Consider the following 55,589-nt stretch of genomic DNA (forward strand, 5'->3'; position numbering starts at 1 on the left):
GGGTGGCGGTGGCCAGACCGTCAGTCAGTGCAAGAAGGGCGAAGTCTGGGACAATAAGAAGAAAAAGTGCGTCGCGCCTCAGGAAGGCATGCTGGACGACGACAGCATCTATGAAGCCGGTCACGACCTGGCGATGGCCGGGCGCTATGACGAGGCGATCTCGGTGCTCACCCTTGCCGCCAACAAGCAGGATCCGCGCATCCTGAACTATCTCGGCTATTCGCACCGCCATTCCGGCCGTGTTGCCGTCGGGCTCGGCTACTACGAAGAGGCGCTGCGCATCGACCCGAACTACACGCTGGTGCGCGAATATCTCGGCGAAGCGCATCTGCAGATCGGCGATCTGGCCGGCGCCCAGCAGCAACTGGTGGAGATCGAGAAGCGCACCGGCAAGGGATCGCGCGAATACGGCATGCTGGCCGAGCAGATCGACCATTTCATGCGGAGCTGACCTGGCGTCCAAGGGTCTCGAAGCGGCCGCGAGCGATCGCGGCCGCTTTTTGTCGCCGCCTTGCCTCGCCGCCGCCCGGCTCGCGAAAGCGGTGACGATTTTTGCAAAACCGCTTTTTTGGGCGTGAAAAACCCGCGAAGATTGCTATATTGGGGGAAATTGCGGTGAAACGGTTCCGTTAGCCCGAGGCTGCCGGACCGTTTTCTTTTTGTACCCAACGACAAGGCTTCCCCCGAAACGCGGGGGCGGCGGCAGAAAGGTCAGGCATTATGAACAAGGTCCCGATGACAGGCGAGGGGTTCGCGTCATTGAAGGAAGAACTGCGTTGGCGCCAGCAGGAAGAGCGGCCGCGCATCATCGAGGCGATCTCCGAGGCGCGCTCGCATGGCGACCTGTCCGAAAATGCCGAATATCACGCCGCCAAGGAGGCGCAGAGCCTCAATGAGGGCCGCGTCAACGAACTCGAGGACCTGATCGCGCGCGCCGAGGTGATCGACGTCACCAAGCTCAGCGGCGACAAGGTCAAGTTCGGCGCCACCGTCGTGCTGGTCGATGAGGACACCGAGGAAAAGAAGACCTACCAGATCGTCGGCGACCAGGAAGCCGACGTGAAGTCCGGCCGCATCTCGATCTCCTCGCCGATCGCGCGGGCGCTCATCGGCAAGGAAGTCGGCGACGCCATCGAGGTCAATGCGCCAGGTGGTGCGCGCGGCTATGAGATCGTCCAGGTGCAGTTTATTTAGGGAGTTTGACGGGGCGGTTTCGTACTGTCCGCACTTCAAGCCAAGGTCGGCGCTGCCCCTCATCGCCCTGCCGGGCACTTCTCCCCGTATAGGGACGGGGAGAAGGAACGCCGTCATAGATGATTTCGCTAATCGCCAGCATTGCAAGAAGGCCGCCAAGGTTGCGCCCAGCTCTCTTCTCCCCGTCCCTATACGGGGAGAAGGTGCCGGCAGGCGGATGAGGGGCGGCGCCGACTTTCCGACTGTTTCGATCGAAGCATCAATCTTCGCCGATATTTGCCTGGCTAAGCTCCAGCAATCTCTCCGCCTCCGCTATCACCTCCGCTGGTACAACACGACCACCGGGCGCGGCCAGCAGTGTCGACGCATACGGCCCGCGCGGGCCGGTCAAACCCGGCTCCGTCGCCAGGAACACCGCGACTGTCGGCAGTCCGAAGCCGCTGGCGAGGTGTGTAAGCCCGGTGTCGGCGCCGATCACCAGCGTCGAGCGGCCGAGGATGGCGGCGATGTCGGCCAGCGGTGACTTCGGCACCACGACCGTGGACGGCACGGCCTTGCCGATCGCTTCGGCCACAATCTTCTCGCGCTCATTCGACCAGGTGGTGACAGGCGTCATGCCCCGGTCGACCAGCAGCCGGGCGGTTCCGATCCAGTCTTCGACCGGCCATTTCTTGTCCTCCCGGCTGGTCCCGTGCAGCAGGAAGGCGGTCTTGCCGCGGATGTTGGCGATCGTGCCAGCCGGCGGCACAATGCCGGAATTGAGCGTCGAAAGATCGGGCTGGTAGCCAAGCGCCAGTCCGAACAGCCGCCTTGTCCGCTCGATGGCGTGCAGGTCGCGGGGCACACTATAGTTGACGTCATAAAACAGCGTCGCCGAAGGTTCGCGCGCGCTCGACCGGTCGAAGCCGGCGATCGGCGCGCCGGCCTGCCGCGCCACAAGCGCCGATTTCAGCAGGCCCTGTGCATCGATGACCAGGTCATAGTGGCATGACCGCAAGGTTCGGCGCAGGGCGGCCGCCTCGCGCCAGGTGCCGCCATTGAACAGTGCCTTGCGCCAGCGCCGGATGGCGACCGTGTGGATCCTGCCGATCGCCGGATGGAGCGCCACGATGCCGGCGAACGCCTCCTCGACGCACCAGTCGAAGGATATGTCCGGCCTGACGAGGCTGGCATCCTCGACGGCCGGAAATGTGTGGATGACATCGCCCATGGACGATGTCTTGACGATGAGGACCTTCATGCCGCTGCCGGAAGTTCCAGCAGCCGGTCCGCCGCCGCCGCAACCTGCCCGACTTCCAATGTCTTGAGGCAATTGAGATGGCCGAGCGGGCAGACCTTGCGGTGGCAGGGCGAGCAGGACAGGCCGAGCCAGACCAGTTCACGACGCTCCGCCAGTGGCGGCGTGTTTTGCGGCGAGGTCGAACCATAGACCGCAACGATGGGCGTGCCGACAGCCGCGGCGACATGCATCAGGCCGCTGTCGTTGGAGACGGCCAGCCTGGCGGCGGCGATCAGATCGATGGCGTCTTCCAGCCGCGTCTGGCCTGCGAGGTCGATGACGCCAGGCGCGAGGGCCGCGATCTCCGCCGTCACGTCGCGGTCGTTCTTCGATCCGAACAGCGCGACTTTCAAGCCCTTGCCCATGAATTCGCGGGCAAGCCCGGCATAGCTTTCGCTCGGCCAGCGCTTGGCCGGGCCGAACTCGGCGCCGGGCATCAGGGCCACGAATTTTTGCGGCGTCAGCCCGAAACGCTCGAGCAGGACGGCTTGGTTACTGGTGTCCACGGTTAGATGAGGCGCTCGGAAAGTGCCGCCCTGGGCGAGGCCGAAATAGGCCTGCGCGGTGCGCCGTTTCACGGCATCGGGCAGCGGCACGATGTCGGTCAGCAGTCCATAGCGCATTTCACGCAGATGGCCGAAACGGCGCGGAATGCGGGCAAAGAACGGGATCAGCGCCGATTTCCAGCTGCCCGGCAGGATATAGGCCATGTCGTAGCGGCCGCGCAGCAGGCGGCCGAAACGGCGGCGATGGGTGAATTCGAGCGCGCCCGGCTTTAGCGGAAAGTCGATCTGCTGGCGTATTTCAGGCATGCGCTTGACCAGCGGGGCGGCCCAGGCGGGCGCCAGCACGTCGATCGCGACGTTGGGATGGAACTCCTTCAGCGCCGAGAACAGGCACTGCGCCATCACCATATCGCCCACCCAGCGTGGGCCGATCACGAGGATCGTTGGGCTTTCAGCCATTCGACATAGTCTCTGACGCCAGTTTCGACGCTCCGGAATTGACCGTTATAACCGGCCGCGCGCAAGCGGGACATATCAGCTTGCGTAAAGCTCTGGTAGCTGCCCTTGAGGTGGTCGGGGAATTCGATGAACTCGATCTCGCCTTTGCCCAGCGTGTCGATGACGGTTTCGGCGATGGCACGAAACGGCTGGGCGCGGCCGGTGCCGCAGTTGAAGATGCCGCTCGAGCCGCGCTTCCACAGCCACAGATTGACATCGGCGATGTCGCCGACATGGATGAAGTCGCGGCTCTGCTCGCCCGGTCCGAAGCCATCATAGGCGCCGAACAGTTTCGGGTTCTCGCCCCGCTCGACCTGGTTGAACAGATGAAAGGCGACCGAGGCCATGGCGCCCTTGTGCGCCTCGCGTGGGCCATAGACGTTGAAGTAGCGCAGGCCCGCGACCTGCGAATGGTCGGTGTCGAAGGCGGTGCGCCTGACATAGTCGTCGAACAGTTTCTTCGAATAGGCATAGACGTTGAGCGGCCGCTCCAGCGCCGGCTCCTCGCGAAATTCGGAACCGCCGCCATAGACGGACGCGGAAGAGGCGTAGAGGAAGGGCACGCGCAGCGTCTGGCAGGCATGCAGCAGCCGCTTCGAATAGGCGTAGTTGACCTCCATCATGAACTTGCCGTTCCATTCGGTGGTGGTCGAGCAGGCGCCCTGGTGGAAGACGGCCTCGATGCGGCCGAGCGATCCGGCCTCGATGCGGGGCAGGAAATCGTCCTTGTCGAGGTAGTCGGCGATTTTGAGATCGGCGAGGTTGGCGATCTTGTGGCCGTCGGTGAGGTCGTCGACGACGACGATGTCGTCATGGCCTTCGACGTTGAGCGCGGCGACGATGTTTGAGCCGATCATGCCGGCGCCGCCCGTGACGATGATCATGAAGGCCTCTGGTTGCTTGCGATTCCGGTCCTTATAGGCGAGGCCAGCCGGGCTGTCGACAAAGCAGGCGGTCGCTCGGGCTCGCCCGTTCAGGCTTGTCTGTTTTGTCCATTTTGTCTATTATGGCAAAACGGAGTGTCCAATGAAACACTATACATCGACTGATCTGAAACAGAATCTCGGCGACGTGCTCGCGGCTGCCAGCCAGCAGCCGGTCTCCATCACTCGCCACAACAAGCCGAGATACGTCCTGATGAGCATCGAGACCTACGAAGCGCGCTTCGGCACCGATAGCCGTCGCGCCTACGCGGCGGAGGATGCACCGCTGGAACATGTCGAGATGCTGGAGGAGTACGCCGCGGAACTGAACGGTGACTAAACCGGTCGCCGCGGACGCCTGGCGATATCCATATCTGTGGCATCGCCAACATGGAGACGGCGAGACCGAAGGCCGCAAGACGAGGCCTGTCGCCTTTGTCGCCGTTCTTCCCGGAAAAGCCGGAGGCACGAACCTTTTCATCCTTGCCATCACCTCCACGCAGCCGGGCCGTGATCGCATCGCCGTTCGCGTTCCGGAAATTGAACGCCGCCGCGCCGGCCTTGACCCTATTCCCCTTTGGGTCATAGTCGACGAGTACAACCACGATATTCTGGAATCGCCGGCCTATTTCGAACCGGGTGCGCGTATCGGCGCATTCAGTCCGTCGTTCCACAAAAAAGTCATATCGGCTTTCATTGCGGCTGTTCGCGCAGGCCAATCCAAAGCCATCCCACGGGCTGACTGAAAGGTCTGCAATCGGACAGGGCAGGATCATAAGGGACAAGAGAATGCCGTCGACCGAACTGCTCATCGCGTTTTTCGCCACCACGGCGATCTTCGCCTATATTCCCGGTCCGGCCATGCTCTACGCAGCCGCGCAGACCATGGCGCGCGGGCGCTGGTCGGGACTGACGGCGGCGCTCGGCATTCATCTGGGCGGCTATGTGCACGTCCTTGCCGCTGCTGCCGGCCTGTCGGTGCTGTTCCACGCCGTGCCGCCGCTTTACATGGCGGTCAAGCTGGTCGGTGCGCTCTACCTGATCTGGCTCGGTGTCTCGCTGTTTCGCAAGCGCGGGGAGGGTGACGCGGCGTTGCCCGTCATCGAGCGCAAGTCGGCGCGCCGCGCCTTCTTCGAGAGCATCACCGTCGAGGTGCTCAATCCCAAGACCGCGATCTTCTTCATGGCGTTCCTGCCGCAGTTCATCGATGCCTCGGCGGCGTTTCCGGTCTGGCTGCAATTCGTCGTGCTCGGCACCATCGTCAACCTGATGTTCTCCTCGGCCGACATCGTCTGCGTCTTCCTTGCCGGCCTGGTGATCGGCCGGCTGCGGCGTTCGAGCCGTGCGCAGCGGCTGATGCAGCGGGCAGGCGGCGCGGTGCTGGTCGGGCTCGGCGTCCACGTTGCCTTGCAGAAGAGCTGACGCGGCGCCGCCGTTGCGCCGGCTCGAATTGCGGTATATCGGCAGGCACGAACGATCGGTCCCGCCAACCGACCCCATATAGTCCAGAGACGGTTTCCCAGCGCGTTACCAGTGACATGATCAAGCACAATCCGCCTTCTCCCGAACCCTTGCACCGCGCCATTGCGCGCTTTGGCGACGTCGCCGTGCTGGTGGTCGGCGACATCATCCTCGACCGTTTCGTCAATGGGATCATCGAGCGGATTTCGCCGGAGGCGCCGATCCCCGTGCTGCACGGGCGCGGCGAAACCTCGGCCATGGGCGGCGCCGGCAACGTCGTGGCCAACATCGTTTCGCTTGGCGCGCGTGCCATTCCGGTTTCTGTGATCGGCACGGACGCTGCCGGCGACAGCCTGGTGCGGATGCTCGGCGCGCTTGGCGCCGACACGGCGGGCCTGGCGCAGCAGCGCGGCCGCATGACCTCGTCCAAGAGCCGCTTCAGCGCGCTCAACCAGCAGGTGCTGCGCTTCGACGAGGAAGAGGTCAAGCCGCTCGACAGCATTGAGCGGGCGGGGCTGATCCGGCATTTTCGCGCGGCACTCGACGAGGCCGACATCGTCATCCTGTCCGATTACGGCAAGGGCATCCTGCTCGACGGCGTCGCCGCCGAACTGATCGCCATCTGCCGCGGGGCGGGAAAACCGGTGCTGGTCGATCCGAAGGGCCGCGATTACGCGCGCTACGCCGGGGCGACCGCCATCACCCCCAACCGCAAGGAGCTTGGCGAGGCCGTCGGCCATGCGGTGTTCGCCGATGACGAGATCGTCGAGGCCGCCCGCGAACTGATTTCAGCGCATGGCCTCGACTTCGTCGTCGCCACCCGCAGTGAAAAGGGCATGAGCGTGGTCGGCCCCGACGAAGCGCGCCACATCGCCACCCAGGCGCGCGAAGTGTTCGACGTTTCAGGTGCCGGCGACACCGTGATCGCGAGCTTCGCGCTGGCGCTTGCCGCCGGCGCCGATCCTGTCGCCGCCGCCTCGATCGCCAATGCGGCCGGCGGCGTCGTGGTGGCCAAGCGCGGCACCGCGCGGCTGACGGTCGAGGAATTGACCGGCGCGCTGTTCCGCTCGCACGGACCGACCGCGCACAAGGACGCCATCCTCGATGCCACGTCGGCCGCGCGCATGGTGGCGGCCTGGAAGGAAGAGGGCCTGAGCGTCGGCTTCACCAATGGCTGTTTCGATATCCTGCATGCCGGCCATGTCAGCCTGCTGCACGCGGCGCGCAGCCAGTGCGACCGGCTGGTGCTCGGCCTCAACAGCGACGCCTCGGTGCGGCGGCTGAAAGGGCCAGGACGACCGGTCAACGACCAGCATGACCGCGCCTGCGTGCTCGCGGCGCTTGCCTCGGTCGACGCCGTCGTGGTGTTCGATGAGGATACACCGCTGGCGCTGATCGAGGCGCTCCTGCCCGACATTCTGGTCAAGGGCGCGGATTACACGATCGACACCGTGGTTGGCGCCGATGTGGTGCAGAAGGCCGGCGGGCGCGTCGTGCTGGTCGATCTCGTTGCCGGCAAGAGCACCACCAACACCATTGGCAAAATGCGTTCCGGCACCACCAACTGAGGGTTCCATGTCCGAACTGAACGATTATCTGGTCCGCTCGGCGGCGGCGATTACCGCCATGGTCGAGCGCGACCTTACCGGCGAGATGGAGCGGGCGGTGAGCGCCGTGGTGACGGCGCTTTCGTCTGGGAAGGCTTTTTTGATCTGCGGCAATGGCGGCTCGGCCAGCGATGCCATCCACATAGCCGGCGAGCTGGTCGGCCGCTTCCTCAAGGAGCGCAAGGCCTACAATGTCATCGCATTGCCGGCCAATGCCGCGGTGCTGACGGCCTGGGGCAATGATTACGGTTTCGACACGGTGTTCTCGCGCCAGGTCGAGGCGCATGGCTCGGCCGGCGGCGTGCTGCTGGCGATCTCGACCAGCGGCAATTCACCGAGCATCCTCGCTGCCGCCGAACAGGCGCGGATGATGGATATGACGGTGATCGGCCTGACCGGCGACACGGGCGGCAAGCTCAAGCCGCTGTGCGACATCCTGCTCAACGTGCCCTCGACCTCGACGCCCATCATCCAGCAGGGGCACCTGTGCCTCTACCATCATCTGTGCGAGGTGGTGGAAGCCCGCCTGCACAATGGCTGACGGAGTGGAGGCTGACGGCAGAGAGGAGCCGTACCCTCTGACCGAACCGGGCCTGTGGGTCGAGCGGGTCGGCAAGGAGGTCTTTCCCAAAGGTACGCCGGCGCTGTTCCTCGACCGCGACGGAACCATCAATGTCGACACGGACTATCCGAGCGACCCGGCCGAGATCGCGCTCAGGCCGCAGATGCTGCCGGCGATTGCGGCCGCGAATCGGGCCGGTGTCCCGGTCGTCGTGGTCACCAACCAGTCCGGTATCGCGCGCGGCTATTTCGACTGGAGCGTGTTTGCGGCGGTCAACCGCCGCGTGCTGGAGCTGCTGCGCGAACAGAGCGTGTTCGTCGACATGGTTCTGGCCTGTGCCTATCACGAGGCCGGCATCGGGCCGCTCGCCATTGCCGATCATCCGATGCGCAAGCCCAATCCGGGCATGCTGATCGAGGCGGGCAAGCGCCTCGACCTCGATCTCCAGCGCTCTTTGATCGTCGGTGACAAGCCGGCGGACATGCAGGCGGGACGGCGCGCCGGCTTGGCACAAGGCTGGCTGGTGGGAGGGGAGGCGGCGATGCAGCCTGGCTTCGCAATCCGGCGCCTGGATGGCGGCGATGACCTTGGCGGCCTGCTCGCCGCTATCGACACGCTCGGCGGGGACAACAGATCCTGATCCGAACCTGACGGCTTACACGGGATCGTTGCGGTCGGAGGCTTCATAGAGTTTCGCCTCCGTGGCGAAGGAATAGATCATCACCGACATCGAGTAGACGAAACCGTGCCGGCCGCAAAGGAAGTAGCGCTTGGCCAGGTAGAATTTCAGGAAGTTGCCAAGCGGCGACAGCACCAGCCGCAGCAGGCCGGGCTTCTTGCCCTTCTCGACCAGCGTGACGGCCTTCAGGCTGGAATAGGCGTTGGCCCGGGCAACATCGTCCTCGACCGATATTTCGCGGCGATGCAGCAGGACACCGTCCTCGATCGTGCCGGTCTCGCCCGGCACGCCAAAGGATTCATGCACCCGCGCGGTGAGATCCATGGTGGCGCCTTCGCGGCGGAAAAGCCGCATCAGCCTGTTGTGCAGCACCCAGCGGTGCGCATAGCCGTAGCCCTTCAGCCAGTCTCGGCGGCGGATGTACCAGCCGTGGATCTTGTCGTTGGTCGATTGCGTGATGGCCACGATCGACTGCCGCAGCCGGTCATCGACGCGTTCATCAGGATCGATGGAAAGACACCAGGGCTGATTGGCATGGTCGAGCGCGAATTGCCGCTGACGGGGAAAACCCGGCCAGTCATTGTGCAGCAGCCTTATCGGGTAGCCTTTGGCGATATAGCTTCGCACGCATTCGACGGTGCCGTCCGTCGAACCGGAATCGACGATGACGATCTCGGCGCAGAAATCGATGCTTTCCAGGCACGGGCCGATCATATCGACCTCGTCCATGCAGATGATAAGCGCCGAGACCGGGCTTGCAAATCGAGTCATGGTCCCCTTCCCATGGCGGATCGTCCTCGGAACAACGCTGCTTGCGCTATCTGTTCTTACGCAGTCCCGGGCGGAAAACCGTTATACATTTTTCCAAGAATTGCATGAGAAACCAACCAAGCGGCGAAGTTCGGCGGAGCGATCCATGAGCGTCTGTCGGACACCAACGCGGCGCCGGTGTGGCGAAGGCCAGGAATTCGCGGGGGGGCAGGCGCGCAGGCGTTCGCCTGGCCTCAAGATCGCTCGAACGAGACCAGCCCTTCATCCTTGACCCGTCGGATGGTGAGCGCGGTGCGCACCGTGTCGACATTCGGCGTCGAGGTCAGTTCCTCGATGACAAAGGTCTGGAAGGCGCCGAGGTCGCTTGCCACGCAGTGCAGCAGGAAATCGGATTCGCCCGACACCATCCAGGCATCGCGCACGATCGGCCAGCCGCGCGTGCGCTCGGCGAAGGTGCGAAGCTCGGCATCGGCCTGATGGTGCAGCCCGACCAGGCAGAAGGCAACGACGTCGAGGCCGAGCGCCGGGGCATTGAGCAACGCCCGATAGCCGCGGATGATGCCGGTTTCCTCCAGCCGCTTGACCCGGCGCAGGCAGGGCGGCGCCGAAATGCCGACCCGGTTCGAGAGCTCGACATTGGTCATGCGCCCGTCCGCCTGCAACTCACGCAGAATCTTCCAGTCGATGGCGTCGAGGTCGGCTTTCAGGGGCATGGCTGTCTCAGCTCGGCGCAAGAATCTTTCGCAATTTTGTAATTAAACGACTTTTGTGTTGGCGCCAGCCCTCATCAACGCGATTTTTGACCGGTAACGAATGCGACCGTCGCGCGAATAATCCACGGGCCGAAGCTTTCCGGGGACGACGGCCCGTTCGTCTTGCTGGCATGGTTGGCAACCCTTACATTAGACGCGACATTCCATGCTATTTCCCAAGGCACACTCCCTGTCTGCCCCGCAGAGGCTTCAAATGACCACCAAGCACGCGCCTGTTCTCATCATCGGTTCCGGCCCGGCCGGCTATACGGCGGCGGTCTATGCCGCACGTGCCATGCTGAAGCCGATGCTGGTCGCCGGCCTGCAGCAGGGCGGCCAGTTGATGATCACCACCGATGTCGAGAACTATCCCGGCTTCGCCGACCCGATCCAGGGGCCGTGGCTGATGGAGCAGATGCTCAAGCAGGCCGAGCATGTCGGCACCGATATCATCAACGACATCATCACCGAGGTCGACCTCAACGTACGGCCGTTCCGCGCCAAGGGCGATTCCGGCACGACCTACACCGCTGACGCGCTGATCATCGCCACCGGCGCGCAAGCCAAGTGGCTGGGCATTCCGACCGAACAGGACTTCATGGGTTTCGGCGTCTCGGCCTGCGCCACCTGCGACGGCTTCTTCTATCGCGGCAAGGATGTCGCCGTGGTTGGCGGCGGCAATTCAGCGGTGGAAGAGGCGCTCTATTTGTCGAACCTCGCCAAGAGCGTGACGGTCATCCACAGGCGCTCGGATTTCCGCGCCGAGCGCATCCTGCGCGAGCGGCTGCTGCAGAAGGACAATGTCCGCGTCATCTGGGACACGATCGTCGACGAGATCACCGGGCGCCCCGGCAAGGCGCCGCTGCCGCCTTCCGTCGAAGGGCTCAAGCTCAAGCATGCGGTGACCGGTGCCGAAACGCACCTCAAGGTCGATGGCGTGTTCGTGGCGATCGGCCACGCGCCGGCGGTCGAGCTGTTCGTCGGCAAGCTGAAGCAGAAGCCGAACGGCTATCTGTGGACGGCGCCGGATTCGACCCGCACCGACGTGCCCGGCGTGTTCGCGGCGGGCGACGTGACCGACGATATCTACCGCCAGGCGGTAACGGCGGCGGGCCTCGGCTGCATGGCCGCGCTGGAGGCGGAGAAGTACCTGGCGGGCATCGAGGTGCATCGCGAGGCGGCGGAATAGGCGTTTGTAAAATTGTTAAAAAATCAGCTTAGAAACGCCGTGTAAAAGCCTGATTTTTCATTCAGACGCCAAACAGAACGAGGGGTATCATGGCGTTGGACTGGGACAAGCTACGCGTGTTTCACGCTGCGGCGGAAGCGGGGTCGTTTACACACGCGGCCGAGACACTGCACCTTTCACAATCGGCGATCTCGCGGCAGGTCAGCGCGCTCGAGCATGATGTCGGCGTGCCGCTGTTCAACCGGCATGCCCGCGGCCTGGTGCTGACCGAGCAGGGCGAAATGCTGTTCCGCACGGCGCATGACGTGCTGATGAAGCTCGAGACCATCAAGTCGCGTCTGACCGAGACCAAGGACCGGCCTTCCGGCGTGCTCAGGGTGACGACGACGGTGGGTCTGGGTGCCGGCTGGCTGACCGAACGTGTGCAGGAGTTCATCGAACTCTATCCCGAGATCAGCCTGCAACTGATCCTCGCCAACGAGGAACTCGACCTCACCATGCGCCAGGCCGACTGCGCCATCCGGCTGCGCCAGCCGCAGCAGCCGGACCTGATCCAGCGCCGCCTGTTCACCGTGCATTTCCACCTCTACGCGGCCCCATCCTATGTCGCCAAGTACGGCAAGCCGGCTTCGGTCGCCGAGCTGAAGAGCCATCGCATCGTCACCTTCGGCGTGCCGGTGCCCTCGCATCTGTCGGAGCTGAACTGGCTGGAGACGGTCGGCGATTTCGAAGGCGGCCAGCGGGTGCCGACGCTGCAGATCAACGATATCCTGTCGATCAAGCGCGCCGTGCAGGGCGGCGCCGGCATCGCCATGCTGCCCGATTATGTGATCTCCAAGGACTCAGGCCTGGTGCAGCTCTTGCCGGAAACCGAAGTGCCGTCCTTCGACACCTATTTCGCCTATCCCGACGCGATGAAGAACCAGGCGAAGCTGCATGTCTTCCGCGACTTCGTCATCGCCAAGGCGCGCAGCTGGTCCTATTAGCCCACGGGGGCTGCGCCGGCGGCGGTGGTCTATCCACCCCGCCAGGGCGTCAGCCTCGGCAGCCAGCCCGGCACATTGCGGCGGTAGGTTGCGTATTCGGCGCCATAGCGGCTGGCGAGCGTCGGCTCCTCATAGAGCTTGACGAAGGTGATCATGGTCGCGCCCGCGACAACGCCGTAGGCGAGAAGCGTCCAGCTCGAGAACAGCAATGCCTGGCCAAGGATGATCGACAGCACCGCGACATACATCGGGTTGCGGACATGGCGGTAGATGCCGCCGATCACCAGCCTCTCGGTGGGCGCGACAGGGGCGGGTGTGCCCAGCCCCTCCAGTGCGAAGCGGGCGAAGGCATGCAGCAGCACGCCGGCCGCCGCAACGATGAGAACGCCGCCGGCAGGGAGAAAGCCTGGGACGGCGGACAATGGCAGGCCCCAGCGATCGCTGAGCAGCCAGGGAATAAGTCCGGCGACCACGCCGGGTGCCGCAATCAGGAAGATGCCGCTGCCGGCGATCGCCGAAAACGGACGCATTGGATGCCCGCGCTTGATTGCCTCAGAATTAAACGACTACTGCCTGATTTCAGCTCATCAGGTGTTTTTCGGCATTTGCGAGCAAAGTCGTCCGGAATTGACGTTCTCAAGACGGCAATTGCCCCGTTGTGTGCTCCATTTTGACGATTCTGCTGGTCCTATTGGCGTCAGGAATGGGTTAGACCACAGCCTGTGTCTTTTTGCATGCGTGTGTTGCAAAATAGATGCTTGTTTCTTGGGCATGGTGGGCACATATATAGATCATCTCCTGGGCGCGTTCTCCTCCCATTAGCGCCCTCGAGTGTTCCCCTCTGGAGGTTAGCCTTAACAGGCACTTCCAATCAAACTCAGCCGGATCTTCATTGATCCGGCTTTTTTGTTGCCCGGACGCCACCATGGTGGCGGAAAAGTTCACCGGAACTGCCACGTAACAGTGTCATGTAACCTCTGGTAACATGACAAGGCCACCCTCGACCTGCTAAGTAGATGATAGGACGCGGTGTGGTTCGGACGAGAGATGGGGGCATCACTCGGACGGCCGGGCTCAGGCGGCTACCGCGTCCGAACCTTTTCCGCCGAAGATTCGGCAATTGCACATGCGGCGGACCTGCCGTTTCTCCTCCCAAGAAAACGGTCCGCAAACAAAACGGCGTCCGGTCCCCGGGCGTCGTTTTTGGTTTTATCCCCCCGAACAGAACGGATGCTGCGCCAAAAGCGTCGCGCATCAGAGCGACGCGCTTGATGTGTTCCATGCATGTCGCCCAAACCGCTGGGCATTTTTGGGCGACATGCATTGGATGAGAATCAGGCAGCCTTGCCGTTGGTGTTCATCGCTTCGTCGGCGAGGCGGCCGGTGAGTTCGGCCATGTGGTCGAAGGCGGCGTGATAGCTGGCCACGCCCGAGGTCGCCGAACGCAACTCGATGATCAGGTCGCCGATCTCGGCCTGCGGCATGGTCGCCTCGACGACGTCCCAGCCAGGCCAGTCGGGCCGCGCGTCATAGCCGAGGATCTGGCCACGCCGCTGCGGGATCAGCGCGATGATCTTGGAGGTGGCGTCCGACGGCGTGACGATCTCCACTTTCATCACCGGCTCCAGAAGCACCGGCGAGCAGGCGGCCATGCCTTCCTTCATCGCCAGCCTCGCTGCCATCTGGAAGGCCATGTCGGAAGAATCGACTGCGTGGTAGGAGCCATCCGACAGATTGACGGCGATGTCGACGACGGGGAAGCCGAGCGGGCCGGATTTCAGATAGTCGCGTATGCCCGTCTCCACCGACTGGATATAGGTCTTCGGCACGACGCCACCGGTGATGGTGTCAGTGAACTGGAAGCCGGAACCGCGCGGCAGCGGCTTGATCTCGATCACCACATCGCCGAACTGGCCATGGCCGCCGGACTGCTTCTTGTGGCGGCCGCGCTGTTGCGCCGATTTGCGGATCGTCTCGCGATAGGGCACGGCCGGCGCATGGCCTTCGACCGGAATCTGGTTCTTGCCCTCCAGCCGCTCGCGCACGACGCGCAGATGCATCTCGCCATGGCCGGACAGCACCGTTTCAGCCGAGTCCTGGTTGTGACGGAGGCTGAGCGAAGGGTCCTCCTCGGCCAGCCGCTGGATGGCGGCCGACATCTTCACCTCATCCTTGCGTTCCTTGGGGCGTAGCGCGAAGGCAAAGACCGGCTGCGGCGGCTCGACATCGAACAGCTGCTTGGTGCCGCCCTTGGTCGAGGTCAACGTCTGGCCGGTCTTGACGTCGTCCAGTTTGCCGAGCGCCACGGTATCGCCAGCCTTGGCGGCGGTGAGCTTGACCTGGTCCTTGCCCAGCATCTTGTAGATGCCGGAGACCTTGGCGGTGCCGCCGCCTGGCAGCCAGAGTTCCAGGCCGTCGGCGACCTGACCGGACAGGATCCGAGACACCGACAGTTTGCCGCCATGCGGCGTGTGGATGGTCTTCATCACCTGGGCCAGTGTGGCGTTGCCATCCGGGGCACCGAGCCGCTTGCGGGTCGCCTCGATGTCGGGCGCGTCGTGGCGGATCGCCTTCAGGAGGCGCAGCACGCCGTTGCCTTTCTCGGCGGTGCCGATCAGCACCGGCGTCACCACGCCGTCGCGAAGATCGGCGGTCAGGTCGTCGAAGACCGCGTCCTTCGGCGGCTCGATCTCCTCGAGCAGCTGTTCCATCAGCTGATCGTCATGGTCGGCCAGCGTCTCCAGCATGGAGAAGCGTGCCTCCAGCTCGCGCGCCTTGTCGTCGCTAGGTATCTGAGCCACTTCGCTTTCGGCATATTCGCGGTAGATGTAGGCACGCTCCAGCGCCAGATCGATCGAGCCGATGACGACGCCGTCCTTGCGCAACGGAATCTGGCGCAGCAGGAGCGGCACCGAGCTTGCCGGCTGCAGCATCTTCAGCGTGTCACGCACGCCCGCTACCGCCTTGTCGACCTTGTTGAGGAACAGGATGCGCGGTACGCCGAGGTCGTCGAGCTTGCGCATGATGAGCTGCAATGCGGGGATCTTCTTCTCATCGGCCTCGGCCACGACCACTGCTATGTCGCAGGCGGCCAGCACCGGCTCGGCCTCGAAGGAGAATTCGATCGAGCCGGGACAATCGACGAAGGTGAACTGCTCGCCCATGAATTCGGTGGTGGCGATTGTCGCCTCGACGCTCATGGCGTGGACGCGTGCCTCTGGCGAATGGTCTGAAACGGTGCTGCCCGAGGAAACCGGGTTCTGGCGGGGGATAGCGCCCGTGCGGGCCAATATGGCTTCTAGAAGTGTCGTCTTACCGCTTGCGAAGGGACCGACTATGGCAATGCATTTCGGTCCCGTGCGTCGTCCTCCGGCGCGATTACCCATGACTGACCTCCACTCAGGCGTTTCCCGTAGGACCGACTGGCATTCATGGTTCAGGCTTGGTCAATCGGTCCCGAGCGGCGGCCGGCCTGTTCGACCGTCGCGGGCGGGGTTCTTTTCAAGCGCCACCTGCCCAAAAGCATCGTCCCACTTGTTTGCCGGCAGGGCAAGGAAAATAGGAAGCCGATGCCGTGCGGCGTCAGGCGCTCAGCGCCAGGGGGGCGGCATTGACGGTGCGAACGGGAGCAAGCTTGTCGCGCGGCGCCGGCCGGCCGAAATGATAGCCCTGGAAGCGGTTGCAGCCGGCCGCCTTGGCCAGCGCGAATTCTTCCGCAGTCTCCACGCCTTCCGCCACGATGGTGACGTCCTGGATGCGCGCAATCTGCCCCAGCGCGGAGACGAAGATCTGCGCCACCTGGTCATGGGCGAGGCTGCGTATGTAGGAGCGATCGATCTTGATGATGTCGATAGGCAAGGTTTTCAAATAGTTGAAGCCGCAATGGCCGGTGCCGAAATCATCGAGCGCTATGTGGAAGCCAAGGCCACCCAATGCCTCGAGTCGACGCAGGATCTCGGGCGTGGCCGCGGTCGCCACCGTCTCGGTGATCTCGATGATGAATTGCGCCGCCTGACGGCCGGTTTCCTTCAGCACGCGGTCGCACATGGTGACGATCTCGTCGCGCTTGAGCTGTTCGCCGGAAACGTTGATCGAGATGCGGCGCCCCTGGAAATGGTCGACATCGGCGCAAGCCCGCTTGAACACCCATTCGCCGAGCATGTCGATCAAGGTCGAGCGTTCGGCGATCGGAATGAACTCGGCCGGCGAGATCAGGCCGCGTACCGGGTGACGCCAGCGGATCAACCCTTCAAACGCATGGGTGGAACCGTCCGGATTGACGATCGGCTGGTAGTGCAGTTCGAGTTCGCCGAGATAGACCGCGGCGCGCAATTCCCGTTCGATCAGACGGCGGTAGCGCTTGTCGGATAGCATCTCCTCGTCGAACACGGTGACGCGGCCTCGGCCGGCCGCCTTGCTTTCATAGAGCGCCAGGTCGGCAACCAGCATCAGTTCCGTCGTGTTCGAGGCATGGGCGGGCGCCAGCGCCACGCCGAGCGAAATGGAGAGTGGAATGATCTTGCCTTCATGCGATTTGCCGGCCCGCATGGCATCCAGCAATTGCCTGACATCCTTGTTGATGGCGTTGAGGTCTGCGTGCGGGATGATGACGCCGAATTCGTCGCCGCCCAGGCGCCCGACCATGCTGCCGGCAAAGATGCGCTCCGCTGTCTTGACCAGATACATCAGGGTACGGTCGCCGAACTGATGCCCGAACGTGTCGTTCAACTGCTTGAAATGGTCAAGGTCGATCAAAAGCAAGGTCGCCTCGCGCCGATCGCGCATGGTGCCCAGGCTGTCGCGCAGCGCTTCGAGGAAATAGCGCCTTGTCATCGCCCCGGTCATCGCGTCCCTGGTCAGGAAATAGTGCTTCTCCGCCTCGGCCGCCTCAGCCGACCGCAAGCGATGGACGATGCTGCTGCGCATGTACATCAGCGCCAGCAAGGCGACGCTCGTGGCCAGGATCGAGACGGCGAAGGCGCTGCTCGACGGCAGGTTTCGCGAATTGTCGAAAGCGCCAAGTGCCGCCGCGCCGATGCTGAGCACAAGCAGCGCCTGGACGCCGCGGTAGATCCGGCCGCTGTGGTTTTTGATCGTTGCCAGTATGCTCATCCGCCAGCCCCCGCGAAGCTGGCTCACGGCTAGTGCGCAGCCGTTAAGAAGACATTGAATTCCCCGTCATTTCACCGCGCTGCACCATGCGGAGAAGGTTCATGGTTAAGGAGAAGAAACCGATCTTGGTCAGGCAGGCGAAACCGCGGGTTGCGTCCTGGGTGATATCGACCGACAATACGGTTGCTCGATGAGCCGCGGTGTTTGCCACCAGTGGCTCACCCCAGTTTCAGGATCAGACGATGAAGATCATTGCTTGCGGCAGCGTGCCGACCATTATCGTGCCGGAAAAGTATTTCACCGGCCGGGTGCTGCAGACGCCGATCGTCGAGACGGAGGCGCCGGCGCGGCTCAGGGCCACGCTGGTCGCCTTCGAGCCGGGCGCACGCACCCACTGGCACACGCATCCGTTCGGCCAGACGCTCTATGTCACCTCGGGCGCCGGGCTTGCCCAGGTATGGGGCGGCCCGGTCCAGGAGATCAGGGCCGGCGATACCATCTCGTTCGCCCCGGGCGAGAAGCACTGGCATGGTGCCGGGCCGAAAACCGCGATGACGCATATCGCCATGCAGGAGGCACTCGATGGCGTCCATGTCGACTGGCTGGAAACGGTTTCCGGCGAGCAGTATGGCAGCTGAGTCCTGACCGCGGACGGCGGCCGCCTCCTCGGGCCTATCTGATCAGGTCAGCGATGCCGTAAAGCGCTGGATGCGTGTGCAGGCTTCCTCCAGCAGCGCCTCCGATGTGGCGTAGGAGATGCGGAAGTTGGGGCCAAGGCCGAAGGCCGAGCCGAACACCACAGCGACGCCTTCGGCCTCGAGCAGTTCCGAACAGAAGGCCTCGTCGGTGCCGATCACCTTGCCGGCTTTCGTCTTCTTGCCGATCAGTTGGGCACAGGACGGATAGACATAGAAGGCGCCTTCCGGCGACGGGCAGGTGATGCCGCGCGCCTGGTTGAGCATCGATACGACCAGATCGCGCCTGCCCTGGAAGATCGCCTTGTTCTTGGCGATAAAGTCCTGCGGGCCGTTCAACGCTTCCACCGATGCCCACTGGGCGATGGTGCAGGCACCCGAAGTCTGCTGGCCCTGGATCATGTCCATCGCCTTGATCAGCTGGACCGGACCGGCGGCATAGCCGATGCGCCAGCCGGTCATGGCATAGGCCTTGGACACGCCGTTCATGGTCAGCGTGCGCTCGTAGAGGGTCGGCTCGACCTCGGCGATGGTCTTGAAGACGAAATCGCCATAGGTCAGGTGCTCATACATGTCGTCGGTCAGCGTCCAGACATGCGGATGCCTGAGCAGCACGTCGGCCAGCGCCCGCAGTTCGGCCTCCGTATAGGCGGCACCCGACGGGTTGGACGGCGAGTTCATCAGCAGCCATTTGGTCTTCGGCGTGATCGCCTTCTCAAGCACTTCAGCCGTCAGCTTGAAACCATTGTCGATGGAGGTGTCGGCAAACACCGAGGTGCCGCCGCAGATCGCCACCATTTCGGGATAGCTGACCCAGTAGGGGCGGGGGATGATGACCTCGTCGCCAGGGTTCAGCGTCGCCATGAAGGCGTTGAACAGGATCTGCTTGCCGCCGGTGCCGACGATGGTCTGCTCGGGCTTGTAGTCGAGATTGTTCTCGCGCTTGAACTTCCTGGCGATGGCCTCGCGCAGCGGCACGATGCCCGAAACCGGCGGGTACTTGGTCTCGCCACGGCGGATCGCTTCGATCGCCGCATTCTTGATGTTGTCGGGCGTATCGAAATCCGGCTCGCCGGCGCCGAGGCCAATAATGTCACGGCCGGCATTTTTCAGCTCGCGGGCTTTCTGCGTCACCGCGATGGTGGCGGAAGGCTTCACGCGGGAAAGGGTGTCGGCAAGAAAGGCCATGACCTTTTGTCTCTCCAAAGGATCGGCGCGGCCAGGAGCGGCCGCGGCGCTTCTCATGTCGCATGCTGCCGCCAAGTGCAAGCATTGTCGGCTGGGCCAGGTATGGCGATGCGGTCAATGAGGCGTGATCAACGGAGAGTTCATTAACACAAGGTAGAGGCTTGCATGGCAGGATCGCAATCCAATTCCGCCAGTCGCGGAGCGAGGAACCCTTGTCGCGCAGCATCGGGCTTGCCCATATTATCCGTCATGATGACGGCACCTCGTCAGGTGTCTGGGGCATCTACACGCTGCAAAGCGCCTTCCAGCCGATCTTCGCCTTCAAGGAGGGCAAGCTGTTGGTCGTCGCCTTCGAAGGGTTGATCCGGCCGTTTCGCGATGGCGAACCGCAATCGCCGATGACCTTCTTTTCGACCTGTCCGGCCGCCGATCGGCTGCATGTCGAGGCGCTGACCAGGACGCTGCATCTGCTCAATGCCGGCGCCTGCCTGCCGCAGGAGGCTTCGATCTTCATCAATTTCGATCCGTCCGTGTTCACCGAGCGGGCGATTGCCGACAATGCCTTGCGCGAAATGCGGCTGGTGCTGCACGAGGCCGGCATCGATCCGGGCCGGGTCGTGTGCGAGGTGACCGAGCAGCGATCGGCATCGCAAGAGACTTTGTACGAGTTCGTCGCGGCATTGCGTGGCAACGGATTTCGCATCGCCGTCGACGACTATGGCGCCGACGATTCCGACATCAACCGCGTCAAGGAGTTGAGGCCCGACATCGTCAAGTTCGACGCTCGCTGGATCACGCAGCTGATGGAGTCAGGCGCCGGCTTCGCGCTTTTGACCGCCATGGTGAAAAGCTTCGAGGAGCAAGGCATCCGCACCGTGTTCGAGGGCATCGAGGAGGGATGGCAACTGGAGCTCGCCGAGAAATCGGGAGCTTCGATGGTCCAGGGTTATGTGCTGGCGCGCCCCGAACTGGCGCCGACCAGCTTCCACGCCTTCGGCAAAGCCGGGGAGGAAACCGTCTCCGCCACCGCCGGGGCGGAGTCTGCCACGGCCACGCCGCGAACAGCACGACCGGCGAAGGCCTTCGGGCGCAGGACGTCACCATGAGCCCGGAGCTGCGGCGCAATGTCGGCGATGCGATCTTCGTCGACGAGGTCGGCATCGAATATGGTGTCCATGGCGATTTCCGCCTGCGCAGCGCCTACCAGCCGATCTTCGCCCCGCGCGGCCGCACCTTGCGGGCCGTGGCGGTCGAGGGCCTGGTCGAGCCGCGCCGTGCCGGCCAGCCAGGGTCGGCTCAGATGTTCTTCGAGAGCGTTGCATCGCCGGACCGGCTGTTTGTCGAGACCATGTGCCGGGCGCTGCATTTGCGGAATTTTCACAACATCGGTGTCGACGGGCTCGATCTGTTCTTCAACTACAATCCGGTGGTCAACGATCATCCGGAGCGGGCGCTGGCGGAGATCCGGCTGATGAGCAGGCATCTCGACGAGCTCGACCTCGCCCCTGGCATGCTGGTCTGCGAAATCACCGAGCAGGCGGCGGATGACGCGCTTCTGGCGCGGCTGGTGCGCGAAATGCGGCGCGACGGCATCCGTATCGCCATCGACGATTTCGGCACCGGTCATTCGACCGAGGAGCGGGTGAACCTGCTCAGGCCCGATATCGTGAAGATCGATGGCGGCTGGTTCGCGGAATTCTGCCGCCACGCTGCTGCCGAACGGTTCTTCCGCCCGCTGGTGTCCAGCCTGCACGACCGCGGCGCCAAGGTTCTGGTCGAGGGCATTGAGCAACCCATCCATCTGCGCGTCGCACTCGAAGGCGGCGTCGACCTGGTGCAAGGTTTTCTTCTGGGCCGGCCGGCGCTGGCCGGCACCATCTTCGACGAAAAGCCGCTCGCCATCGATGCACTGCTGGGCAGGGAGAACAATGTCGTGCCGCTCTTTGGCTAGGAGCTTGCATCAGCGGTGCTGATGATCACGCCAAAACAAATCATTGGTTGAGGACGCCGGGGCTGCGATAATCGCGTCCGCACAAGGCAGCTTCGGGGACCGGCAATGATACTTTACAGCATGATCGACAGCGGCAATTGCTACAAGCCGCGCCTGCTGATGGCCAAACTCGGCCTCCCCTTCACGACGATCGAGGTGAGTTCGCACACGGGCGATACGCGAAAAGCCGATTTCATCGCGAAGAATCCGAACGCCATGGTGCCGCTGCTCGAACTGGACGACGGCCGGCGGCTGGCCGAGTCCAACGCCATCCTGCTTTATCTCGCCGAGGGCACGCGCTTCCTGCCCACGGACAAATATGAGCGCGGGCTCGCCTACCAGTGGCTGTTCTTCGAGCAATATAGCCACGAGCCCTATATAGCGGTGCGCAAGGCGCTGCTGACCTTTCCCGAGAGGGCCAAGGACGCCACGCCGGAGCGGCTGTCAGTGACACTGGAGCGCGGCAACAAGGCGCTCGGCGTGATGAACAAATATCTGGAGAACAATGCCTTCTTCGCCGGCGGCGCCCTCAGCGTCGCCGACATTGCCCTCTATGCCTATACGCATACGGCGGAGCACGGCGGCTTCCAACTCGACGCCTATCCGGCGGTTGTGGCCTGGCTTGGCCGCGTGGAGGCGGATCCGGGGCACGTACCGATCGGGTGGGTGGGGTAGTCTGTCCTCATGCTCATCGCCGCTTCGCGGCTGGACGGGGCATGCCAAGAGGCTACTTCAAAAGACGGTCATAGTCGGCATGGGTGCCGATCCAGAACCAGATCACATCATCATTGTCACGGACGGCAACGGCCCGGTAGCTATCGTCAACTCGCGCCGACCAATAACGTCCGACCTGTTTGAAATGCAGTGATGGATGAAAAGGATCACCGCGCAGTCTGGCAAAACGCCTGTCCGCTTTTGCTCTGATTAGCGATGGCAGTTTTTCGTAAGCCTCCCAGAACGATGGAGAGGCGATGTGATTCACAATGGCCGGGTCCGGCCGGCACGATGGTCAGCCAGCGCCGCTTCGGCAAACTTGTCCAACCGGCCCGCCTTCGCGTCGGCCTCGATCTGCCGATCCCACGTATCAGCCCGAAGCGCCTCGAACCATGCGGCAAATGCCTTCAGCTCTTCGGGGCTCAGTTCGGCGACGGATTTTTCGATTTGCTCAAGCTTGGTCATATCCGAATAGTATCACTATTGGGCTAAAAGTACCACAAGTGGGACTATAGTCCCAGCTTAGGTGCCTGAACTCCAGACAAACAAAAAGGCGGGACAAAGCCCGCCTTCCCATGCTTGGTAGCCTGATCGGGAGCGTCCGGTCCGGGCTGGCAGCTATCTGCTGTTCCAGCTTGTCGGGTCTTTCCGCTCCGGCGCGCTTCTCGCGCGACCGTCAGTACATCCGTGACTTGCCGCGCGCCCCGAGCTCTCGCCCGGCGCGCGCCATTCGCAAAATCAGGCTGCCTTGCTCAGAGACCCAGCGGACGACTTGCCAGTGCGGCGGTCCTGCTCGATCTCGAAGTTGATCTTCTGGCCTTCGACCAGGGTCGACAGTCCAGCGCGCTCGACAGCCGAGATGTGGACGAAAACGTCCGCGCCGCCGCTGTCAGGCTGGATGAAGCCGAAGCCCTTGGTGGCGTTGAACCACTTGACCGTTCCAGTTGCCATAAAAATAGTCCTTCACATTTGCTTTGGTTTGACTGGACCGAGGCCCAGCCGGTGTGCATCGAGATTTTGGAGATAGACGTCAGCAAACGCGAAGATCGCGAGGCCCGGATCGATCGGCCGAAATATCAATGGGGCTGATATAGGATGCTTTCGCACCAAAAACAAGACTGTGTGAGAAAGCCGTGATCGGAACGCCGCCCAAAGGCCGCCCCAATCTGGTGAAACCGTTGCGGCAGGTCGTGCTGACCGCGGCTGCGGATCAGGGGAGGAGACCATGAAAATCATTCTGCTTGCCGCCTGCCTGACGCTGATGGCCGCCGAGGCGCAGGCGGTCTCGCGCTATGATCCGACGCATATGAGTTGCGGCAAGGTCCAGGCGACGATCGCGCGACAAGGCGCGGTCATCCTGCGCTATGAGTCGACGCGCGTGCCGGGCCTGCCGCTCTACGACCGCTATGTGCAGAGCCAGCAGTTCTGTACCATGGGCGAGGTGAGGACGCGCGCCTATGTGCCGAGCGCCGATACGAAGTCCTGCCCGGTCTACAACTGCAAGCGGCCGGATAACGACCGGCATTTCCGCCGGCGCTTCTTCCATAATAACTAGGCTACGACGGTTCAGAACCCGAACGACACCTGCGCGGGCGGCGGCGGGCCGACGCGCACGCCTTCCATGGCCAGCATCTTCTCCTTGGTGCCCGAGCCGCCGGGAGCCGAGAAGCCGCCGATCTTGCCGCCTGCGGCGAGGATGCGATGGCATGGGATGACCAGCGGCACCGGATTGGCGCCAAGGGCGGCACCGGTCTCGCGCGGCAAGCCAGCGTGGCCCGCGCGCTTGGCCAGTTCGCCGTAGGTGGTGGTCTCGCCATAGCTGAGTTTGCGCGCCGCGTCATAAATGGCGAGGCGGAAGTCGTCGACACCGTCGAGATCGACCGGAACATCGGTGAAATCGACGTCCTCGCCCGCGGCATAAGCCTTGATCGAAGCGATCAGGTCGACCACCCATCGCGGCTGGGCCGTGGAGGCGGAAACGCCGGCGTGGCGCATCAGCCGCCGCTCCACCGCCTCGCGGCTGCGTTCGGGCAGGCAGAGCCGGATCAGGCCCTTTTCGCTCCAGGCGATGCCCATGAAACCGATCACTGTTTCTAACACTGCGTGGCCGGCTGTGATCGAAGCTGTCGTTTCCATGATGCACTCCTTTCCGCAAAGCGGCGAAATCCGGGATTCCTGCCGGTACATATCAGGAACAATATGGCATCACCGCTCAAGTCTCGCCACCCGAAAACCACCGGACGGCCCCGATTGCACCCCAAGAATCGCTGGTGTAAGGGAAATCTTAACAACCCGACAAACCGGACCCGAGCGCGGCTTGCCAGCAAAACAGATCCTTATCGCGATCGGCGTGATCGTGGCGGCGGCAGGCATGAGCGGCTGCACCTCGACCTCGCAGATGAAAGCCGCGCCGTCCCTGACCGAAACCGCGACAGTGGCAGGCAGCGATGCCGGCTTCACCATACCACTGCCGGAAACGGTTTCGGTGCTGCCGCAATCCTCGAGCATCGAGCCTGTTCAAACGGCCGAATTGACGCCTGGCGCGGCGGCCGCGCCAGCTCTCGATCCAGCCACCCAACCCGCTGCCGCGACCGCCGCCTTTGCCGGAGCGACGCCGGCGGCGCCGGCCGTGCCCGCCGTGATGGCCGCCAATGCCTGGCAAGCGCCGCCGCCGGCCAAAGCGGGTCAGCCACTCAAGGCGGCTCAGGCATACACGACCGCCGGGCTTATCGTGCCGGCGACCGCCAGCGCCGGCCAGAAAATGCCCGGCGTGCAGCAGGTGGCCTATATGCTGCCGCAGAATCCGGCTGCCCTGGTGCAGTTCCCGTCGGCGCCGGTTGCTCCGACGCAAGAGGAGCATGCCACCGGCATGCGCGGCGACGTCGACCGGCTGATCGTCAAATATGCCGCCCTCTACGAGGTGCCGGTTGATCTGGTGCGCCATGTCGTCAATCGCGAAAGCACATACAACCCCAAGGCCTACAACAACGGCCATTGGGGGCTGATGCAGATCAAGCACGCGACGGCGCGCGGCATGGGTTATGACGGGCCGGCCAAGGGCCTGTTCGACGCCGAGACCAACCTGAAATACGCGGTCAAATATCTGCGCGGCGCCTGGCTGGTGGCCGGCGGGAACGCCAAGAAGGCCGATTGGCTCTACCAGACCGGCTATTATTTCGATGCCAAGCGCAAGGGTCTGCTCGAGGCGACGGGCCTTGGCGCCGAACGCAAGCGGCAGCCCGCCGCCTGAGCGCAATGCCTGAACCGCGCCCGCCGGCTCCGAACGACATCCGGTTGCGCAAGATCCTCGACGAGACTCTGGTTGCGCCGCATTGGACGGACGGCTTCGTCATGCGCTGTCTGAGGCACGGCGACGCGTCGGCCCTGCATGCGCTGCTGGGCGACGTGTTCGAGAACCGCGCCGACGAGCCGTTCGACGACTGGTGGCCGCGCATATCGGGCGACCCCGAATTCGATCCGGAGCTCTGTTTCCTCGTCATCGATGCCAAGGGCCGGCTGGCGGCGGCAGCGCTGTGCTGGACTTCGGCCTTCATCAAGGATCTCGCCGTTCATCCCGAGGCGCGCGGCAAAGGCATTGGCGAAGCGCTGATGTGGCAGGCCTTCGCCGCCTTTCGCGACCGCGGCGCCGCTCATGTAGACCTCAAGACCGACACGGTCGAAAACGCCGCCGCCGTGCGGCTCTATGAACGGGTCGGCATGTTCGAGGTCGACTGGGAAGCCTGAAGCGCATCGCGCCGAAACGGATTCATGCGAGGGGCTTCAGTGTTCTTTGTCAAAGCCCGGGAACCCGAAAGGACGGCTTCGCATTCAGGGCAGGGGGATAGCTGACGAGCTGCCGGCGCGTGGGAGGTGTCCGGCTCGAAAGGGAGACCCAACCCGACGTGAAGCCTTTCCACGCATTTCTGGCGCTTGTGGTTGGCAGCATCCTGGCAGTCGCTCAAGCCCACGCGGTCGACCTGTCGATCGTGTCGGGAGATACCGGTAACGGCATCAAGGTGCTTCGCGAGATCCTCGACCGCTATGAGAAAGAGAGCGGCAACAAGGTTTCCATCGTCGTCCTGCCGCCGTCGACAACGGACCAGTTCGGCCTGTACAGGCTGTGGCTTGCCGCCGGAAACAGCGACATCGACGTCTACCAGACCGACGTCATCTGGGCGCCGCAGCTCGCCAGCCAGCTCGTCGATCTCACCGAAGCGACCAAGGATGTGGTCGGCGCCCATTTCCCATCGATCATCCAGTCGCAGACCGTCAACGGCAGGCTGGTCGCGCTGCCGATCTTCACCGATGCGCCGGCGCTCTACTACCGCAAGGACCTGCTCGACAAATATGGCGCCAAGGTCCCTGCCACCTGGAAGGACCTGGCCGACACCGCCAGGCTGGTCATGGACAAGGAACGGGCGGCCGGCAACAAGGATATCTGGGGTTTCGTCTTCCAGGGCAACGCCTATGAGGGGCTGACCTGCGACGCGCTCGAATGGGTGATGTCCAGCGGCGGCGGCCGGATCGTCGAGCCGGACGGCACCATATCGGTCAACAACCCTAAAGCGGCGGCCGCGCTCGACATGGTCAGGGGGTGGATCGGGACCATCTCGCCGCCCGGCGTGCTCGCCTACCAGGAAGAGGAATCGCGCGGCGTCTGGCAGACCGGCAATGCCGTCTTCATGCGCAACTGGCCCTATGCCTATGCGCTCGGCAACAGCGACAATTCGCCGATCAAGGGCAAGTTCGACGTGGCGCCTCTGCCGGCAGGCACAAGCGAGGGCGCCCGGCCGGTCGCGACGCTGGGCGGCTGGAACCTCGCGGTCTCCAAATATTCCAAGCATCCGGACGCCGCGATCGGACTCGTCAGGTTCATCGCCTCGCCCCAGATGCAGAAATACCGGACGCTGAAGACGTCCAATCTGCCGACCATCCAGGCGCTCTATGACGATGCCGACATTGCCCGGCAGCAGCCGATCGTGCCGCGCTGGAAGCAGATTTTTCTCAATGCCGTGCCGCGTCCTTCCGCGACTGTCAGGATTAAGTACAACGAGGCATCGAGCCAGTTCTGGACGGCCGTGCACAACACCCTTTCCGGCGAAGGCAGCGCCGCCGACAATCTGGCCGACCTCGAAGCGAGGCTGACCAAGCTGAAAGGCAAGGGCTGGTGAGCGTCGCGCCTGTCAGGCATTCGCGGCTGATGGCGCGGCGCGTGCGCTCGGCATGGCTGTTCCTGACGCCGATGCTTCTGGTGCTGGCCGCCGTTGCCGGCTGGCCGCTCATCCGCACCGTCTATTTCAGCTTCACCGACGCCTCGCTGGCCGACCTCGATGCCCGCCAGTTCGTCGGCTTCGACAATTATCTCTCGGTGCTGCGCCTGCCGAGCGGCCGGGTGATCTATGACGGGCTGCTCGTCGATCCGGTCTGGTGGAGCGCGGTCTGGAACACCGTGCGCTTCGCGGCGATCTCGGTGACTTGCGAGACGATCCTCGGCACGATCGTCGCGCTGGTGCTCAACGCCAGCTTTCCTGGCCGCGGCATCGTCAGGGCGGCGATCCTTATTCCCTGGGCGATCCCGACGATCGTCTCGGCCAAGATGTGGCAGTGGATGCTCAACGACCAGTTCGGCATCATCAATGTCGTGCTGGTCAATCTCGGCCTGATCGACCACAAGATCGCCTGGACCGCCAGCCCCGACACCGCGATGGCGGCCGTGCTCATCGTCGATATCTGGAAGACGACGCCGTTCATGGCGCTGCTCATCCTTGCCGCGCTGCAGATGCTGCCGGGCGAGATCATCGAGGTCGCCAGGCTCGACGGCGCCAATGCGTGGCAGATCTTCTGGCGGGTGACCCTGCCGCTGATCCGCCCGGCGGTGATGGTGGCGGTGATCTTCCGGGCGCTCGATGCGCTGCGCATCTTCGACCTGATCTATGTGCTGACGCCCAACAATGTGAACACCAAGTCGATGTCGGTGTTTACGCGGGAGAACCTGTTCGAGTTCGACAAGTTCGCCTATGGCTCCGCCGCCTCGACCCTGTTCTTCCTGATCCTTGCCCTGCTCACCATCGCCTACATCCAGATCGGCCGGATAAGCCTGGACGGAGGCCGCTGAGATGTGGATCGTGCGGCGCGCGGCCTTCTACCTGCTGGTCTTGGTGATCGTCTTCGTCGCGGTGTTTCCGTTCTACTACGCCATCGTCACCAGCCTGAAATCCGGAACCGAGCTCTTCGAGCCCGGTCTTTGGCCGAAGACCTTCAGCCTCGGCAATTACCGCAACGTGCTGACCGAAGGCGCCTTCGCGCGCAATCTTGTGAACTCGCTGGTCGTCTCCGGGGCGGTGGTTGCGCTGTCGCTGCTGCTCGGCGTCACCGCGGCCTACGCGCTGGCGCGCGTTCGCTTCCGCGGCCGCTCGGCCCTGCTGCTTGCCATCCTGTCGGTCTCGATGTTCCCGCAGGTGGCGGTGCTCGCCGGCCTGTTCGAGATCGTCCGCATGTTCGGCCTCTACAACTCGCTGTTGGCGCTGATCTTCTCCTACATGATCTTCACTCTGCCGTTCACCGTCTGGGTGCTCACCACCTTCGTGCGCGACCTGCCGGTCGAGGTCGAGGAAGCGGCGATTCTCGATGGCGCGACGCCATGGATCATCGTCACGCGCATCTTCCTGCCGCTGATGGGACCGGCGCTGGCGACCACCGGGCTGCTCGCCTTCATCGGCGCCTGGAACGAATTCCTCTTTGCGCTGACCTTCACTTCCAACAATGCGCAAAGAACCGTGCCGGTGGCGATCGCGCTGCTTTCCGGCAATTCGCAGTTCGAAATCCCGTGGGGCAACATCATGGCCGCGTCGGTGATCGTCACCGTGCCGCTGGTCGTGCTGGTGCTGATCTTCCAGCGCAAGATCGTCTCCGGCCTCACCGCCGGTGGGGTCAAGGGGTGAGGAGCGGTCGAAAAAATGTAGGAACCGGTCGGTGCACCCCGTCCTTGGGTCGTAGAGCACCCTTGCCGGGACGCCGGCGCGACGATCTGAAGGAGCCGATCATGATCACCTTTCCCAACGAATCCGCCAGATACCGCACCGCCCGCGAAAAGCTCTTGAAAAAGGAAATCGAGCTGCGCCGCGCCATGGAAGCCGTGGCCGAGGCACGGCGCGCCCTGCCGCCGGGCGGCCTGGTGCCACGCGACTATGTGTTCGACGGGCTGGACATCGCCGGCAAGCCAACGCGGGTAAAACTGTCGGAGATGTTTGCGCCCGGCAAGGACACGCTGATCCTCTATCAGATGATGTTCCCGCGCCATCCGCAGGAAACGCGCGACGTGGCGGCAGGCGGCGAGACGGCGAAGCTGCCGAGGCAGGACCAGCCGTGCCCCTCCTGCACGGCGCTGCTCGACCAATTCGACGGCGCGGTTCGCCATCTCGAGGCGGCCGGCTTCAACTTTGCCGTGGTGGCCAAGACGGCGCTGGAAAACCTGACGGCGCTTGGCCGCGACCGCGGCTGGAAGAACATGCGGCTGGTTTCGTCGGCCGGAAACAGTTTCAAGCGCGACTACAACGCCGAGGATGCGGATGGCGCGCAGATCCCGCTGCTGTCGGTGTTCCATCGCGACGGTGACGGCATCCGGCATTCCTGGTCGTCGGAGCTCGGCTTCGCGCCTGTCGAACCCGGCCAGGACCCGCGTGCCATCGGCACCTGCGAGATCCTGTGGAACCTGATGGATTTCACCCCGGAAGGCCGGCCGGACTGGCATGAGCAACTGCAATATGGCGAGTCGTGCTGCCACTGAGGGGAGAGAGAACGCGCAACCTCGGCGCGTCTGCGGCGTTGGACAGTCAGAAGGATCATTCCGAGCGGAGATTTCAGATGAAAACGTTTCTGATTGTGGCAGCCGCGGCCCTGCTTGCCAGCGCGCCGGCCGTGCTTGCCCAAACGAACGGCACCAAATCGAACACGGTCGCGCCTGTGATGGCCGACAGCAAGGTCGACACCCAAACCTTCGTCACGACGGTGCCCAGCGCCAATGAGTTCGAAATCCAGTCGAGCAAGCTCGCCGAGGAAAAATCGTCGTCGAAAGACGTCAAGGCTTTCGCCAGCCGGATGATCAAGGATCACACCAAGGCTGGGGAGGACTTCAAGGCGGCGCTGAGCAAGGGCCAGACCACCGCTTCGGTCAAGCCCGCCGGGCCTGCCTTGCAGCCGAAGGAGCAGCAGATGCTCGACGAGCTGAAGGGCGCCAGCGGCAAGGCGTTTGACCAAAAATATATCCAGATGCAGACCGACGCGCACAGGGATGCGGTGGCGATGTTCAGCACCTATGCGCAATCGGGCGACGATCCGGCGATGAAGGAATTCGCCAAGAAGACGCTGCCGGTGCTGAAGATGCACGAGAAGCATGTGAAGGAACTGGGCGCCGCGCACCAGGGGTGAGGGCTCGGTCGGCAAGGGCTGAACGGTTAAAGATGGCGCTCTACGGCGCCCCCCTCTGTCCTGCCGGACATCTCCCCCCCCAGGTGGGGAGATTGGCAGCTCGGGCGCCGGCTTTTCTTTTGCAACGTTGAAAACTGGCGAAGGCCGCAATATCGGCCGATCTCCCCCTTGTGGGGGAGATGTCCGGCAGGACAGAGGGGGGCGCGCGATAAGCTCGCTTGAACCATAGCGCTATCGCTTTACGAATACCCCCACCCGGACCTGCGGTCCGACCTCCCCACAAGGGGGAGGTAGGTCGACGGTGCCGCCTCGGCTAAACCGTCAAGCGTGTCGCCGAACGATGCCCTGGCTCCCACCTCCCCCTTGTGGGGAGGTGGGACCGCAGGTCCGGGTGGGGTCCTCGTAGAGCGCCAGCCTATCAGGAGATCATCAGAAGAAGGAAGTCATCGAAGTGCCCGTCATGCCGGACAAGGTGCGGGCGCTCGGACTTCCTTGCTCGACGGGAAGGCCAACCGCTTCGTGTTCATCGGCGACGCCGCCGGTCGACATGGTGACCGGCGCGATGGTGCGCGACGAAATCGAGGTCCAGGCCGAGGCGTCGCTGAAGGCGCTGAAACATTGCCTGGAAGCGGCCGGCACCTCGCTGGAAAACGTGGTGATGATGCACGCCGTCAATTCCGGCTTCTACAACACGATGAACAGGGTGTATGCCCGGTGTTTCAGCGTGACCCGCCGGCCGCGGAGTCTTGTGCCGGTGGCTGCGGGGCCGATGGAGTTTGATATTGAGATTGAGTGCGTGGCGGTGGGATGAAGGGTGCGCTTCCGCCTCGAACGGACCCGCCGAGCACGATGACCAAACGCTATCTGAGGCTAGAGACCACATGAACTTCGCCTAGAACAGGGGCAACGACTACTACCTCGTAAACAAGCCATCGATCACGGCGCGCTACTTGCAATTCGGTTCGCACAACACTGACGATCTCATCACTTGCTTCAGCGTCGAATGCCGACAGTCGTCGGTGACGTCTGGCCGAGGTAGTTTAATTGGTGCCCGGTCGACAAATCCTGGGTAACAAAGATTGAGCGTTGACTGGCTGTTGACTACGTCGCCAATGCTTAATTTCCTTATTTACTTATACGCAAAAGCGATATCATCGTCCAAGTCCGAGGAGAAATTGAGGCGCGATATGGAATTCCGGTTCGATAATGTGGAAGAGGCACTTGAAAAATGCTGGGAACTAGTTCGCACTGGGCAAGCTGATCTATTTCGGGGGCAAACACGCGACTGGCCGAAGTTGATCCCGAGTCTCTTTCGTTCCACTGGAGTGGACAGGCAGAATGCCTCGATTGAACTAGGACTTTTCAAAGAGTGGGGGGCTAACGTTCCGCAAATGGCGATTTATGACGGCAATGACGGTGCGCTTACCGCTGTCGCCCAGCACTACGGCATTTCTACCTCATTTCTCGATGTGACAACAAATCCCGAAATAGCGGTCTTATTTTCAAAGACTCCTCAAGAACGGGAGTTATGTGGTGAGTCAGTCGTGTACTGCTTTTTAGGCGATACGATTAGGCTTCTGAGCAATGCGAATATAGTCAAAATAGATGTCAAGAACCTTTGGAGGCTTGAATCTCAGCGAGGTTTGTTCATCGAGTTTTTGGATGAGGGGCTAGCAGAAACGCTTCGAAACCTATCGATACGTATATATTTTCCAGCAGCGCATCTGTGTTCAGAGGAAAACGATCGGCTCTATCCAGTCCGGAAAAGTGCATTGGAGATTGCCATCGATCAGTGGGTTTACCGGCGCCAAATTGAGAGTGCGATAGAAAATTTTTCTGGGGCCATAAAGTATAATTCTCTGACGCACCGGCAGACATATCCCGGCATATTTCGTTGGCGCAAGGTGCCGGAATTTGGGCCAAGTTGGTTTGGGTTTGAACGCGGTTGGGTCGTCCCTCCTATTGAGAGCGTGTCGCTTGTCGCGGCTCATAGCATTGTGACATTGCCGGTTGTTGATTTAAAGGATCCTGTAAAAGCAAAGGTTTCCATGTATCAGGCGGTGTCAGATGCGGTGCGCACTCACAAGGCTTCCGGTCGGCTGATTTCATTTTCAGTCAAATTGTCAACCAAGAATGCCAAGCGTGAAACCAGTGTTTCGAAGCTGATAAATAGGTGCTGGGATGGAATCAGAGTTCTTCCGTATCAAGAAGACGAGCTAGTAAATTGTATTTCTCTCGTTGCGATCCTGTCATTAGCCAGAGCCGAGCGTATTCGCGGCGTTGATAACTGGCCGGAGCAATTGTTTGGACCGCTCAAGTTAATTGAAACTGCGCCTATCGGTGGGCATATAGAGGCGGGGGTTGTCTCTAGGGCCGATTTTCAAAGGGCACAGTCAGAAGAAAACTATTCAAACTTGACGAGATATGCGCGCCGAAAAATCGATATGGTCGACGGGTTCTTAGGCGATTATGCTACAGATCCTTGGATATCTCTTGATTTTTCTAGATTTAGAAAGATTTATGTTGAACAATTTATTCCAACTGCGATCGATTCTTATTGGAAAGAGGATCTAAAATCTTTTGGCGGCAGGCTAGAATGCATGTGGAGTATTAGTTTCAACCCCGCACTTCTGGGCTACCTTACGCCGTTCGAATACAGATTTAGGTCACCGGTAGCAGCGGAGATCGATTGTGACCAAATTATCTATATTGAGCCTGACATGGATCGGTCAGATTTGGAGGAGTTATTCATATCTTGCATGCCCGGAATAACGGGTGGCGGTGCGCCATACATTTTACGGTTCAACGGATATAATGCCGATTCTCGAGAAGTATGGCAGATACCAAGGGTGGTTGAACAGGCACGTTGGATCGTAGAGGTTGGAGGTATTTCCGTCCTTGAAGTCTTCCCTTCGGCGATGCCAAAGATCGAAAGCAATCGAGTTGTTCCACCATCTGGCCTTGGTGCGTTCGAAGTTTGGATGATATCCATGAAAAAACTCGAAGAAATAAATGGTAAAACTATCGAGGAGATTAGGCCAATATTTGACGAATTTATGTCGACAGAACTTCCCATATCTAACGCCAATATCGAGACGCGAGCGACTAGTTGCGAGGATTGGCCGGGGTGATACCTGGCAATGCCATTGCTTTTGTTTCAGTTAAATGTCACCTCAAGCAAAATACTCCTGCAGCGGCCGCACCTCCAAGCTCCCTGCCTTCAGCGCCGCGATCGCTTCCGCCACCGCCGCCGCACCCGACAGCGTCGTGTAATACGGCACCTTCTGCATCAGCGTTGCCCTACGCAGCGACTTCGAGTCCGACACCGCCTTCTGGCCGTCCGTGGTGTTGAAGACGATCTGGACCTGGCGGTTGCGGATGGCGTCTTCGATGTGGGGGCGGCCTTCGAGGACCTTGTTGATCTTTTCGGCGACGACACCGTTTTCGGCGAGGAAGCGCTGCGTGCCTGACGTCGCCAGCACCTTGAAGCCGAGGCCGGCGAGGCGCTTGACGGCCGGCAAGATGCCTTTCTTGTCCTCGTCGCGCACCGAGACGAACAGCGTGCCGGAGCGGGGCAGGTCGACGCCGGCGCCGAGCTGGCTCTTGGCGAAGGCCAGCGCGAAATCGCGGTCGAGGCCCATGACCTCACCGGTCGAGCGCATTTCCGGGCCGAGCAATATGTCGACGCCGGGGAAGCGGGCGAAGGGGAAGACGGCTTCCTTGACCGCGATGTGACCGGGATTTCTGGGGTCGGGCATGGCGCCGTAATGGGCGAAGGCGTCTTCCAGCGTCTCGCCGGCCATGATGCGCGCTGCGATCTTGGCAATCGGCCGCCCGACGGTCTTGGCGACGAAAGGCACGGTGCGCGACGCCCGGGGGTTGACCTCCAGCACGTAGACCGTGCCGTCCTTGATCGCGTACTGCACGTTCATCAGCCCGCCGACATTGAGCGCGCGGGCCAGCGCGGCCGTCTGGCGCTCCAGCTCGTCGACGAGGTCCGAAGGCAGCGAGTGAACGGGCAGCGAGCAGGCCGAGTCGCCCGAATGGATGCCGGCCTCCTCGATGTGTTCGAGAATGCCCGACACGAAGGTCGCCTTGCCGTCGCAGAGGCAGTCGACATCGACCTCGATGGCGCCTGACAGATAGGTGTCGAACAGCAGCGGGTTCTTGCCCAGCAGCGTGTTGATCTGGCCGGTCTTGTCGTTGGGGTATTTCTGCTTGATGTCCTCCGGCACCAGGCCGGGCACGGTGTCGAGCAGGTAGGTCTGCAGCATGCTCTCGTCATGAATGATCTGCATGGCGCGGCCGCCGAGCACGTAGGAGGGGCGCACCACCAGCGGGAAGCCGAGCTCGCCGGCGACGAGGCGGGCCTGTTCGACCGAATACGCGATGCCGTTCTTCGGCTGGCTGAGGTTGAGCTTGTGCAAGAGCTTCTGGAAGCGGTCGCGGTCTTCGGCGAGATCGATCATGTCGGGCGAGGTGCCGAGGATCGGAATGCCGGCCTTCTCCAGCGCGTCCGCCAGCTTCAGCGGCGTCTGGCCGCCGAACTGGACGATGACGCCGACCAGTTCGCCCGAGGCCTGCTCGGCGCGCAGGATCTCCAGCACGTCCTCCGCCGTCAGCGGGTCGAAATAGAGCCGGTCCGAGGTGTCGTAGTCGGTCGACACGGTCTCGGGGTTGCAGTTGATCATGATCGCTTCATAGCCGGCGTCGCGCAGCGCGAACGCCGCGTGGCAGCAGCAATAGTCGAACTCGATGCCCTGGCCGATGCGGTTCGGGCCGCCGCCGAGGATGACGACTTTTTTCCGCGACGAGACCTGCGCTTCGTTGGCGAGCGCGCCGGCAAACGGCACCTCGTAGGTCGAGTACATATAGGCGGTGGGCGAGGCGAACTCGGCCGCGCAGGTGTCGATGCGCTTATAAACCGGATGAACGTCGAGCTTTTCACGAATCTTCGCAACCACTTCGGCGTCGGTCTTCGTCAGCGAGGCGAGGCGGGCATCGGAGAAGCCCATCGCCTTCAGCATGCGCAGATTGACGGCATCCTGCGGCAGGCCGTGCTCGCGGATGCGCGCCTCCATGGCGACGATGCCTGATATCTGCTCGAGGAACCACGGGTCGATCTTGCACATGGCGTGCACGTCTTCCAGCGAGGTGCCCATGCGGATCGCCTGCGCCACCATGCGCAGCCGGTCAGGCGTCGGCGTGCCCAGTGCGGCGCGGATGGCGTTGCGGTCGTCGGCATGGCTGGCGACCGCGGTTCCATGGCCGAGGCCGGGGATTTCGATCTCGTCGAGGCCGGTCAGGCCGGTTTCGAGCCCACGCAGCGCCTTCTGCAGCGATTCCTGGAAGGTGCGGCCGATGGCCATGACTTCGCCGACCGACTTCATGGCGGTGGTCAGCACGGGTTCGGCGCCGGGGAATTTCTCGAAGGCAAAGCGTGGGATCTTGGTCACCACGTAATCGATCGACGGTTCGAACGAAGCCGGCGTGGCGCCGCCGGTGATGTCGTTTTCCAACTCGTCCAGCGTGTAGCCGACGGCGAGCTTGGCGGCGATCTTGGCGATGGGGAAGCCGGTCGCCTTGGAGGCCAGCGCGGACGAGCGCGAGACGCGCGGGTTCATCTCGATGACGACGAGGCGGCCATCGGCCGGGTTGACCGCGAACTGCACGTTGGAGCCGCCGGTCTCGACGCCGATCTCGCGCAGCACCGCGATCGAGGCGTTGCGCATCATCTGGTATTCCTTGTCGGTCAAGGTCAGCGCCGGCGCGACGGTGATGGAGTCGCCGGTGTGCACGCCCATCGGGTCGATGTTCTCTATCGAGCAGACGATGATGCAATTGTCCGCTTTGTCGCGGACCACCTCCATCTCATACTCCTTCCAGCCGAGCACGCTTTCCTCGATCAGCACTTCAGTGGTGGGCGAGGCGTCGAGGCCGGACTGGACGATGTCGTAGAATTCGGCGCGGTTGTAGGCGATGCCGCCGCCGGTGCCGCCCATGGTGAACGAGGGGCGGATGATGGCTGGCAGGCCGACGTGGTCGAGCGCCTGCGCGGCCACCGCCATGGCATGGCCGATGTAGCGCTGCTTGCGGTCGCCTTCGCCGAGGTTCCAGCTGGTTTCCAGCGCATCCAGTGCCGCGTCGAGATTGTCGGGCTTCTCGGCCTTCAGCGCGGCGCGCTCGGCCTCATGCGTCTTGCGGTCGGCGTTCTTGACGTCGGTGGCGTTGGCCAGCATCGACTTCGGCGTCTCGAGCCCGATCTTGCTCATCGCCTCGCGGAACAGCGCGCGGTCCTCGGCCTTGTCGATCGCCGTGGCGTCGGCGCCGATCATCTCGACCTGATAGCGCTCCAGCACGCCCATGCGGCGCAGCGACAGCGCGGTGTTGAGCGCGGTCTGGCCACCCATGGTCGGCAGGAGCGCATCGGGCCGCTCCTTGGCGATGATCTTGGCCACCACTTCGGGCGTGATCGGCTCGATATAGGTGGCGTCGGCCAGTTCCGGGTCGGTCATGATGGTGGCCGGGTTGGAATTGACCAGGATGACGCGGAAGCCCTCTTCCTTCAGCGCCTTGCAGGCCTGGGTGCCGGAATAGTCGAACTCGCAGGCCTGGCCGATGACGATGGGGCCGGCCCCGATGATCAGGATCGACTTGATGTCGGTGCGTCTTGGCATGTCTAGGATTCCGTTCGGCGAGCGGCTTGCACGAAAAACCGGGACGGGAGGACCCGGCCGGTTGTGCTTGCGATTCTGGTATCAGGCTAGGAGGGCCTTATAGGGAAGAGTTTTGCCCGATGTAACCCCGAAAATGCAGTAGGGCAGTAGGGCAGTAGGGCAGTAGGGCAGTAGGGCAGTAGGGCAGTAGGGCAGTAGGGCAAGCGACTCCAGGCACTTCACATATTGCCTTACTGCCCTACTGCCCTACTCCCTTTAGAAACTATTCCCCGAACGCCACCGCGTCGGTGATCTCGAAGCGCTCGGAGACGCCGACACGGATCATGCTGAGACTGCCTTCGCGGGTGAAGCGGAAATCGCCTTGGGCGTCCGAGCCGGCCGGCCGGCCACCGTCGAACGAGATGACACGGGTGCCGCCGTCGGGCCAGGTCACCGTCACTTCGGCCTTGTCCGTACCTTTATGCAGGACTGTTGCCGCGCAGCGGGTCATCGGTTGGCCGACATTGCGGGCGCAGGGGATCTCGATAGAGCCGCCACCGGCGAGAGCGTCTGACTGATGCGGCAGTTCCGCGACGGTCTGCGGGTCCTGGGCGGCGGGGGGCGCGACCTCGCCGGTGGACGGGGTTTCAGCAGCGGCCAATGCCAGGCCATAGGCATCCTGCATGGCGGTGTCGGCGGCCGATTTCATCGGTGTTTCAGGAGCGGCCGGATGAGCCGCGCGCCCCAACCTTGCCTCAAGATCGGCCGGAGGTGCCAGCGGCGGCTGGGCGGGATCGGCGGCCGCCACCCTGTCCCCGGTCGTGTTCGCATCGGCAGCCGCGCCCGCGTCCTCGGTGCCGGCATCCGCCTGTTGGTCCGCGTCAGATACGGCCGCCGGGTTGACGGGAACGAGATAGCGCGCGGGGGCCCAGCCGGTTGCCCGGGGATTGTCCGACACGATCTTGCACCATTGATGCCCGTCAATGTCGTTGCAGCCGAGGTTCCTGACGCTGGCGCCAGCGGCCAGACGGGTCTCGGTCTTGCCGATCGGCGACGGCTTGGTGCGGACATTGAGCAGGTCGTCTGGCGCCAGCCCGGTGACGATGGAGATGAACGGCGCCTCTTCGGCATGGGCCGGAACAACAGCCTGCCACGCCGCCATCAGCAGCGAAGCGGCGGCAATCAGCGCATGCAAACTTTTTCGGAGCGTAACTGTGCGCCTCTTCATTGGCCGTGCGCCGATAGTCAAAATCACCATGCCACGGCGACCCAGCCGCATGCCCGGCCGGTTTTATAAGGGACGACGTGCCGCCATGTAAGTCCGAAAATTCAAGCGAACCATGCTGCTGGGCGGACGGGAGAACCCCTGCTGCTGCTTTCGAAGCCGCAGCCGATCCCCTCGCCAGGTCAATCCTCCCGTGCGCATCGAGATCGACGAAGGGCAGGACCTTGCCCGGATGCTGCGCCCGGCATGTCGGTGATCGTCAGCGTCGACACCGACGCCGCGCCGAGCGGGCTATAGATGAACCTTCAGCAGAGCGAAATCCCCTTCGCGATTCCATAGGCCGGGGAGTTCTTCAGGCCGGCACATCGAGGTCGTGGCCGCCGACGACCGGCAGTGCGGGATCGTCCACGGCGGCGGCGATGACACTGTCGAGCAGGCCGGGGAAGCGGGCGTCGAGATCGGCGCGGCGCAGCGTGATCATGCGGTTGGTGCCGACCACTTCGGCGCGGGTGACCCCGGCCTCACGCAGTTTGGCGAGGTGATAGCTCAGATTGGTCTTGGAGCCGAGGTCAAGGAAACGGCTGCAGTTCAGCGGCACGCCTTCCTTGCTGGCGAGATAGCGCACGATGGCCAACCGTGTCGGGTCGCCGAGCACGCCGAGCACGATCGGCAGACTGATCTGGTCAATATTGGGATGGGGCAGGGTCATGCTCGAAAACTAAGCACAGTTCGGGCCGATTTCAACGCGTCTGTCCTGCCGTGGGCATGCACACTGTTTCTCCATTCGATGACCGTGCTGACACAGGGCTGTCAGGATGGTTCTGCTATTTTTGGCTGGCTTCATTGACATCATGCCCCGTTATGTCCAATTGTTCAATAACTTTTGAACTAAGGACACATGCCATGGACAAGCGGCTCTTCTGGCTTGCGCTCGGATCGTTCACGATCTCGACCGAAGGCTTCGTCATCTCCAGCCTCCTGCCTGATATCGCGGCGGACGCCGGCATTTCCATCCCGCTCGCCGGATCGCTGATCACCGCCTTCGCGCTCGCCTATGCGATCGGCACGCCTATCTTGGCGACGCTGACCGGCGAATGGGACCGGCGCCGCGTCATCCTGTGGACGCTGGTGTTCTTCGTCGTCGGCAATATCGCCGCCGCGATGAGTTCCTCCTTCGAGGTGCTGCTTATCGCGCGCATCATCATGGCGTTGTCGTCGGGCCTGTTCGCGGCGACCGCGCAGGGCACGGCGGTGGCGCTGGTCGACGACCATCACCGGGCGCGCGCCATTGCCGTCGTCGTCGGCGGCACCACGGTCGCCGTCGCCGTCGGCGCGCCGCTCGGCGCGCTGGTCGCCGCGATCGCCGGCTGGCGGGGCACCTTCTATGCCATTGCCGGGCTTGGCGCGCTCGCCGGAGCCATCCTGTGGTATCGGCTGCCGCACGGCATCGTCGGCACCAGACTGCCCCTGAAGCGCCGGCTTGCCGCTGCGATGCGTCCGGGCGTGATGCCGATCCTGGTGACGACGCTGCTGGCGCTGACCGGGGCCTTCACCGTCTTCGCCTATGTCGCGCCGCTCGCCATCGAGGGCGCCGGGCTCGGCCAGATCGCGCTGCCCGGCATGCTGCTCGCCTTCGGCGTCGGCGCCGTCATCGGCAACATCGCCGGCGGCCAGGCGGCCGACCGGTTCGGCGCGACGCGCACCGTCGGCTGGTCGCTGACGCTGAGCGCCGCCATGCTGGTGATGCTGTCGGTCGTCCCGACCTTCCTGCCGCGCGAGATCGCGGGACCGGCGCTGATGGCGATGATGGTGCCATGGGGCATCGTCGGCTGGGCGTTCCCGCCGGCGCAGGCCAGCCGCATCATCAAGCTGGCGCCCGACGCCGCCCCGATCGTGCTGTCGCTCAACGGCTCGGCGCTTTATCTGGGCGTGGCGCTGGGCGCGGTTGTCGGGGGCGAGGTGCTGCGTTACGGCGCCCCGGCCGATCTCGGCCTTGTCGCCGCGATGTTTCCGTTGATCGGACTGGGTATCGTGCTGGCCGGGCGGGTGCTGGCGAGGCCAGTGGCGATGCCGGCGGAATAGATTTTCCGACTCCACCGATTTTGACGGCCGCTCCTTCAGTCCGAAGGGGCGGCCGTCGGCGTGTCGAAATCCAGCGCGGCGATTTCATCCAGCGCGGCACGCAGCTGGGCCGCCCGTTCCTTGCCGACCATCGCCTCGAAACGCTGCTGGGCCATGCTCCATAATTTTATCGCTTCCTCCAGCTTGACCTTACCCTGCGGTGTCAGCCGTACGCGCCTGACGCGGCGGTCGTCCCTGTCGGTGAAAGTCTCGACAAAGCCGTCGCGGATCAGCGGCTTCAGCGTATGGCCGAGCGCCGACAGGTCCATGATCAACGCCTCGGCCATGGCGCCCATCGTCGGCTCGTCGCTGACATCGATCTGAAAGAGCAAGCCGAACTGCGTGCCCTTCAGCCCGGAAGGCGCCAGCATGTCGTCATAGAAACGGCCGAGGCTGCGCCCGGCACGGCGCAGCGTGGCGTTATTGCAAAGGCTGAATCCCGGCCCGTGGCTCTCGGTCATGTGAACTCCTTGGCTGCGCAACGGATGCGCCAGCCCCATCGCAAAAATAGTTTTTGGGGTCGCCGTTGACAAGATAGTGGCATATACCTACTTCGGCGAAGGTGGCATATGCCACTAATTGGAATTGGATGGCGCGGCGTGGGACTCGATAGTCCGCAAGGCCGAGCGACAACGAACAGGACGGAAGGAACGACAATGACTGGGAAAGACAACAAGGGCACGGCGGTCGTCACCGGCGCTTCATCGGGCATCGGTGCGGTCTATGCGGACCGGCTGGCGGGGCAGGGGTATGACCTCGTGCTGGTGGCGCGGCGCGCCGACCGGCTGGAGGAACTGGCCGAGAAGCTGCGCTATGCCTACGATCGCAAGGTCAGCGTGATCAGCGCCGATCTGTCCGACGACGATGATGTGCGGCGCGTCGAGCAGGCGATATCCGCCGACGAGAGCGTGACGCTGCTGGTCAACAATGCCGGCCTCGGCGGCCAGCAGGTGGTGGCGACGGCCGACGCCGACGCGGCCGAGCGCATGATCAAGGTCAATGTCGTGGCGCTCACCCGGCTGACGCGCGCGGTGCTGCCGGGGCTTTTGGCGCGCAATCGCGGCGCCATCGTCAACATCGCCTCGGTGCTTGCCTTCGACAGCTCGTTCGGCGGCATCTACAGCGGCACCAAGGCGTATGTCGTCAACTTCACCGAAGCCCTGCATCGCGAGGTCGCGGGCACCGGCGTCAAGGTCCAGGTGGTGCTGCCGGGCGCGACCCGAACCGATTTCTGGGAACTTGCCGGCAGCGACATCGACCAGTTGCCGAAGGAAATCATCATGAATGCCGACGATCTGGTCGATGCCGCCCTTGTCGGCCTGGCCAGGGGCGAAGCCGTCACCGCGCCGGCGCTTGTCGACGTGGCCAAGCTGGATACGTTCCTCGGCGCCAGGCAAGCCTTCTACGGCAGCCTGCACGCCGACAAGCCGGCCCCTCGCTACGCGGCCTGAGTGAACAGGGGGCGAAGCGGACGGAGTGGGACTTCGTAGGGCGAATGCCGCTGAAAACCCGGCATCGCCGCGCCAGTCCCCCACTCCGTCTCGGCTTCGCCGAGCCACCTCTGCCCCCACGTCCGTGGGGGAGAGGAAGGAGGGCCGTGCTCTACGCCGACCGCCACATCGGGATGATCGAGGCCGCCAGCACCAGCGCCAGCACGATGTTGAGTGCGCGCCATTGCCACTCGGTCTTGAGCAGCCGTGCCAGAACCATGCCGGCGACGCACCAGACGGACAGCGAGATGGCGGCGGTCAGGCCGAAAGTGGAGCCGAGCAGCAAGGCGAGTTGCCCCGGCCCGTCGGCCAACGCGGCAAACGAAGCGGCCGCGCCCAGCCCCATGGCCCAGCCCTTGGGGTTCATCCATTGGATGCCGGCGCCGCCAAGGAAGCTGTTCGGCTTGGCCATGGTGACGTCGAGATTGGGCGGCCCCGCACGGCCGATCTTGACCGCCAGCCAGAGCAGATAGAGGGAGCCGGCGATCTTCATCGCCAGCTGCAAGGAAGGCACCGCAAGCAACAGGCCCGCGAGCCCGGCGGCGGCCGCCCCTGTCACGGTCGCGAGGCCAGCGGCACTGCCGATCATCAGGGGCACCGAACGGCGAAAGCCGAACTGCGCGCCCGACGCCGTTGACAAGGTTGTGGCGATGCCGGGCGTGGCGGTGGCCACGAAGGCGAACAAGATGAGTGGCAGGATGGGCTGGAGCATGCGGCTTCCTTTGTCGGAGGCCGTCATGGTATGCGCGACTATCAATCAGTAAATGCGATATTTGTCATGGCTGGCATTAGGAACTATAATGCAGGCATGATCCGTAATCTCGACACTGCGCTCATCCGCACCTTCGTCACCGTCGCCGACAAGGCCAGCATGACGGCGGCGGCCAATGCGTTGCATCTGACGCAGGGCGCCGTCAGCCAGCAGGTCAAGCGGCTGGAGGAGACGCTCGGCTGCAGCCTGTTCGAGCGCGACAGGCGCGGCTTGCGCCTCACGCGATCCGGCGAGCGGCTGTTCGGCAAGGCAAAGCGCCTGCTCAGCCTCAACGATGAAATCTGGGCCGAGATGGCGGGGAGTGCCGTCGCCGGCGAGGTGCGGCTCGGCGTGCCCTACGATCTCGTCGGCACCTTGCTGGCGCCGGTGCTGAAGGCCTATGCCGAGACCTATCCGCAGGTCGAGATCTCGCTGGTCTGCGCCTCCTCGCCGGAGCTGGCCTCGGCTCTGGCGGCGGGAACCATCGACCTTGCGGTGATCGAGGAGCGGGTTGGTCCGAGCGCCGGCGAATGCCTTGTCATCGACCGGCTGGTCTGGGTCGGCGCCAAGGCCGGCGTTGCCCGCGCCAAGCGTCCGCTGCCGGTTTCGATCGTCGCCGACACTTGCGCCTTTCGCCCGGTCGTGCTGGCGGCGCTCAACGAGCACGGGCTGGAATGGCGCACCGTGTTCGAGAACGGCAACATCGACGCGACGACGGCAACCGTGCGATCGGACCTCGCCGTCACCACCTGGCTGGCTTCCACCGTGCCTTCCGATCTCGACATATTGCCGTTCGAGTCCGGCCTGCCGCCACTGCCGAATTTTGCCATCAACCTGCATTTGCCGAGACATGGCGTTGCGCCGGCGGCGCTGGAGTTCGCGCGGCATATTCGTGACGGGTTGGGCCGGCAAAGACAGGCGGCTTGAATTGTTGCATTGGAGAATGTCGACGTTCCATCGATGCGACCAACTCGGAAGTGTCGCGCCGCCCCTCATTGCCCTGCCGGGCGTTCGTCGGGCGGCGCAAACGTTCAAGGCAAAAGCCCGATCTGCTACTTCCAGTTCCTGCGCCGCTCGAGCTCGGCGTAGGATGGTTGCTCCGTGACAAAGGAGCCGGTCTTGATCTCACCGCCGCGCTCATAAGTCGCCATGATAATGCCGGTGGTCGACGTTAGCGACTTGGTGAGCTTGAAGGCGGCGGGCAGCGCGTTGTCGCCGAACAGCCGCTTGCCCTTGCCCAGCAACAGCGGGAAGATCATGAGCCGGATTTCGTCGATCAGCCCGTCGGCGAGCAGCGTCTGGATGAGATTGCCTGATCCCTGGATCAGCAGGTCAGGTCCGTCTTCCTGCTTGAGTTCCTTAAGCCTTGCAACGACATCGGGCCCAAGCCACTGGGTGTTCTGCCAGGTCAACGAATCCGGACGGTGCGTGGCCACATATTTGGTCGCCGGGTTGAAGGCATCGCCGATCGGATCTTTCTGATACGGCCAGTACGCGGCGAAGATGTCGTAGGTCCTGCGGCCGAGCAGCAGCGCGAAGGGTCTGGAGAACAATTCTTCCATGACCGTGCCCGCCACCTCGTCAAAGTAATGGAACGTCCAGCCGCCGAACTCGAAGCCGCCGACAGGATCCTCTTCCGGACCGCCCGGCGCCTGCATGACGCCATCGAGGCTGACGAAGGTGGCGGCGATGATCTTTCTCATTGTGCTCTCCCTTGTTCCATCCACGCCGTCGCGGCCGGACTATGGCCCAAGGACGGCCGGCGCGCGGCCATCCCGACACGGTTTGCCAAAAATTTTGCGCAAGCCGGTATCAATCCGCCCGTTGCCAGCTCAAGCGCCGGGATTTTTCGACGAGAACCAGACATCGCCGAAAATGGCCGTGGCGGTGCGGTCCGGCGCCTTGTCATGCGTCAGCCAGATCGAGCGGCTGCGCGCGGCCTGGTCGCGCGTCGGGATCTTGGCGGCGGGGTCCACGCTCGACGCGCCGACGCAAGGGATGAACCAGGAGCGCATGAACGGTTCGCACGCGAAGCCTTTTCCGGTGCGGGTCACCATCACCGCGAACGGAACGCTCTCGGTCGGGCGCCAGGGAAAAATCATGCGGCCGCCTGGCCGCAGCGCCTTCAGCCATCCGGCCGGAGGTGCGACGACGCCGGCATTGACGTAGATGATGTCGGATGGCGGCAGGGATGCCGTGACGGCGTCGCCATGGATGACGGCGACGTTGTCATAGGCTTCGAGATTTTTTCGCGCGCGGCCGGCCAGGTCTTTGTCGAGCTCGAAAGCGGTGACGCTGCCGCCGGGCGCGACAAGTCTGGCCAGCAGCGCCGTGTAATAGCCGGTGCCGGCGCCGATATGCGTGGCGGCCTCGCCGGGTCTCGGCGACAGTTTCCCGATCCACATGGCGTGCAGGAACGGCTCGCCATTGTTGATGCCCTTGTCGGCGTCGAGCGCCACCAGCACGTTCTGGTAGAGGTGGACCGGATCGGAGCTGGGCGTGGTTATCTTGCCCTTGCCGGCGATGATCGTCCACGGCCCCGGACCGAGGAAGGCTTCGCGCGGAACGCTGGCGAACACGTCTTCCAGCCGCGGGTCCGACGAGGCGGCGTTGGCGGCCATCAGCCGTGCATAGAACTTTCTGGCGTCTTCGACATTGGTCATGACGCCCGGGAAGATAGCGCGATTTTGCGCTCTTGGGACCGGGTGGACTTCAGCCCATCCCGAACATCGTGTCGTAGAGCAGCTTGAAATTGAGCACCAGGATGATGGCCGCGACCACCCAGGCCAACGCGGCGACCGCGCGCGGAATGGCAAGACTGCCCATCTTCTTCCGGTCGGACACGAACTGCACCAGCGGGATGACCGCGAAAGGCAGCTGCATCGACAGGATCACCTGGCTGAACACCAGCAACTGGCCGGTGCCCTTCTCGCCGTAGAGCGCGGTGACGGCCACGACCGGGACGATGGCGATGCCGCGCGTCAAAAGCCGGCGCGCCCAATTGGGGATGCGCAGGCGCAGGAAGCCTTCCATGACGATCTGGCCGGCAAGTGTCGCCGTCACCGTCGAGTTCAGGCCCGAGGCAAGCAGCGCGACGGCAAACAGGATCGAGGCGATGCCGAGGCCCAGCAATGGCGACAAGAGCTCGAAAGCCTGACCGATCTCGGCGACATCCTGGTGGCCGGTGCTGTGGAAGGCTACCGCCGACACGATCAGGATGGCGGCGTTGACGAACAGCGCCAGCATCAGGGCGATGGTCGAATCCGCCGTTGCCCATTTGACGGCATCGCGTTTGCCGGCGTCGGTGCGTTCATAGGCGCGGGTCTGCACGATCGACGAGTGCAGATAGAGATTGTGCGGCATGACCGTGGCGCCGATGATGCCGATGGCGATGTAGAGCATTGCCGGGTTGGTGACGATTTCCGAGGACGGCACGAACATCGAATGCAGGATCGAGCCGGGCGGCGGGGCGGCAACGAAAATCTGAATGGCAAAGCAGCTGAAGATGATGGTCAATAGCGCGACGACGAAGGCTTCGAGATAGCGAAAGCCCTTGTTCATCAACAGCAGCACCAGGAAGGCGTCGAGCGCGGTGAGCACGGCGCCGCCGATCAGCGGAATGCCGAACAGGAGCTGCAGCGCGATCGCCGTGCCGATCACCTCGGCCAGATCACAGGCGATGATGGCGAGTTCGCAGGCGATCCACAGCACGAAATTGACCGGGCGCGGATAATAGGCACGACAGGCCTGGGCGAGGTCGCGGCCGGTGGCGATGCCGAGACGGGCGGCCAGCGCCTGCAGCAGGATCGCCATCAGGTTGGACAGCATGATGATGAACAGGAGCCTGTAGCCGAACTGGGCGCCGCCAGCGAGGTCGGTCGCCCAATTGCCGGGATCCATGTAGCCGACCGAAACCATGTAGCCGGGACCCATGAAAGCGAACAGGCGGCGGGACCAGGCGCTGGAACTCGGCACCGCGATGGAGGAATTGACCTCGCGGAGGCTGGGCTGGTCGTCCTCTTCGGGCCTGGCTAACCGCCATGCGGATCGGGAGGCTGTGGCTTCGGCTTCAGACATGAAAAAGGACTTTCCGCGAGACTTGGCGATCTTCGCTTAAGCTATGCCACGGCTCAACATTATGCAATATGCTATATTTCATTGTCGGTGCTTTTTATCAGGTATTTTGCCGGAGGTGGCGGACAGGCAATCGGATTCGATATCGGGGTCGAAGAATTGTCCTAGATTCCCACGAGAAACCCTCTATCGCGGCAATAACGCTCGAGCGTATCGACCGAAGCCTGGGATCGGCGAGCGCTACATAGGTGTCGGGCCGCAGGTACGCTCGGCGAAGCCTCACAGCGGCGGCGCGAGAGCGCCAGAAGAGGGGGCCGGGCCGTCTGGTCAACCCGGCACGATTGTGATTCACGGCACATCGAACCAGAGATATGCGCCGACGTGGCCCAGCATGTTTGTTTTTTCAACGGCTTGGAACCGATCCCTTAAGTTCACGTTTTTTCACCAGGTCACCTTTTGTTGAAGGACCCAACGGAGGATATTCAAATGAACTTCAAGGTGCTCAGCTTGGGCGCAGTTGCGCTCGCAATGATGAGTAGTGCTGCATTAGCCGCCGGTTCCGGCACGTCCGCACTCGATGACCCGGCCAAGATGTCGCCGTTCTTCACTGACGCCGGCATGAAAACATTGAGGACCGAAGCGGATTTCAAGACCGCCTGGATGGCCATGAAACCGGACGAGCGTACGGCTGTGTTGAAAGACTGCGGCGATACCACGCTTAACAAGGCCCACGCAGAATTCTGCGCGATGGCCAAGAAAATGGGCGGCTAGGTCCAGGGCCCGTCTCGATCAAGGAAAGCCCAGCCCGGTCGTCGAGGAGAGTGACCGTCCAGATGAACGAGCTGGGGTTCCCCGCGCTTTTAGGAAGAACGGGCTTATCGCCTGTTGTGACTCTCTCTCTCTCTCTCTCTCTCTCTCTCTCTCTCTCTCTTGCGTCGTCTCTGACGATACGGCTTAGGATTCCGATCGAGGCCATAGCCAGTATTCCGATCTAATGCAGAACTGACGCACAATCCGACAACGTAACGGATGTCGCGCACGGCACTACATCGTGGCTTCCTGCTCCAGCTCTTCCATGTCCTGAAAACGGTCCGCGATCCGGGGATGAACCCGGCCGCCGTCGGCCGCGCCGATAGCCACGACGACCTCGTCGGCGGCCGGGCCGTCGGCGATCTGGAAGTTGGCGGTGATGAAATGCGAGCGGCGGCCGTTCTCGCTCTTGTGCATCATCGGCAATGACAGAAGCGCGCCCGGCGCGTTGCGTGTGTTGCAGAATTCCAGATAGGTCGTGCCGCCGACGGCGTCGCGGAACACGTTGCCGAAGCGCAGCGTGTGGATCATTGCCGAGGCGTGTTCGATCTCGCCTGCGACCCCGACAGCAGCGGCCTTGCCGTAGCTCTCGATGCGCTCCGCGGGCATAAGCCCGAGCAGCCGATGCGTGAGTTCATGCCCCAGCCGGGGCGCGATGGCCACGATCTCCGGCCGCAAGTTCTCGACGAAACCGCGCCCGGCCCACGGATTGCGCAGGACGGCGGCGACGACGATCGATGTTACCGGCCTGGCAGCCGCCTTGCCGCCTTCGATGTGCACTTCCTCGATGAAGGTGCAGACTTTTCGCAATTCCATGATTTTGGGCCCTGTTGGTGGAAGCCCAGCCTAGTAAGGCCCAATGGACAGGTATTCCTCCGGTTCGTAGGAAGAATCGGCGTGCACCTCGCTTGGAAGCGGTGTAGCGTTCGTATATCCGCGACGGCTTGAATTGGCCCTTCGCGAGGCGGAAGACCGGGCGTGGACCACGAGTCGCAGATTCTCTCTTTGCGGGACGCCGCCAGCCTCATCAATTCGGGTGGCGATCTCCAGTCCGTGCTGCGCGACCTCGTGCTGGCAGCCTGCCGTCATGCCAAATGGACCCTGGGCTCGATCATGAGCATCGATGCGCCGCATGGCCACGCCTATGTCATCGTGCGCCACGACCCGACGCTCATCCAACGCACGCTGCCGGACCGTTGGGAACTCGCGACCAGCCCTTCGATCGTCGCGCTCAACCGCAACGAGCCCGTCTATATCAGGGACGCGCGGGTATCCGAGGAGTTTCCGGGCTATCGCCGCGAGGCGTTCGAGCGCGACTACCGCAGCGTCCTGGTGATGCCGATGAACTGCGTCGATGAAGACAGCCGGCCAATGGTGCTGACCGTGGTCTCGCGCGAGATCACCGAAGTGAGCGCCGAGGATATCGCCTTCATCGGCATGATCGTGCATCTGGGCGAGATCGCGGTGGAGAAGCAGCATCGCTTGCGCCAGGAGAAGCAAGCCGGCGAGCGCCTGCAGCGCGCTTTGCTGGCGCACACCACGCTTCTTCAGCAGGCCCTGTCGGAAGGATCGGTGGTCTCGCTCGCTGAGAAAGTCGGCGAGCTGTTGCCCAATCCGGTCGTGGTCATCGATTTCCACGCCAACCTGGTCGTGGCTGGCCGCTCGCCGAGCGAAGCGCATTTTGATGCAGCGACCTGGCAACAAGCCGTCAGTGGCGTGCTCAACCGGCAGATCTTCAAAGTCGCGCGCGGCGCGTCCGAGGCGCGCCAGAGCGAGACGCTGTTCGTCGACGGCGGCGCGCACCGGCTCAAGCTTTCGGTGCGCATCGAGCCGCTCACAATCGATGACGAAGTGGTTGGCGCGCTGATGATTTTTCCGACGCCGCAGCAGTCAGGCCAGCTCGACCAGATGCTGCTCGACAGCGCCAAATTCGCGCTCAGCGTGCAGATGATGCGCAGCTTCGTCCGCTTCCGCTTCGAGACCAGATCGCTGACCGAGCTTTTCCTGGAAGTCGTCGAGCGCCGCTGGCGCGACGAGACCGATATCGTCAATCGCGCGCGCCGCTTAGGGGTCAACCTGACGACGCCGCAGAGAATGATTGTGGTCGACTACGCCGACGAGACCGGGGACGGCGGCAGTGGTCTTGCTGATCCGCATCATGCCCTTGTCCGGCTTCTGGAACAGGCAGGCATGGCAGGCATCGTTATCGCCAATGAAGGCGGCCTCGTCTGTCTCGTTGCGGACGATGCCGGTCAGGACAGCGTCCGTCTCGCGAAATTGCCGAACAGAATCGCCGCGGAGCTTGGCCGCTATTTCGAACGTGAGCCGACGGTCCTCGTTTCCGAAATCTGTGCCGCGCTGGCCGATTACCCGACGGCGTGGGAGCGTTGCCGCCGCATGCTCCGCATCGGCCGCTCCTTCGGGCGCACCGGCGTCTTCGCCGGCCAGGATTTTGGCCCGCTGCCGATGCTGGTCGCCGCCGCCGATGTGCCCGACGTGCGCAACTTCGTCGACAAAAGCGTCGGCGCGCTGGCCGCACATGACCGCGAGCACGGCACGCCCTATCTGGACACGCTGTTTGCCTATCTGCGCGAAGGCTGCCGCAGCCAGGCCTGCGCCGACGCCCTCGGCCTGCATGTCACCACCTTGCGCTATCGCTTGTCGCGCATGGAGGAGTTGTTCGGCATCCGGCTCGACACGCCCGAACAGCGCTTCGCGGTCGAGCTGGCGATCCGACTCAGCGGCATCATCGACAGCCGCGTGCCGACGGTCCGCTAGAACCGGTCCATCCCAACATTCCGCCGACATATGGTGCGTCGCGCTCGCGCTTGCTCGGGATGGCAGCAGACTGTCGCGAAGTCTTTCCTACAGATCGGAGGAAGAAGCCGTGCCGGCTCCTGCCTAGGTTTCATCCCGCAATGTGGAGGAAAGCGATGGCGGACGCGGTGGCACAAAGGATGATCGACCCGATCGCTTTGCGTCGCGCCTTCGGCACCTTCGTCACCGGGGTCACCGTGATCACCACGCGTGACAGCGACGGCAATCCACGCGGCATGACGGCCAATTCCTTCACCTCCGTCTCGCTCGATCCGCCGCTGCTACTGGTCTGTGTCGACAAATCGGCGGCGAGCTTTCCGGCCTTCAGTGAAAGCCAATCCTTCGCGGTCAATTTCCTGCATGAGGGGCAGGTCGATGTTTCATCGGTGTTCGCATCGAAGGCTGCGGACAAGTTCCAGTCTGTGAACCATGATCGCGCCCACACCGGCGCACCGGTCCTCACCGACAGCCTGACCTGGTTCGATTGCACCGTTCACAATCGCGTAGAGGCCGGCGACCACATCATCCTGATCGGTCAGGTACAGGCCTTCGGAACCAGCCCGTCAGCGCCGCTCGGGTTTTGCCGCGGCCGCTACGCCAGCGTGAAGGATCCGCTGCCAGCCGGTTGGCTGGCCTCGCAAGACATGATCATCGGCTATCTGGTCGAGGCTGGCGATCGCATCCTCTTGCGCAACGACGGTAAAGGCGGCTGGATGTTGCCGACGGCACGGCGCCGCAAGGCGGATAGCAACCTGATCCTAGATGGCGGCGAGGCGCTTAGCCTCGTTCCCGAAAACACCTTCCTCTATTCGGTTTTCGATATCGCCGACAGCGATCCCGGCTACCTGATCTACCGTGCCGAGCTGAGCCGCGAGGGTGCTGAAGCCGCCCTGCCGGATGGCCACGCCTTCTTTCCAGTCGACATGCTGCCCTACGAGCAGATCGTCACGCATGAGGTGCGCGCCATGCTGCGCCGCTATGCGCGCGAGCGGCAGGACAAGCGCTTCGGCATCTACATGGATACCGGCGACGGCGGCCGCGTCGCCATGATCGACGGCCAGTCGCAATCGTGGACGCAGGCCGCGTCCGAATGATGATCCACGCAGGACAGACAGCATGAAAACGACGGTCGCATCGCTCGAAGGCTCGCGCCAGAACCTGTTCATCAACGGTGCGTTCGTGGCGCCGAGGAGCGGGCACTATATCGACAGTTTCGACCCGACCACGGGCAGGCCCTGGTACCAGTTCGCCGAGGCCGACGCCGAGGATGTCGGCGCGGCGGTCGAGGCGGCTCGCGAGGCCTTCGCCAATCCGGCCTGGCGGCGTATGACCCAGACCGACCGCGGCAGGCTGGTGCGCCGCCTGGCGGAACTGGTCCTCGACAACGCCGACGAGCTGGCGCTGATCGAGACGCGCGACAATGGCAAGCTGCTCAAGGAAATGCGGGCGCAGATGCGCGCCATGCCCGACAGCTACACCTACTTCGCCGGCATGGCCGACAAGCTGCTCGGTGACACGATTCCCGTCAACAAGCTCGACATGCTCAACTTCAATCTGCGCGAGCCGATCGGCGTCGTCGGCATGATCACGCCGTGGAATTCGCCGCTGATGCTGCTCACCGGCACGCTGGCGCCGTGCCTTGCGCTCGGCAACACAGTGGTCGTCAAGCCGTCCGAGCATGCTTCGGCCTCGACACTCGCTCTGGCCGAACTGATCATGGAGGCGGGCTTCCCCGCCGGGGTCGTCAACGTCGTGACCGGCACGGGAGCTGTCGCGGGCGACGCGCTGACCAGGCATCCAGGCATCGCCAAATTCGTCTTTACCGGTTCGACCGCAACCGGGCGCCGCATTGCCGCCAATGCGGCGCAGAACCTCATCCCCTGCTCGATGGAGCTTGGCGGCAAGTCCCCTCACGTCGTCTTCGGCGACGTCGACATCGATCATGCCGTGAACGGCGTTGTGTCCGGTGTCTTCGCGGCCGCGGGCCAGACCTGCGTCGCCGGCTCGCGCTGTTTCGTAGAGGCGAGCGTCTATGAGCCTTTCATCGAGGCGCTGGTCGAACGCACAAGGCGGATGCGGGTCGGGCTGCCGATGCTGGAGGACACCGATATCGGCCCCCTCGCGCTGTCGGCACAGCTTGCCAAAGTGGAAGGCTATGTCGCTTCCGGTGTGCGCCAAGGCGCGCGGATCGCGGCCGGCGGCAAGCGTCCGCAGGCGGACGAGCTTGCCGGCGGCTGGTATTTCGAGCCGACGGTGATGACCGAGGCCGAGAACGGCATGCAGTTCATGCAGGAGGAGCTGTTCGGTCCCGTCGTCGGCGTCATCCCGTTCTCGTCGGAAGACGAGATGATCCGGCTCGCCAACGACACGCGCTACGGGCTCGCCTCCGGCATCTGGACGCGTGACATCAACCGCGCGCTGCGCTTCGTCCGTGATGTCGAGGCGGGCACGGTCTGGATCAACACCTATCGCGCCTCCTCCTTCATGTCCGCCAATGGCGGCTTCAAGGAGAGCGGCTACGGGCGGCGGGGCGGCTTCGACGCCATGGAGGAGTTCTCGCGCCTGAAGAACGTCGTCATCGACTATTCGGGCGCCATGCAGGACCCGTTCGTCATCCGCCTTCGCTGAGCAAGACCCGACGCAACGACCGGGAGACCGACATGAAATTCGCCGTATCGCTGACCATGGAGCGCTTCTCGCCCGATATCCCGATGGGGCAGGTGAAGAGCAATCTCCTGGACCTCGCGCGCATGGCTGACGAGGGCGGTTTCGAAACGCTGTGGACGGCGGAGCATCATACGATCGAATGCACGATCTCGCCCAACCCGCTGATGACGCTGACCTGGCTTGCCCAGCACACCGAACAGATCCGGCTCGGCACCTCGACGCTGGTCGCGCCCTACTGGAGCCCGATCCGGCTGGCGGGGGAGGCCGCGCTTTGCGACCACCTGACCGGCGGGCGGCTGGAATTCGGCATCGCGCGCGGCTCCTATCAGTATGAATTCGACCGCATGGCCGGCGGTATGCCGCAGCAGGAAGGCGTCGCCTATCTCAAGGAGCTGGTGCCGGCGGTGAAGAGGCTGTGGGCCGACGACTATGCCCATGACGGTCACTACTGGAAGTTCCCCGCGGCCGCCGGCGTGCCGAAGCCGCTGCAGAAGCCGCACCCGCCGATCTGGGTGGCCGCCCGAGACCCGGGCACATTCGACTGGGCGGTCGGCATCGGCGCCTCGATCCTGTCGACGCCGCTCTCGGCGCCGGCGGCGGAGATCGCCGTGCTCGGCGAGAAATTCCGCAAGGCCGTCGCCGATCATCCGGAGGTGGCGCGGCCGCGCCTGATGATGCAGCGTCGCACTTGCGTCTACGATCGGGCGCAGGACTGGGAGGTCGCGGTCGGGCATGCGATCGACTACGGCCGCGCGTTCGAGAACCTGTTCCAGAATATCGGGACGGTGCGCAGCGGCTTTCCCGAAGCCGTGCCCTACGACAGTGTCAAGGGCAAGGACAACTACAATCCCGAAAACATCCGCCGCAACCTCATGTTCGGTACGCCGGACGAGGTGATCGAGAAGCTGCTCGACTATGAAGCGGCCGGCGTCGATCAATATTGCCTCGGCCTGACGTTCAACCTGCCGTTCGAACTGCAGAAGAAGACGATCAAGCTTTGGGTCGACGAGGTGATGCCGGTCTTTGCCGCGCGCGAGCGCGACAAGGCGCGTCAGGCGGCGAGGGCGTGAGGATGGCACGTTCCGGCCAGCTCGATGTCGAAGGCGTGCTGCTCAACTGGCGCCTCGAAGGCGAAGGCGGCGTGCCGCTGGTTTGCATCCATGGCGTCGGCTCCTATCTCGAAGCCTGGAATGGCGTGGCCGAGCGGCTGAAAGATCGCTTCGCGGTCCTTACCTTCGATTTGCGCGGCCACGGCCGCTCAAGCCGGGTCAAGGGCCGCTACGAGATCGATGCTTTCGTCGGCGAGACGCTGGCGCTGGCCGATCATCTGGGGTTTTCCACCTTCAATCTGGCAGGGTTTTCCTTGGGCGGTTTGATCGCGCAGCGCCTCGCGCTGACGCATGCCGAACGCCTGCAAAAACTGGTGCTGCTGTCGACGGTCGCAGGCCGGACACCAGAGGAGCGGCATGCGGTGCGCGGCCGGCTGGCGGCGCTGATGGCGAGCGATGCCTCGGCGCATCACGCCGCCTCGCTGTCGCGTTGGCTGACGGAGGATTTTCAGAACAGGAACCCTGAGATCATCGCGGAACTGCGCCGGCGCGACGCCGAGAACGACCGTGACTGCTACGCCGCTGCCTACCGGGTTCTCGCCGAAACCGATTTCGGCGGCATCCTCGACCGCATTACCTGCCAAACCCTGATCATGACGGGCGCGGACGACCAGGGGTCCAGTCCGCGCATGGCGCGGCTGATGCACGAACAGGTCCAGGGTTCGCAAATCGCCATCCTGCCCAGGCTTCGCCACTCGATCCTGATCGAGGCGCCGGCCCTCGTCGCCGACACGATGGCCGATTTCCTGCTGGGCGTCGATCGCGCGAGAGGAGCCGTTGCGCATGGTTAGCGGTCTTAGCGGAGCAGGTGAGGGTGTTTTGTTCAAAGCGCTGGGCGGCACTTCGCTGGGAAGAGGCCAAAGCTTTCCCCGTGAGCGAGGGAATGACGGCTGCAGACATCCTTCGCGGCAGCGGAAGACCGGACCGGCGCTGGCATCGCTAAATCCGCGAGCCATCCGGAGGATGCCGATCTCGTCGGCAAGGGATTGCGAAGTCATGACCGGCTGAACGGCCATGAGCGCATGGGACTGAACAAACAACAGGGGAATACGCACATGACATTCTGGAACAGACGACAAATGGCGATGGCCGCGCTGGCGCTTGCGCTCGGCGCATATCCTGCCCACGCCGGCGCGGTGCTCGACCGCGTGACCGCGGCAGGCACGCTCAAGGTTGCGACGGACGCCAACTGGGCGCCACAATCCTTCGTGAACGCCAACAATGAACTCGACGGCTTCGACGTCGACGTGGCCAAGGCGATCGGCAAGCATCTCGGCGTCAAGGTCGAGTTCGTCACGCCTGGCTGGGACATCATCACCGCCGGCAACTGGGCGGG

57 protein-coding genes (1 of these 57 running past the window's edge) are annotated in these 55,589 nt (G+C 63.3%); 34 read left to right on the forward strand and 23 right to left on the reverse strand.

All coding sequences use genetic code 11. The features are described 5' to 3' along the window. The coding region (locus FJ958_RS17205) for a tetratricopeptide repeat protein (protein ID WP_140744393.1) at positions 1-451 on the forward strand (451 nt) is incomplete at its 5' end. A 269-nt stretch (positions 452-720) separates the two neighbouring features. Next, a complete protein-coding gene (gene greA, locus FJ958_RS17210; protein WP_008877613.1) occupies positions 721-1,194 on the forward strand; it encodes a transcription elongation factor GreA in 474 nt (157 codons plus the stop codon). A gap of 259 nt (positions 1,195-1,453) precedes the next feature. On the opposite strand, the gene waaC is transcribed toward greA, so the two are convergent. Genes waaC through rfaD form a run of 3 tightly spaced genes read right to left on the reverse strand, consistent with a single transcriptional unit; the run spans position 1,454 to position 4,361 of the window. Beyond that, positions 1,454-2,434 carry a lipopolysaccharide heptosyltransferase I gene (gene waaC, locus FJ958_RS17220; RefSeq protein WP_140744394.1) on the reverse strand — a complete coding sequence of 327 codons (981 nt, stop codon included), beginning with the start codon at positions 2,432-2,434 and terminating at the stop codon, positions 1,454-1,456. Beyond that, positions 2,431-3,438, reverse strand: a complete 1,008-nt coding sequence (waaF, locus tag FJ958_RS17225; protein WP_140744395.1) for a lipopolysaccharide heptosyltransferase II — start codon at positions 3,436-3,438, stop codon at positions 2,431-2,433. The genes waaC and waaF overlap by 4 nt, the downstream gene beginning before the upstream one ends. Then, a complete protein-coding gene (rfaD, locus tag FJ958_RS17230) occupies positions 3,411-4,361 on the reverse strand; it encodes an ADP-glyceromanno-heptose 6-epimerase (RefSeq protein WP_140744396.1) in 951 nt (316 codons plus the stop codon). The genes waaF and rfaD overlap by 28 nt, the downstream gene beginning before the upstream one ends. A gap of 142 nt (positions 4,362-4,503) precedes the next feature. Here rfaD and FJ958_RS17235 point away from each other — a divergent pair, with 142 nt between their 5' ends. From FJ958_RS17235 to gmhB, 6 genes are all read left to right on the forward strand, one after another. Then, on the forward strand, positions 4,504-4,740 hold the full coding sequence (locus FJ958_RS17235) for a type II toxin-antitoxin system Phd/YefM family antitoxin (protein WP_140744397.1): 237 nt from the start codon (positions 4,504-4,506) through the stop codon (positions 4,738-4,740). Beyond that, positions 4,733-5,146, forward strand: a complete 414-nt coding sequence (locus FJ958_RS17240; RefSeq protein ID WP_246679615.1) for a hypothetical protein — start codon at positions 4,733-4,735, stop codon at positions 5,144-5,146. The genes FJ958_RS17235 and FJ958_RS17240 overlap by 8 nt, the downstream gene beginning before the upstream one ends. A 43-nt stretch (positions 5,147-5,189) precedes the next feature. Beyond that, a complete protein-coding gene (locus FJ958_RS17245; protein WP_140744398.1) occupies positions 5,190-5,822 on the forward strand; it encodes a LysE family translocator in 633 nt (210 codons plus the stop codon). Positions 5,823-5,938: 116 nt separating this feature from the next. Then, positions 5,939-7,429, forward strand: coding sequence for a D-glycero-beta-D-manno-heptose-7-phosphate kinase (gene rfaE1, locus FJ958_RS17250; RefSeq protein ID WP_140744399.1), 1,491 nt, complete (start codon positions 5,939-5,941; stop codon positions 7,427-7,429). A gap of 7 nt (positions 7,430-7,436) precedes the next feature. After that, entirely contained in the window at positions 7,437-8,009 is a 573-nt protein-coding gene (locus FJ958_RS17255; RefSeq protein WP_140744400.1) for an SIS domain-containing protein, read from the forward strand. Then, entirely contained in the window at positions 8,002-8,670 is a 669-nt protein-coding gene (gene gmhB, locus FJ958_RS17260) for a D-glycero-beta-D-manno-heptose 1,7-bisphosphate 7-phosphatase (RefSeq protein WP_140744401.1), read from the forward strand. Before FJ958_RS17255 ends, gmhB begins: the two co-directional genes overlap by 8 nt. Positions 8,671-8,685: 15 nt before the next feature. Here gmhB and FJ958_RS17265 read toward each other — a convergent pair whose 3' ends face one another. Further along, entirely contained in the window at positions 8,686-9,480 is a 795-nt protein-coding gene (locus FJ958_RS17265) for a glycosyltransferase family 2 protein (RefSeq protein ID WP_140744402.1), read from the reverse strand. A gap of 233 nt (positions 9,481-9,713) precedes the next feature. Beyond that, positions 9,714-10,193, reverse strand: a complete 480-nt coding sequence (locus tag FJ958_RS17270) for an Lrp/AsnC family transcriptional regulator (RefSeq protein WP_140613115.1) — start codon at positions 10,191-10,193, stop codon at positions 9,714-9,716. Positions 10,194-10,446: 253 nt separating this feature from the next. Between FJ958_RS17270 and trxB the strand changes: the two genes are divergently transcribed. Both trxB and FJ958_RS17280 read left to right on the forward strand, forming a co-directional pair. Continuing rightward, entirely contained in the window at positions 10,447-11,421 is a 975-nt protein-coding gene (gene trxB, locus FJ958_RS17275) for a thioredoxin-disulfide reductase (protein ID WP_140744403.1), read from the forward strand. An 89-nt stretch (positions 11,422-11,510) separates the two neighbouring features. Next, positions 11,511-12,407: a LysR family transcriptional regulator gene (locus FJ958_RS17280; RefSeq protein ID WP_140744404.1), complete on the forward strand. Its 897-nt coding sequence runs from the start codon at positions 11,511-11,513 to the stop codon at positions 12,405-12,407. 29 nt (positions 12,408-12,436) lie between these two features. Here the strand turns inward: FJ958_RS17280 and FJ958_RS17285 are convergent, their stop codons facing one another. The 4 genes from FJ958_RS17285 to FJ958_RS31600 all read right to left on the reverse strand — a co-directional run bounded on the left by FJ958_RS17285 (position 12,437) and on the right by FJ958_RS31600 (position 17,730). Next, entirely contained in the window at positions 12,437-12,937 is a 501-nt protein-coding gene (locus FJ958_RS17285) for an isoprenylcysteine carboxylmethyltransferase family protein (RefSeq protein ID WP_140744405.1), read from the reverse strand. Positions 12,938-13,741: 804 nt separating this feature from the next. After that, on the reverse strand, positions 13,742-15,793 hold the full coding sequence (locus FJ958_RS17290) for an elongation factor G (protein WP_140744406.1): 2,052 nt from the start codon (positions 15,791-15,793) through the stop codon (positions 13,742-13,744). A 196-nt stretch (positions 15,794-15,989) separates the two neighbouring features. Beyond that, positions 15,990-17,519 carry an EAL domain-containing protein gene (locus FJ958_RS17295; RefSeq protein ID WP_140744407.1) on the reverse strand — a complete coding sequence of 510 codons (1,530 nt, stop codon included), beginning with the start codon at positions 17,517-17,519 and terminating at the stop codon, positions 15,990-15,992. 43 nt (positions 17,520-17,562) lie between these two features. Then, the gene (locus FJ958_RS31600; protein ID WP_181176416.1) at positions 17,563-17,730 is read right to left on the reverse strand and encodes a hypothetical protein; all 168 of its coding nucleotides are present in this window, start codon (positions 17,728-17,730) and stop codon (positions 17,563-17,565) included. A gap of 31 nt (positions 17,731-17,761) precedes the next feature. Here FJ958_RS31600 and FJ958_RS17300 point away from each other — a divergent pair, with 31 nt between their 5' ends. Next, entirely contained in the window at positions 17,762-18,157 is a 396-nt protein-coding gene (locus FJ958_RS17300) for a cupin domain-containing protein (protein ID WP_140744408.1), read from the forward strand. A 42-nt stretch (positions 18,158-18,199) separates the two neighbouring features. On the opposite strand, the gene FJ958_RS17305 is transcribed toward FJ958_RS17300, so the two are convergent. Further along, positions 18,200-19,402 carry a pyridoxal phosphate-dependent aminotransferase gene (locus FJ958_RS17305; RefSeq protein WP_140744409.1) on the reverse strand — a complete coding sequence of 401 codons (1,203 nt, stop codon included), beginning with the start codon at positions 19,400-19,402 and terminating at the stop codon, positions 18,200-18,202. Between the two features lie 212 nt (positions 19,403-19,614). On the opposite strand from FJ958_RS17305, the gene FJ958_RS17310 reads away from it, so the two are divergent. From FJ958_RS17310 to FJ958_RS17320, 3 genes are all read left to right on the forward strand, one after another. Beyond that, positions 19,615-20,508, forward strand: coding sequence for an EAL domain-containing protein (locus tag FJ958_RS17310; protein ID WP_140744410.1), 894 nt, complete (start codon positions 19,615-19,617; stop codon positions 20,506-20,508). Then, entirely contained in the window at positions 20,505-21,353 is an 849-nt protein-coding gene (locus FJ958_RS17315; protein WP_140744411.1) for an EAL domain-containing protein, read from the forward strand. Before FJ958_RS17310 ends, FJ958_RS17315 begins: the two co-directional genes overlap by 4 nt. A gap of 105 nt (positions 21,354-21,458) precedes the next feature. Continuing rightward, complete coding sequence (locus FJ958_RS17320; protein ID WP_140744412.1) at positions 21,459-22,067, forward strand: glutathione S-transferase family protein; 609 nt, start codon at positions 21,459-21,461, stop codon at positions 22,065-22,067. A 52-nt stretch (positions 22,068-22,119) separates the two neighbouring features. Here the strand turns inward: FJ958_RS17320 and FJ958_RS17325 are convergent, their stop codons facing one another. The 3 genes from FJ958_RS17325 to FJ958_RS17335 all read right to left on the reverse strand — a co-directional run bounded on the left by FJ958_RS17325 (position 22,120) and on the right by FJ958_RS17335 (position 23,057). Further along, the gene (locus FJ958_RS17325; RefSeq protein ID WP_140744413.1) at positions 22,120-22,374 is read right to left on the reverse strand and encodes a hypothetical protein; all 255 of its coding nucleotides are present in this window, start codon (positions 22,372-22,374) and stop codon (positions 22,120-22,122) included. After that, positions 22,371-22,571: a hypothetical protein gene (locus tag FJ958_RS17330; protein ID WP_140744414.1), complete on the reverse strand. Its 201-nt coding sequence runs from the start codon at positions 22,569-22,571 to the stop codon at positions 22,371-22,373. The genes FJ958_RS17325 and FJ958_RS17330 overlap by 4 nt, the downstream gene beginning before the upstream one ends. A gap of 273 nt (positions 22,572-22,844) precedes the next feature. Further along, positions 22,845-23,057, reverse strand: a complete 213-nt coding sequence (locus tag FJ958_RS17335; protein WP_015316174.1) for a cold-shock protein — start codon at positions 23,055-23,057, stop codon at positions 22,845-22,847. Between the two features lie 274 nt (positions 23,058-23,331). On the opposite strand from FJ958_RS17335, the gene FJ958_RS17340 reads away from it, so the two are divergent. Next, positions 23,332-23,661 (forward strand): hypothetical protein, encoded by a 330-nt coding sequence (locus FJ958_RS17340; protein ID WP_140744415.1) that lies wholly within the window; start codon positions 23,332-23,334, stop codon positions 23,659-23,661. Between the two features lie 11 nt (positions 23,662-23,672). Here the strand turns inward: FJ958_RS17340 and FJ958_RS17345 are convergent, their stop codons facing one another. Continuing rightward, positions 23,673-24,242: a methylated-DNA--[protein]-cysteine S-methyltransferase gene (locus FJ958_RS17345; RefSeq protein ID WP_140744416.1), complete on the reverse strand. Its 570-nt coding sequence runs from the start codon at positions 24,240-24,242 to the stop codon at positions 23,673-23,675. Between the two features lie 181 nt (positions 24,243-24,423). On the opposite strand from FJ958_RS17345, the gene FJ958_RS17350 reads away from it, so the two are divergent. The 9 genes from FJ958_RS17350 (at position 24,424) to FJ958_RS17395 (ending at position 33,664) form a co-directional block, all read left to right on the forward strand. After that, positions 24,424-25,356 carry a lytic transglycosylase domain-containing protein gene (locus tag FJ958_RS17350; RefSeq protein ID WP_140744417.1) on the forward strand — a complete coding sequence of 311 codons (933 nt, stop codon included), beginning with the start codon at positions 24,424-24,426 and terminating at the stop codon, positions 25,354-25,356. Between the two features lie 5 nt (positions 25,357-25,361). After that, positions 25,362-25,850, forward strand: a complete 489-nt coding sequence (locus FJ958_RS17355; RefSeq protein ID WP_140744418.1) for a GNAT family N-acetyltransferase — start codon at positions 25,362-25,364, stop codon at positions 25,848-25,850. Positions 25,851-26,008: 158 nt separating this feature from the next. Next, entirely contained in the window at positions 26,009-27,277 is a 1,269-nt protein-coding gene (locus FJ958_RS17360; RefSeq protein WP_140744419.1) for an ABC transporter substrate-binding protein, read from the forward strand. A gap of 29 nt (positions 27,278-27,306) precedes the next feature. Continuing rightward, complete coding sequence (locus FJ958_RS17365; RefSeq protein ID WP_140744515.1) at positions 27,307-28,221, forward strand: sugar ABC transporter permease; 915 nt, start codon at positions 27,307-27,309, stop codon at positions 28,219-28,221. A 1-nt stretch (position 28,222) separates the two neighbouring features. After that, complete coding sequence (locus FJ958_RS17370; RefSeq protein WP_140744420.1) at positions 28,223-29,047, forward strand: carbohydrate ABC transporter permease; 825 nt, start codon at positions 28,223-28,225, stop codon at positions 29,045-29,047. 101 nt (positions 29,048-29,148) lie between these two features. Beyond that, a complete protein-coding gene (locus tag FJ958_RS17375; RefSeq protein WP_181176417.1) occupies positions 29,149-29,892 on the forward strand; it encodes a DUF899 family protein in 744 nt (247 codons plus the stop codon). Between the two features lie 77 nt (positions 29,893-29,969). Further along, complete coding sequence (locus tag FJ958_RS17380; protein ID WP_140744422.1) at positions 29,970-30,533, forward strand: DUF4142 domain-containing protein; 564 nt, start codon at positions 29,970-29,972, stop codon at positions 30,531-30,533. A gap of 460 nt (positions 30,534-30,993) precedes the next feature. Next, a complete protein-coding gene (locus tag FJ958_RS17390; protein WP_140744424.1) occupies positions 30,994-31,344 on the forward strand; it encodes a RidA family protein in 351 nt (116 codons plus the stop codon). A gap of 376 nt (positions 31,345-31,720) precedes the next feature. Next, positions 31,721-33,664, forward strand: a complete 1,944-nt coding sequence (locus FJ958_RS17395) for an FRG domain-containing protein (RefSeq protein ID WP_181176418.1) — start codon at positions 31,721-31,723, stop codon at positions 33,662-33,664. A gap of 42 nt (positions 33,665-33,706) precedes the next feature. On the opposite strand, the gene carB is transcribed toward FJ958_RS17395, so the two are convergent. The 3 genes from carB to FJ958_RS17410 all read right to left on the reverse strand — a co-directional run bounded on the left by carB (position 33,707) and on the right by FJ958_RS17410 (position 39,123). Further along, entirely contained in the window at positions 33,707-37,210 is a 3,504-nt protein-coding gene (carB, locus tag FJ958_RS17400; protein WP_140744426.1) for a carbamoyl-phosphate synthase large subunit, read from the reverse strand. Between the two features lie 262 nt (positions 37,211-37,472). Further along, positions 37,473-38,417: an SH3 domain-containing protein gene (locus tag FJ958_RS17405; RefSeq protein ID WP_140744427.1), complete on the reverse strand. Its 945-nt coding sequence runs from the start codon at positions 38,415-38,417 to the stop codon at positions 37,473-37,475. 349 nt (positions 38,418-38,766) lie between these two features. Continuing rightward, positions 38,767-39,123, reverse strand: coding sequence for a helix-turn-helix transcriptional regulator (locus FJ958_RS17410; protein ID WP_140744428.1), 357 nt, complete (start codon positions 39,121-39,123; stop codon positions 38,767-38,769). Between the two features lie 194 nt (positions 39,124-39,317). On the opposite strand from FJ958_RS17410, the gene FJ958_RS17415 reads away from it, so the two are divergent. After that, the gene (locus tag FJ958_RS17415; protein WP_140744429.1) at positions 39,318-40,496 is read left to right on the forward strand and encodes an MFS transporter; all 1,179 of its coding nucleotides are present in this window, start codon (positions 39,318-39,320) and stop codon (positions 40,494-40,496) included. Positions 40,497-40,531: 35 nt separating this feature from the next. On the opposite strand, the gene FJ958_RS17420 is transcribed toward FJ958_RS17415, so the two are convergent. Then, positions 40,532-40,996, reverse strand: coding sequence for a MarR family winged helix-turn-helix transcriptional regulator (locus FJ958_RS17420; protein WP_140744430.1), 465 nt, complete (start codon positions 40,994-40,996; stop codon positions 40,532-40,534). 195 nt (positions 40,997-41,191) lie between these two features. Between FJ958_RS17420 and FJ958_RS17425 the strand changes: the two genes are divergently transcribed. Further along, a complete protein-coding gene (locus tag FJ958_RS17425; protein WP_140744431.1) occupies positions 41,192-41,986 on the forward strand; it encodes an SDR family oxidoreductase in 795 nt (264 codons plus the stop codon). 151 nt (positions 41,987-42,137) lie between these two features. Here FJ958_RS17425 and FJ958_RS17430 read toward each other — a convergent pair whose 3' ends face one another. Then, positions 42,138-42,737 carry a LysE family translocator gene (locus FJ958_RS17430; RefSeq protein WP_140744432.1) on the reverse strand — a complete coding sequence of 200 codons (600 nt, stop codon included), beginning with the start codon at positions 42,735-42,737 and terminating at the stop codon, positions 42,138-42,140. Between the two features lie 96 nt (positions 42,738-42,833). Between FJ958_RS17430 and FJ958_RS17435 the strand changes: the two genes are divergently transcribed. Further along, positions 42,834-43,703, forward strand: a complete 870-nt coding sequence (locus FJ958_RS17435; protein ID WP_140744516.1) for a LysR family transcriptional regulator — start codon at positions 42,834-42,836, stop codon at positions 43,701-43,703. Positions 43,704-43,828: 125 nt separating this feature from the next. On the opposite strand, the gene FJ958_RS17440 is transcribed toward FJ958_RS17435, so the two are convergent. From FJ958_RS17440 to FJ958_RS17450, 3 genes are all read right to left on the reverse strand, one after another. Beyond that, positions 43,829-44,479, reverse strand: a complete 651-nt coding sequence (locus FJ958_RS17440; RefSeq protein ID WP_140744433.1) for a dihydrofolate reductase family protein — start codon at positions 44,477-44,479, stop codon at positions 43,829-43,831. Positions 44,480-44,608: 129 nt separating this feature from the next. After that, a complete protein-coding gene (locus tag FJ958_RS17445) occupies positions 44,609-45,439 on the reverse strand; it encodes a protein-L-isoaspartate O-methyltransferase (protein ID WP_181176419.1) in 831 nt (276 codons plus the stop codon). Between the two features lie 49 nt (positions 45,440-45,488). Next, entirely contained in the window at positions 45,489-46,853 is a 1,365-nt protein-coding gene (locus tag FJ958_RS17450) for an Nramp family divalent metal transporter (protein WP_140744434.1), read from the reverse strand. A gap of 483 nt (positions 46,854-47,336) precedes the next feature. On the opposite strand from FJ958_RS17450, the gene FJ958_RS17455 reads away from it, so the two are divergent. Further along, positions 47,337-47,621: a hypothetical protein gene (locus FJ958_RS17455; protein ID WP_140744435.1), complete on the forward strand. Its 285-nt coding sequence runs from the start codon at positions 47,337-47,339 to the stop codon at positions 47,619-47,621. A gap of 273 nt (positions 47,622-47,894) precedes the next feature. Here the strand turns inward: FJ958_RS17455 and FJ958_RS17460 are convergent, their stop codons facing one another. Beyond that, on the reverse strand, positions 47,895-48,476 hold the full coding sequence (locus tag FJ958_RS17460) for an amino acid synthesis family protein (RefSeq protein WP_140744436.1): 582 nt from the start codon (positions 48,474-48,476) through the stop codon (positions 47,895-47,897). Between the two features lie 162 nt (positions 48,477-48,638). Here FJ958_RS17460 and FJ958_RS17465 point away from each other — a divergent pair, with 162 nt between their 5' ends. The 6 genes from FJ958_RS17465 to FJ958_RS17490 form a co-directional block, all read left to right on the forward strand. Continuing rightward, positions 48,639-50,438 (forward strand): helix-turn-helix domain-containing protein, encoded by a 1,800-nt coding sequence (locus tag FJ958_RS17465; RefSeq protein ID WP_140744437.1) that lies wholly within the window; start codon positions 48,639-48,641, stop codon positions 50,436-50,438. Between the two features lie 155 nt (positions 50,439-50,593). Beyond that, positions 50,594-51,571 (forward strand): flavin reductase family protein, encoded by a 978-nt coding sequence (locus FJ958_RS17470; protein ID WP_140744438.1) that lies wholly within the window; start codon positions 50,594-50,596, stop codon positions 51,569-51,571. A 22-nt stretch (positions 51,572-51,593) separates the two neighbouring features. Next, positions 51,594-53,105, forward strand: a complete 1,512-nt coding sequence (locus FJ958_RS17475) for an aldehyde dehydrogenase (RefSeq protein ID WP_140744439.1) — start codon at positions 51,594-51,596, stop codon at positions 53,103-53,105. A gap of 32 nt (positions 53,106-53,137) precedes the next feature. Further along, positions 53,138-54,214: an LLM class flavin-dependent oxidoreductase gene (locus FJ958_RS17480; RefSeq protein WP_140744440.1), complete on the forward strand. Its 1,077-nt coding sequence runs from the start codon at positions 53,138-53,140 to the stop codon at positions 54,212-54,214. Between the two features lie 2 nt (positions 54,215-54,216). Continuing rightward, the gene (locus tag FJ958_RS17485; protein WP_140744441.1) at positions 54,217-55,044 is read left to right on the forward strand and encodes an alpha/beta fold hydrolase; all 828 of its coding nucleotides are present in this window, start codon (positions 54,217-54,219) and stop codon (positions 55,042-55,044) included. Positions 55,045-55,308: 264 nt separating this feature from the next. Next, on the forward strand, positions 55,309-55,589 hold the 5' portion of the coding sequence (locus FJ958_RS17490) for a transporter substrate-binding domain-containing protein (protein ID WP_140744442.1). The gene runs 553 nt beyond the window's last position; the window shows 281 of its 834 coding nt (coding positions 1-281); the start codon lies at positions 55,309-55,311; its stop codon lies off the right edge, out of view.

Origin of the sequence: Mesorhizobium sp. B2-3-5, from assembly GCF_006442395.1 — a bacterium.
In the GTDB taxonomy this organism is placed as follows: Bacteria; Pseudomonadota; Alphaproteobacteria; order Rhizobiales; family Rhizobiaceae; genus Mesorhizobium.

Coding starts and splice junctions, on each gene's coding strand:
- FJ958_RS17440 (WP_140744433.1), bottom strand. CDS start 44,479: ATGAGAAAGATCATCGCCGCCACCTTCGTCAGCCTCGATGGCGTCATG.
- rfaD (WP_140744396.1), bottom strand. CDS start 4,361: ATGATCATCGTCACGGGCGGCGCCGGCATGATCGGCTCAAACATCGTC.
- FJ958_RS17470 (WP_140744438.1), top strand. CDS start 50,594: ATGGCGGACGCGGTGGCACAAAGGATGATCGACCCGATCGCTTTGCGT.
- FJ958_RS17485 (WP_140744441.1), top strand. CDS start 54,217: ATGGCACGTTCCGGCCAGCTCGATGTCGAAGGCGTGCTGCTCAACTGG.
- carB (WP_140744426.1), bottom strand. CDS start 37,210: ATGCCAAGACGCACCGACATCAAGTCGATCCTGATCATCGGGGCCGGC.
- FJ958_RS17410 (WP_140744428.1), bottom strand. CDS start 39,123: ATGACCCTGCCCCATCCCAATATTGACCAGATCAGTCTGCCGATCGTG.
- FJ958_RS17455 (WP_140744435.1), top strand. CDS start 47,337: ATGAACTTCAAGGTGCTCAGCTTGGGCGCAGTTGCGCTCGCAATGATG.
- greA (WP_008877613.1), top strand. CDS start 721: ATGAACAAGGTCCCGATGACAGGCGAGGGGTTCGCGTCATTGAAGGAA.
- FJ958_RS17235 (WP_140744397.1), top strand. CDS start 4,504: ATGAAACACTATACATCGACTGATCTGAAACAGAATCTCGGCGACGTG.
- FJ958_RS17395 (WP_181176418.1), top strand. CDS start 31,721: ATGGAATTCCGGTTCGATAATGTGGAAGAGGCACTTGAAAAATGCTGG.
- FJ958_RS17300 (WP_140744408.1), top strand. CDS start 17,762: ATGAAGATCATTGCTTGCGGCAGCGTGCCGACCATTATCGTGCCGGAA.
- waaC (WP_140744394.1), bottom strand. CDS start 2,434: ATGAAGGTCCTCATCGTCAAGACATCGTCCATGGGCGATGTCATCCAC.
- FJ958_RS17280 (WP_140744404.1), top strand. CDS start 11,511: ATGGCGTTGGACTGGGACAAGCTACGCGTGTTTCACGCTGCGGCGGAA.
- FJ958_RS17375 (WP_181176417.1), top strand. CDS start 29,149: ATGATCACCTTTCCCAACGAATCCGCCAGATACCGCACCGCCCGCGAA.
- FJ958_RS17435 (WP_140744516.1), top strand. CDS start 42,834: ATGATCCGTAATCTCGACACTGCGCTCATCCGCACCTTCGTCACCGTC.
- FJ958_RS17340 (WP_140744415.1), top strand. CDS start 23,332: ATGAAAATCATTCTGCTTGCCGCCTGCCTGACGCTGATGGCCGCCGAG.
- FJ958_RS17345 (WP_140744416.1), bottom strand. CDS start 24,242: ATGGAAACGACAGCTTCGATCACAGCCGGCCACGCAGTGTTAGAAACA.
- FJ958_RS17315 (WP_140744411.1), top strand. CDS start 20,505: ATGAGCCCGGAGCTGCGGCGCAATGTCGGCGATGCGATCTTCGTCGAC.
- FJ958_RS17290 (WP_140744406.1), bottom strand. CDS start 15,793: ATGGGTAATCGCGCCGGAGGACGACGCACGGGACCGAAATGCATTGCC.
- FJ958_RS17270 (WP_140613115.1), bottom strand. CDS start 10,193: ATGCCCCTGAAAGCCGACCTCGACGCCATCGACTGGAAGATTCTGCGT.
- FJ958_RS17245 (WP_140744398.1), top strand. CDS start 5,190: ATGCCGTCGACCGAACTGCTCATCGCGTTTTTCGCCACCACGGCGATC.
- FJ958_RS17430 (WP_140744432.1), bottom strand. CDS start 42,737: ATGCTCCAGCCCATCCTGCCACTCATCTTGTTCGCCTTCGTGGCCACC.
- FJ958_RS17420 (WP_140744430.1), bottom strand. CDS start 40,996: ATGACCGAGAGCCACGGGCCGGGATTCAGCCTTTGCAATAACGCCACG.
- FJ958_RS17480 (WP_140744440.1), top strand. CDS start 53,138: ATGAAATTCGCCGTATCGCTGACCATGGAGCGCTTCTCGCCCGATATC.
- FJ958_RS17330 (WP_140744414.1), bottom strand. CDS start 22,571: ATGACCAAGCTTGAGCAAATCGAAAAATCCGTCGCCGAACTGAGCCCC.
- FJ958_RS17475 (WP_140744439.1), top strand. CDS start 51,594: ATGAAAACGACGGTCGCATCGCTCGAAGGCTCGCGCCAGAACCTGTTC.
- FJ958_RS17390 (WP_140744424.1), top strand. CDS start 30,994: ATGCCGGACAAGGTGCGGGCGCTCGGACTTCCTTGCTCGACGGGAAGG.
- rfaE1 (WP_140744399.1), top strand. CDS start 5,939: ATGATCAAGCACAATCCGCCTTCTCCCGAACCCTTGCACCGCGCCATT.
- FJ958_RS17305 (WP_140744409.1), bottom strand. CDS start 19,402: ATGGCCTTTCTTGCCGACACCCTTTCCCGCGTGAAGCCTTCCGCCACC.
- FJ958_RS17445 (WP_181176419.1), bottom strand. CDS start 45,439: ATGACCAATGTCGAAGACGCCAGAAAGTTCTATGCACGGCTGATGGCC.
- FJ958_RS17425 (WP_140744431.1), top strand. CDS start 41,192: ATGACTGGGAAAGACAACAAGGGCACGGCGGTCGTCACCGGCGCTTCA.
- FJ958_RS17335 (WP_015316174.1), bottom strand. CDS start 23,057: ATGGCAACTGGAACGGTCAAGTGGTTCAACGCCACCAAGGGCTTCGGC.
- FJ958_RS17295 (WP_140744407.1), bottom strand. CDS start 17,519: ATGAGCATACTGGCAACGATCAAAAACCACAGCGGCCGGATCTACCGC.
- FJ958_RS17265 (WP_140744402.1), bottom strand. CDS start 9,480: ATGACTCGATTTGCAAGCCCGGTCTCGGCGCTTATCATCTGCATGGAC.
- FJ958_RS17320 (WP_140744412.1), top strand. CDS start 21,459: ATGATACTTTACAGCATGATCGACAGCGGCAATTGCTACAAGCCGCGC.
- FJ958_RS17370 (WP_140744420.1), top strand. CDS start 28,223: ATGTGGATCGTGCGGCGCGCGGCCTTCTACCTGCTGGTCTTGGTGATC.
- gmhB (WP_140744401.1), top strand. CDS start 8,002: ATGGCTGACGGAGTGGAGGCTGACGGCAGAGAGGAGCCGTACCCTCTG.
- FJ958_RS17415 (WP_140744429.1), top strand. CDS start 39,318: ATGGACAAGCGGCTCTTCTGGCTTGCGCTCGGATCGTTCACGATCTCG.
- FJ958_RS17355 (WP_140744418.1), top strand. CDS start 25,362: ATGCCTGAACCGCGCCCGCCGGCTCCGAACGACATCCGGTTGCGCAAG.
- waaF (WP_140744395.1), bottom strand. CDS start 3,438: ATGGCTGAAAGCCCAACGATCCTCGTGATCGGCCCACGCTGGGTGGGC.
- FJ958_RS17285 (WP_140744405.1), bottom strand. CDS start 12,937: ATGCGTCCGTTTTCGGCGATCGCCGGCAGCGGCATCTTCCTGATTGCG.
- FJ958_RS17405 (WP_140744427.1), bottom strand. CDS start 38,417: ATGAAGAGGCGCACAGTTACGCTCCGAAAAAGTTTGCATGCGCTGATT.
- FJ958_RS17380 (WP_140744422.1), top strand. CDS start 29,970: ATGAAAACGTTTCTGATTGTGGCAGCCGCGGCCCTGCTTGCCAGCGCG.
- FJ958_RS17255 (WP_140744400.1), top strand. CDS start 7,437: ATGTCCGAACTGAACGATTATCTGGTCCGCTCGGCGGCGGCGATTACC.
- FJ958_RS17460 (WP_140744436.1), bottom strand. CDS start 48,476: ATGGAATTGCGAAAAGTCTGCACCTTCATCGAGGAAGTGCACATCGAA.
- trxB (WP_140744403.1), top strand. CDS start 10,447: ATGACCACCAAGCACGCGCCTGTTCTCATCATCGGTTCCGGCCCGGCC.
- FJ958_RS17450 (WP_140744434.1), bottom strand. CDS start 46,853: ATGTCTGAAGCCGAAGCCACAGCCTCCCGATCCGCATGGCGGTTAGCC.
- FJ958_RS17365 (WP_140744515.1), top strand. CDS start 27,307: ATGGCGCGGCGCGTGCGCTCGGCATGGCTGTTCCTGACGCCGATGCTT.